This is a genomic window from Flavivirga spongiicola (assembly GCF_030540825.1).
GTDB classification, from domain to species: domain Bacteria; phylum Bacteroidota; class Bacteroidia; order Flavobacteriales; family Flavobacteriaceae; genus Flavivirga; species Flavivirga spongiicola.
The window spans coordinates 4,270,757-4,328,427 of record NZ_JAUOEO010000001.1 but is presented as its reverse complement, the minus strand read 5'-3'; the positions used below and the strand labels follow the sequence as shown (position 1 = coordinate 4,328,427).

Sequence of the window (57,671 nt, the reverse complement as noted above, 5' to 3'; positions counted from 1 at the left end):
TTTAACTTACCCGTAGCTTGTTCAAAAGGAATAACTTTAATCCAACTCATTATTTAATGTTTTGTAAATGTGGCATAGAATTTGAAAGATAATAATTGTATAAGAAATGAAACATAAAGTAAACAATTATTTGTTCCTAAAAAGAAACATTTCTAACACTTAAAACTAAAAGTTACCTTGTTTTAATAAGGTAACTTTTTTGTTTGGAATACTTTTTATGATGCTTTTACTTTATTTTACTTCTTTTAAAGCATTATCAATACGTGTTCTTAAATGCTGTTTATGAGCTCTAGACGATATATTTCCTGTATTTGAAGCCATTGTTTTAATATTATTTAAATTATACAAAGCCATAGACTTTGCATTATTTGTATATCTGCTATTTTGCTTCCTTGTAAGGATGTCTATAAGCATGTTGGTATATTCTAATTGTAAATTTTGTCTAAAAGAGTTTACATTAGAGTAAATATCTGCCTTGAAAATAGCCTTGTTTAAATCACTCATAAAAGTAGATAGACTATATCCGTTACTGTATAATTCTGAATCTGTAATTCTTTGTAATGTATTGTAGTGTAATATATGATTAAGCACATTTTTTTGGTATCCTAAGACTTGGCTGTGAATTTTTGGATCTTCAGGGGTTCTAAAGTTATAACCTCTTCGTTGCATAGCCAAATAGTTATACAGGTCATTAGGAGCACTAAAAGCATTTGGTGCAAATACATATTTACTTAAAGCTGACATGGCTCTTTTTTGATCAGCTAAGCTAACTGGGGTGTAAGGTTGTTTTTCACCATTTTGCCCAGCCATGGCTCTATCTACATAGATACCTCCAATAAACCTTGAAATGACATTGGCGGCACTTCCTCTTTGACTACTTAAAATATAATAGGCTTGTCTTAATTCCTGATAAGATTGGCCTGATTTAGTAAACTTATCTTTTATACCACGCATCATAGTATTAATAACCTCAAATCGATCAATAGAATATCTAATTTGGTCGTTAGACATGTCTCCAACCATAACTCTTGGATCAATAGCTTTTCCAGGAGAGCGCATATCATCAGCATCGTTACCAAAAATAAGCTCTGGTTTGGTTGATTGCTGTAATAATTCTGTTCTTTCTTGTTTAGTTTTAAAAGGGGTGTATCCAAATTGAACAGCCCAAACATCATAAGGCCCAACAGCTGTATCATAGTACTGTCCTTGCTTTGTTCGGTCTTTTGTTATGTTAATAGCTGCATAATCCATTACAGAGCCCGTTAGGCATTTCCCTTTAATAAAATTGGCATCAGCTAATTGTTCAGGAGAGAATAACTGACTTGCCTTCATGTTGTGGTTTAAGCCTAAAGTATGACCAACTTCATGCATGATTAAAGCAGTCATCGCTTCTTTTTTCATACGCTTCATTTCTAAATCTGAGGCATTCGTAGCTTTCAATACAGCATTTCCAAAAAGTGTATTTTCATGCATAATATGTCCTAAAGAGCAATACATTTTGTGATCTTCTTCCATGTTTGAATTTTCGAAAGTCTTATGTAATGAAGTTAGATCAAATAATTTATCATACATCACTCTATTGGTAAAGTGTACATATTCTAACATAATATCTGCGCCTAAAATCTGCCCTGTTTTTGGGTTTACAAAACTAGGACCATAACCACCAAAAGGAGGCTGTGGAGAGGACGTCCAACGTAATACGTTATATCTTATATCTCCAGCATCCCAAAGTGCGTCATCCGGTTGAATTTTAACAACCATAGCGTTTTTAAACCCGGCTTTTTCAAAAGCAACATTCCATTGTAAAACCCCATTTTTTATAGTTTCACGCCATTCTAATGGTGTTGAATTTTCTATCCACCAGGTAATAGGTTCGACAGGTTCTGAAATAGTTGCATTTGGATTTTTCTTTTTTAAATTCCAGCGATGTACTAAATCACGGTATGGTGTAGCACTAGTAGACGTTTGGTCATCTACCTGGGTTATGAAATAGCCAACCCTGGGGTCATCGTATCTAACTTCATAATCGTTTTCCGGTAATGCTATTAAGCTATGAAACACTTTAATACTTACGTTTCTTCCATCAGCCACAGCATTAGAACCACCATTTAAAACAGATGGAGAAGAATATACATACTCCACTGCTAAATCTGTATTGTTGTCATAATTACGAATAGCATCTATTTTAGTTTTTGTCTTATTTAAATTACCCAATTTAAAAGCGCTAGGTGCTGCTCCTGGTAATCTTGGCCGCTTAATTTGTGATAGGGTTTCAGCTAGAAACAGATTATCAGCTTTTATTAGATAAAACCCCTTTTTTTTATCATGGCTTTCAATTTTTATGCTAGCCATGTTCCCATTACTAATATTAGCATCTTTAGATTTTGAAAGGGGACTTTCCGGGTCAAAGTAAAACGATATGTTTTGTGTTATAAATTCAATCTTATCAAAATATTTTTCAATCTTAAACACTTTAGAACCTCTATAGGAGCCTCTAATAATTCTTCCAGCATCCATAACACCATCAGCAATTTGACTAAAATAGATGTACTCTTTGTTTATTTGATCATCAGAAATAATCATTTGTATAGATCCTGTTATGGTATCTTGGTAAATAGTGAATAATCCGTCTATTTTTTTACTTGATTTAACGAGTTCAGCAATCGTTTTTACTTTTGTCTTTTTCTTGGCAGGTTTATCAACAACTTCTATCTGATTCTTTTTCTTACCTTTTTTTCTTTTTTGAGCTTGAACGTTTTCTGATATAGAAAAAAGCATTAACGTTAATGCAAAACAAATAAGTTTTGTAGTCCTTAGATTTTTAAATTTCATAATATTATTTTGAATTAGTCGTGTTAAAATTAAAAATAAAGAATGGCTTATATCTATATAAAATGTTAAAAGAAATCCAATGATATATATTTTAGAGACTCTTAGTAGACAATATATCAGTATCTTTAACCATTATGACAAAAGACACTAAGATTGCCGTATTAATTGATGGAGATAATATTCCATCAAAGTATATTTCTGAAATGATGGAAGAAATAGCAAAATACGGAACACCGACCATAAAGCGAATTTATGGGGATTGGACAAAGCCGCATCTCTCTAAGTGGAAAAGTATACTACTTGAAAATGCCATTACACCCATTCAGCAATATGGCTATACAACAGGGAAGAATGCTACAGACTCTGCCATGATAATTGATGCCATGGATATTTTATATTCTGAAAAAGTAAATGGTTTTTGTTTAGTGTCTTCTGATAGTGATTTTACAAAATTAGCAACACGATTACGTGAAGCTGGGATGCAGGTTTATGGGATGGGAGAAAAGAAAACGCCAAATCCGTTTATTGTGGCCTGCGATAAGTTTATTTATCTGGAAATCCTTAAAAAGGATCTTGAAAAAGACGATAAAGAAGGTAAATCTAAAAAGGTTAATTTGTATAATATTACGCCTAAGGTGATTAGACTTCTTAAAAATTCAGTGTCAGATGCTGCAGATGATGATGGTTGGGCATTTCTTGGAGATGTTGGTTCTCTAATACTAAAAAAACAACCTAATTTTGATTCCAGAAATTTTGGCTTTGATAAGTTAACACCTCTTTTTAAATCATTAGATCATTTTGAAATGGAACAACGCGACCAAAGTAATGGACGATTTAAATTGATTTTTGTTAGGAATAAGTAAATTTTAAAACAAACAAAAAGAGGTCACCATGTCATTCAGAAGGAGGAACGACAGAAGAATCTTTTTAAATGGTAGCATCATAGAGAAATGGTGAATAGGGGTTGAAAACTAAAATTACACAGTTTTTTTCTCTACAATGCGTTTAATTTTTATTTGATATAAAAACAATGAGATTTTTCGCTTCGCTCTGAATAACAGCACGTTTTAAAAATTACCCAGAATTTTATCCATAACCCAGCTAGTGTGAAGTGCTGAGCCTCCAGAAGAAGGATGTATGTAGTTCTTTTTAATTAACATATCTCTCATACCTTCTACATGATGAAGCTGTATATGTTTCGGGTTTTCAATAACCAATTCTTCATGTTTTGTATCACTGTTTAATATGATTGGATTATCATGGAAAACAGAAAATAAAATGGTTCCCTTACTTCCAAAAATTTGAGCTTTATCTGTATGATCATTGCAGCCAAAATTCCAGCAACCAGATCCAGTAGTACCATTTTCATGTGCCCAACAAGCAGTTACAGCATCGTTTGATGAATAAAGACCTTGTTGGTTAAGACTTATGCCATGTGCACTTTTTATATCACCTAGTAGGTAAGTGAACAGATCAAGGCCATGACTTGCCAGATCATCAAAGTAGCCACCTGGAGCTATTTTAGAATCAGTCCGCCAATTATATGCTTTTGATTTATCAATATCGTTAGCAGGTTTATTTAAATGCCAATTTATATGTCTGACGTCCCCTATATATTTATTTTCTAACCAATTTTTTATTTGATTAAAACGAGGTAATGATCTTCTATAATAAGCGACAAATAATGGTAAATCTTTATCCTTATAAGCGTTATATATTTTCAGACTCTCGTTATAGGAGGGAGACATAGGTTTCTCTATACAACAAATTTTTCCTGCGTTCGCTACTTTTAATGCATAAAACATATGTGTGTCTGGGGGTGTTGCTATATATACAGCATCGATTTCATCATCATTAATCAAATCATCAGCATTAGCATAAACTTTACTTATGTCATGTCTTTGAGCATAATCCTTTGCTTTATCATAATCACGCCTCATAACAGCTGCTAGTTTAAAACCTTCTGTTGCTTTATAAGCAGGTCCGCTTTTAACTTCTGTGACTTTTCCGCATCCAATGATTCCCCATTTAATTGTTTTATCGCTTTTTTGAGAATTGACCATGTGGTTTTATTATATAGTTAGAGATTTATTCTGTATTTTCTTCCATAGTATGGTACACATTATATACGTCAATAATACTTTGAAAACCTTATATTTATTGATGTGTTTGATATTTAAAAAAAAATATAACTGGTTCTAAAACGGTATGAAAATGACTGATTTATTTTGGAAAAATCAAATATATAGATATTACTTTGGTTATAGAAAAAAAAAGAATAGTGTATGTGTTAAAATGTTCTTAAAAGTGAATAAAAAAACGGAAAAAGGAAATAATCTATAAAGTAATATGAATTATTAGAGAACCCTTTAATATCGTTGACAACACCCCAAATATATTGATTATATTGAGGCTTATTCAGCCATGGTATGGTATACATTCTGCACATCATCATCTTCTTCTAACTTTTCTAAAAGCTTTTCTACATCAACAGATTGTTCTGCAGTAAGTGGTTTTGTTACTTGTGGAATACGCTCAAAACCAGAAGATAAAATTTCAATTTCTCGAGTTTCTAATTCAGCTTGAATGGCTCCAAAACTTTCAAAAGGTGCATATATTAATATACCGTCCTCATCAGCAAAAACCTCTTCAGCTCCAAAATCTATAAATTCCAGTTCGATTTCTTCAGGATCTAAACCATCCCCATTAATTCTAAAATTACAAGTATGATCAAACATAAAAACTACAGAGCCTGATGTTCCTAAGCTACCATCACATTTATTAAAATAACTACGTACATTGGCTACGGTACGGGTGTTGTTATCGGTTGCTGTTTCAACTAAAATGGCAATTCCATGAGGCGCATATCCTTCAAAAATAACTTCTTTATAATCGCCTTGACTTTTATCACTTGCTTTTTTTATAGCACGTTCTACATTATCCTTAGGCATATTAACGGCCTTGGCATTTTGTATAACGGCTCTTAAACGGGAATTACTAGCGGGATCTGGGCCTCCTTCTTTTACCGCCATAACAATATCTTTACCTATACGAGTAAAGGCTTTGCTCATAGCAGACCAACGTTTCATTTTCCTTGCTTTTCTAAATTCAAAAGCTCTTCCCATAATACCGATATTTTATTTTTAGTTTCCTCGAAAGAGGAAATCTCATTAATTTTAACAGGATGTTATTTATGCCAACAAATTTAAAAAAATCTACCAACCAAAATAATAGTTGTCTGTTTTAATTTTTTAGAATGTACTGACTGTCTACTGCTAATTGAACACTGTGACCAGATTACTCCTCATCTGGTTCTACAATAGCCTCAATAGCCTCAGCTAATTTAAAATCTTTATTAGTAACGCCATCAGCATCATGGGTGGATAATGAAATAGTAAGCACATTGTATACATTAGACCAATTTGGATGATGGTTTAAAGCCTCACACTCAAAAGCAATTCTGCTCATGGCACTAAAGCAATCCTTAAAGTTTTCAAATTCGAATTCGGCATGAATGGCATTATCATAATAATCCCAATCAGGAAAGTGTAATAATCGTTTTTCTATATCTTGTTCTGAAAGCTTGCTCATAGAATTAAATGTTTTAATAAATGTTATTTTACTAATTTAACGATTCCTAAGGTTTAAATCAACTATAATTTTAACTCTGATACTATTTGTTGACTGACAAGTTGAAGGTGTTTAGGTAATAGATTGTATTTTGGTAATACAGCTAAATATCTATCATCATTAGTGGTATAAACATTTTTATAAGTCACTTTGTTATTGAACTCAAAGGAATCAACAATTTCTTTTATAAAATCATCATGGTGTACCAAATCACTACTACCTAAATGAAAAACGCCTGATTTATTTCTATTAATAATATAATGGACTTGTTGCGTTACTTTTATATCATTTGTCACATTCATTATTAAGTTAGGAAAAACTTCTATGGGTTCCTTTTCTTTTATGTTTTCAAGCATTTCTATTATTCTGGGAGATTGTGCTCCAAAAACCATTGGTAACCTTAAAATAGCGACTTGCTTTTTGGGCATGCGTAATAACATATTTTCAATTTTAATTTTGAAATGTCCATAAATACTGTTACTTAAGGTTTTATCGGTTTCGTAACTTGGGTATTTACTGTAAGCATCAAAAACATTTGCAGAGGATATAAAAATGAGTTTTATTTTGTTTGTAAACACATATTCCGCCAGATGTTGATGGGCTACTAATTGCGCTGAAAAATCACCTCGGAGTGTAGAAATAACAATGGTAGGTTTTACTATTTCTAATATTTCATAAACATCATCTTCCTCCATATTATATTGAAAGAAATGTTTATTCTTTTCATGTTCTTTATTTGAAGTATTATAGGTTCCGAATGTTTTAAAGTAGGAGCAGAGTTCTTTATAAATGGCACCACCTAAAAAACCACTGGCACCTAATATTAAAACTCTATGTTTTACCTCCCTTTTCATCATACTATCAAACTCGCGAAAGACTTTTTAGAATATAGATAATTTTGTTTCTGTAGTGAATTTTTCTAACGCTTTCATTCCTAATAATGAATTACCTTTTATATTTAGTCCAGGAGACCATGTCGTCACTACAAAGTTATCTGGTAAAAGCGCTACAATACCACCACCAACACCACTTTTTCCAGGTAGACCAACTTCAAAGGCAAATTCACCAGCTTCATCATAAAAACCACATGTAAGTATGATGGCATTAATGCGTTTAGCCTGTGTTTTTGTTAGTCGGATCTTATTTGATAAACAATTTCCTTTGTTAGATAAAAAGAAAAAAGCTTTCGTTAGTTGCTCACAATTCATTTCAATAGAACATTGATGAAAGTAGAAATCTAAAACATCATCAACAGGGTTATTTAAGTTTTCGAAAGATTTTAAAAGGTTGGCGGTTGCATAATTTTTAAAACCTGTCACTTTTTCTGAATGAGCGACGTCTATGTTGAAGTTGATAGTATCATCTCCGTTAAGGTCTCTTATATAATTTAAGAAGTCTTCTTTTGGGTTTTCTAAATTAGAAACAAGAATATCTGCAATAACAATAGCTCCAGAATTTATTAACGGATTTCTAGGAATGCCATTTTCGATTTCTAATAAAGCCAATTGGTTGAATGGATGCCCTGAAGGTTCAACATCAACACGTTTCCAAATGTCCTCTCCAATGAGTTCCATAGCTTTAGATAAGGCCAAAACTTTAGATATACTTTGAATAGAAAATGGCTTTTTATAATCGCCAACACCGTAATCTTTTCCGGCAGAAGTTCTTAAATGAATACCGAAATTATTTTTATCAACATGTGCCAATTCAGGAATGTAAGATGCCACCGTACCCTTATCGGAAGTATTCATGGCATCTTGATAAAGATTTTCTAAAATGGCTTGAAAATCAGGCATAAGTTATTTGTAAAAGGGCAATTTTATGACCGTTGCCGGAACAGCATTTTTACGTATTTGAATATTAATTTTACTATTAACATCTGCAAAAACAGTTGGTACATAACCTAAGCCAATGCCTTTGTTTAATGATGGGGACATGGTGCCGGAAGTAACGACACCAATTTTGTTTCCGTTGTTATCAACGATGTCGTAACCTTGTCTAGGAATACCACGTTCATCCAATTCAAAAGCTATTAATTTTCGTGCTGCACCTCGTTCTTTTTCTGCTTTTAAGGCCTCAGAATTTGTAAATTCTTTAGTGAATTTTGTAATCCAGCCCAAACCAGCTTCAATAGGAGAGGTGGTATCATCAATATCGTTTCCGTAAAGACAATATCCCATTTCTAAACGTAAGGTGTCTCGAGCGGCTAGCCCAATAGGTTTGATACCATAATCTGCACCAGCTTTGAATACATTATCCCAAACTTGCTTTACTTCGCTGTTCTTACAGTAAATTTCAAAGCCACCACTTCCAGTATACCCTGTAGCCGATATGATGACATGCTCTATTCCTGCAAAATCACCAACTACGAAATTGTAGAATTTTATAGCAGATAAATCATGACTGGTAATTGATTGTATGGCTTCAATGGCTTTTGGGCCTTGAATAGCAAGTAATGAATAGTCTTCACTTAAATTACGCATGGTAGCACCCATATCATTTTTAGACTGAATCCAGTTCCAATCCTTTTCAATATTACTAGCATTAACAACTAATAAATAGGTTTCTTCCTTAAGTTTATAAATAATTAAATCATCAACAATACCGCCATTATCATTTGGTAAACAGCTGTATTGAGCTTTTCCAATAGTTAATTTAGAGGCGTCGTTACTGGATACTTTTTGTATGAGGTTTAAAGCATGTTCGCCCTCAATTAAAAATTCGCCCATATGCGATACATCAAACACACCGACAGTTTGTCTTACCGTTTCATGTTCTATATTCACACCTTCATATTGTACAGGCATATTGTAGCCGGCAAATGGTACCATTTTAGCTCCAAGAGCTTCGTGAGTTGATGTTAAAGCAGTGTTCTTCATGAAAAATATATTTTATTTTTTTTCCGTGTAGACGGAAATCTTTAAAATTTGTTGAGCAAAACTACATAAATTTTGCTTGATTTTGGTTATCAAAGTTTTGTTAAAAATACCATATCATGATGTTTTGTTAGTACTTTAATACATTATTCTTAATTATAAATTTAAAAATGAATAAATTTTTAATTTTTGTTGCTTTTTTATTTTTTGTGAATGTTGCTTTTTGCCAGAAAAAATATAAAGTAGTCTTACCGGATAATTATAATGAGATGCAAGTATACCCGCTATTTATAGTGTTTCATGGCGGTAATAGTAGTATGGAAAATACGATGTTGTGGTGGACAAGTAATAAGCTTACTAAAGAATTTATTGTTGCTTATTTTGAAGCGACAACGCTTGACAATCCACCAAATAGATGGGGTTGGAGGAATCTACCTAAGGAACGCGAAAATATAAAGCAGTATTATTCCGAAATTGTTAAAACCTACAGTGTAGAAGATGACATAGTGTATGTTGGTGGGTTTTCACTAGGAGGGAAGCTAAGTGTAGATTTGGCATTAAATCAAATACTACCAGTTAAGGGGGTTATTTCTTTAAATCATGGCGGGGGTACCACCGAGTTTTTTACACCTGAAAATATAAAGGAAGCCTCTAAAAGTAATATAAAGGCTATTTTATTAACGGGTGAAAATGATTATCGATACCGAAAAGAAACGCTTAATATTAAAGAGCAATTTGAAAAATATAGATTACAGCATCGATTTATAGAAATAAAAGATCTTGGACATGCCGTACCAAAAAACTTTAATAAAGCTTTAGATAGTTATTTAAGTTTTATTATGGATTAAATGAGAAGGTTTTTCTTTATAAAAAATAAACCACAGGAAACTCTATTTATTATGTAGAGTGTTATCATCGTTTATCCAATTCAAAATATAGGTAAAAGCCTTCTTTGAATGAGTCTTACTGTTTCCATGTAAAATGAAACTCATCCCCACAATCGTGTTCTGATTGAATTAATTTAACTTCCTCCTTTTTGGATAGATTACTAAAGGAATCCAACTTCACCACTTTTCGCATTATCTCTTTAAAAATACGCTTAGTAGGAATATATTGAATATAATCGTAATGATCTATCTCAAAATTATTATCAGAATAAGCATAATAAGGGCGTTCTAGAGAATTCCCTTCTTCCTCATTATAATCAAAATTAAAATCCCATTCCAATCTTAATTCACCTAATGGTGTTATTGTCTCTTTTGCTATTTGATTGAAAATATTATCATAAACGGAAACCCATTTTTCGGCATAGTTGAATTCACTTACTGCATACCCTTTATCAATATATTCCTTTGATTTTTGATACACTGAATTAATAAGAACTGCTGTAGATTCAACATTAACCTTGTTGTTACTTTGTTTTTCTTCACCAAACTCAATGATTTCAAATTTATCATTTGTTCTTGTGTAAAATATGACATTCTGGTTTTCTTTTTTCAGATATAAATAAATGATTTTTTCATTGCTATATTCCATTAATAACTCAAAGGCTTCATGTTCCCGCACATTATCAAAAGAACTGTCGCATTCAAAATCGTAAGCATGATAATCATTCTCTATAGCAACAGCACTGTAATGAATGACACCTTCAATATCGTTTATAAGACCATATAGACATGCAAAGTTAAACTGCGAAAATCCACTACGCCCTTCAGATGTACCATGACATTGGTCTGCATATTCTTTTAGCTCTTTAATACCTTCAGTATACATTTGCAATTGTTCGTAGGCTACAATCATGTGACCTATGGTATTTGCTGAAGCAGTTTTTTTTGGATCGAAGTTTGCTTTGTTTTTCCTCCAAAAGTCAATGGCTGCTTGATATTGCCCAGAGATAATGTAGATATAGATTATATTATCGAAAAACATATTGTTTAATCCAAACTTATTGATCCCTCTCAAAGCATATTCTAGGGCTTTATCAATGTTACCATTCTTTCTATAAGCATAAGATAGTTGATGTATTACTTCCCATTTCTCCAACTCATCTTCATTTATTTGCAATCCCCAATACAACACGGCATCCCAATTTTGAGACACCATATTATAGCCGACAAGCAGCGATTTTATTGTCGTGCTATAATCTACTTTATCCTCATTAAAGAACAACTCGATGAATTCTCTATTTTGTGTGCTTAATGCAACTTCCAATGCTGTTAAGCCATTTTTACTCACTTGATTTTTATCAACTCCTAACTCTAATAAGTGTTTTACAAGAGGAAGCTTTTTATTAGAAATAGCAAAAAAGAGAGGTGTCATACCTAATTTTTCGGACTTTGGAAGGATTACTTCGTAATTGATATTTGCACCTAATTCAACAAAAGCATCAACACTTTTAATCATTGTTTCCTCATTCTCACAAGAATAACAAAACCAACTAAAGGGGGTATACCCTTTATTATCATGTTTATTGATATCTAATCCTTGTAATGTTAGAAGTTTTAAAACCTCGGGATAATCACCCCAAAAATGTAAAGCATTTTTTTCATACTTGTCTAGAGTACCTACCTTAATTCCGCTATCCAACAACAATTTAATCAGTTGGATAATATTTGCAGGGGTAACTGATTTCACAAGTGAATCCGTTCTGAAAAGTAATGAAAACCCTTTTTCTGAACCAGCGTTTAGATCAAGACTTTTAATGGAAAGTACTCTTTTGACCAATTCTATATCTGCTTCCAGATCATAAAAAAAATCAAACCAATAAGGATTCTTTGTCCATTTATCTGGTGTGTTTACATCAAACCCCATAGCTGCGAATTTCTCCATTTTATCAATATCAAAATCGATAAAAAACATACCTTCAGCAACATCTGCATGATTGATTTTATAACCTTGTTTTAAATAGGGGACTATCTTCTCAAGCTCACCATCTCTATATGCTTCTATAGTTAAGTTTGTAAATTCTTTATCGCTAATAGTTAAATTATTTTTCATTTTTTTTTTTTTTTTTACATAAGTGGTTGTATTAAAGTAAATTAACACCTTCTAAGTAAAGTGTACTATCAATAAACTTGATTGCTATATTATAAGCTTTATAGCCTAATGAATACCATAACCATTTATGACCTTCTTGCCATCTACTGCTTAATTTTTTTTATATTTCAAGCACCATTTTTAATAATTATTTTATTGTTTCAGTTTGTTTATTTACAATTAACTTGAAACAATGGTTTTTCGTTTATTTTATATTTAACGGACTTTTGACTATGCTCTTTTAAAGCCGTATAAGCATAAATTATCGACATATCTTCAAACGACTCATCAGAATTTTTATATTCTATGTCTTCAGTATAGAGCTGAGTATTTATATAAGCATTTTTTTGTTCATCAAATATATGATGTTCATGTATATTTTGTTCACCCTTATCTCTATGAGACCTACCAAATATATTATATGATGGATTATAGTAGATGGTATCTCTGTTTGCTTCTGCATCGATCATATTTTTTATATATTCTACATCCTCATCATTTTTATCTATAGGAGTTCGATGTGAAAAGTCTTCCTCTTCAAAATAAAGCTTTTCATCTTTAAACGTTGCAAAAAATGGTCTGGCCGAAAAACTATCTATTTCAATAAAATTTGCAACAAAATCATTATACTCATCTGGGTTTTCGATTGTAACTATAGATCTACTTGAGTCATCATACTTAATAGCCATAAATGAAATACTGTTCGCAATTGTTTTAAAGGTGTATACATAGGGATTGTAAGAAAAGCAGTTAGCATCTGGATTGAATACGCGTTGCATGGTTATTTCTTCTTCTTTTCCTATTCTTAGTTGAATAAATGTTTCGGAGTTTTCAAAACCGTTGAAACAAATTTTTGTGCTGCCTTTTAAACCTATATTGTGTCTCCCTAATAGTTCAAATTCATTTCTTTTAATGGGCATAAACTCACAAATATTATCTTTTGTAATTTTCCATTTTCCAGATAGGATACCTCCAAAATAAGTAATGGCATAGTTATTATTTTCTAAAACAAATAAATGACTTCCTCCTTCTGGGGATGATGCTCCTAAATTATATAATCCTATTATATCTGGACTGTTCTGAGCGTTTCCTAAATTTGACATAATAATTAAGGTTAATAAAAGTTTATACTTTTTCATTAGTAAATTATGAACATTTATTTTGTTCAATACTAGACAAAGGAAACTAATTCTTGGCATTCTCATTACCCAGTTTCCAGTGAAAAAAAAGCTGTCTTTTTTCTCATAAATACCAAATTTTATATTTTGAAGACTTTGCAAGGAAGAATAAACCTTTTAATTAGACTCAAAAGTCCTAATGTTTTCTTAGACATTGTTGTGCTTTCGTTTTTTAGAACCTATTTTACGTTATTATTTCTAATTTTTCTTTTTACTAAAAGGTGTGGGAGCGGCAGGGTTTGGAAAGAAAGTTGGGTCAAAGCTATTTAATATTTCTACTCTTGATGTTTCTAGATTTATTTTTAAACGATATTGCATAAAAAGTTCGTTAAAATATTTAAAATCTATAAGATTATAATCTATTCTTCTTATTGTCATTTCATATAAATTATTGTTTTCATTGTAAGCAGTTAACACAATAAGATAATTTTTAATCAATTCTAATATTCCTTTAGAAGTGAAATATTTGATATCTTCTAAATCATTTGTTATTAGTACATCATTTATTTTTTTTAATATTATATTATGATTTTTAAGAAGTGTGCCGTAAGAATAAGAATCTTTTAAACGATAAAGAGTCATGATAAGGTCTTCATATTTTACTTTACGGCCAACTTCAAATTCAATACCTCCATCTGGAGTTCTTATAACAGAAGGGTCTTCCCAGTTTATACCAATATTTTCAATTCCCCAGTCAAAACCATCTAGTTTGTATACTCCAGGATTAATAAAAAATGTTATCTCGTTATAAGAATAATAATCCTTAATATTAATAATTCTTTTTTTGAGATGAACTCTTGTTAATTGATTCATGGGGAATCCGTTATTTTCTAGTTTTTCAGCAACTTTTGTAATAAGTTCTTGTTCTAAACTAGTAAATTCAGCAATTGAGGGTTTAAGACCTCTAACTATAGTCATATACTGTTTTTTGTGTTTATTTCGATTATATGTTGTTTGCTAATGTAGGATATATTTATAAATTCGAATAAGACGTTTATAGAAATCATTGTTTCAAAATTCCAGTCTTCTTTAATTTGAATTCTGAAAAAAGATTATTGATAACTCTTTTTAAACTCCAATGGTGTAAGGTCTGTTTTTAATTTAAACACTTTAGAGAAATAAGCATAATCCTGATATCCCAATGTTTCCGAAATAGTAAATAAAGAATTGTTAGAATGAACGATTAAACGTTTTGATTCGAGTATTACCCGTTCAGTAATTAAATCGGTAGTTGTTTTTCCTAGAGTAGTTTTTACAATTCTATTCAAATGCTTTGGGGTGATATTTAATTTGCTTGCGTAAAATTTTGCCGATTTTTCTACTTTGTAGTGTATATTAATACTTCTTTCTAAAGATCGTAATGTTTCAATATAGGTGACAGATGTTATGTCTTTAGTCGCTTCAAATGTACTATAATGTCTGGCTAAATCTATATAAGCCATGTTTATAAGGCTTGCTATTTTTTGTTTTTTATAAGGCAAGTTCTTACGGTATTCATCATTGATGTTTCCAAATATTAATTCTATACGCTTAGTTTCATTAGAATCCATATGTAGCGTTGGTGTATTTTTATATGAATAGTAATATGGAAACTGTTCCAATTTACTTTTCGAAAAATGAAGCTCATAAAAGTTCTGAGTATGAAAAAAAATGTATCCTTCGGGTTGATTGTCGAATTGCCAATAATGTGTTTGACCTGGTCTTAAAAAATATACACTACCTGGTTTTATAGTATATCTATTAAAATCTATTTCATGAATACCTGAACCTTTAGAAAATAGAACACAAAGAAAAAAATCATGTCTATGAGGTTTATGAAAGAAGTCTTTATTCTTCTCTAAATGACTTTTTAAGTCATTGCTATAAAAATCAGACATGGGCACATTTTGCTCAAATTGCTGAATGTTTAAAATAGGGATGTGTTTCATGAAATGAAATTATGTCCTAAAAGTACAAAAAATGGCGCGTTATTTATGAATACTATTTTTAGATGTCGTACTAAATTTGCAAAATGATTTTCAATGATATAAAATGAAACTAATTTCTATTTTAAGGAGTAAATGCCCACAATGCAAAAAAAATAACATTTTTAATTCGAATGGTAATTTGTTGTTATTTCAAATTCCACAAATGAATGATAGGTGTGAAAATTGCGATTTTAAATTTGAAAAAGAGCCTGGGTTTTTCTTTGGAGCTATGTTTGTAAGCTATGCGCTAGCCGTAGCTGAATTCATTGGTGTTTTTATAATATCGTATTTTGTTTTTGGATTATCGCTTTTAGTTTCTTTTTTTGGAATCATACTGTCCGCTATCTTATTTAGTACTGTAAATTTTAGATTGTCAAGAACCATTTGGATTTATTTGTTTTTTAATCCAAAAATTAAGCTTTAAAACGTTTTGATTTTCTGTAAATATTTATATTGGACTTTTTGGGTCTACTGAAAATAGAGATGCACTAGATAATATAGCTATTCAGTTATCGAAATGTTAATTTATGTAAATAAAATCAATGAAGTCATATACCAAAATCATCCAATTCACTTAGTTCTTGTAAAAAACTATCAGTGTATATGAGGTAAGTTTTTAGTATATAGCAGTAAAATACTCTATAGCAATTTTTATTATCTACGAATTTTAAAAATTAGTTTAACCAATATGAGACATTTCGTTTAGAGTAAATTCTTCCACAGCCCCATCTGTAGCTTTTATATAGTCTGCTATATGGTTATTATCTGAATGCTTTTGCCATAATTCACGACTAGACCAGTTTTCATAAAATAAGAATAGGTCATTGTTGTCATTATCTTGATGTAAATCATAATTTATACATCCTTCTTCGGCTCGAGTAATTTCTATGAGTTTTAGTAGTTCTTGTTTTACTAGTTCTCTCTTATCTGTTTTCGCTAGAATTTTTGCGACAATTGTTAATTTTTGATTATTCATAATTTATTTATTCTATACTGTAGTTTTTAGGTAGAAAAGCTATGCGTTTTTTGTTTAAAAAAGGTATCCATAATGATTTAGTAAAGGAAAAAATCACTTCAACAAATAACTCTTTAAATCTTCATAATTATTAACTCTAACAGAGACTTTTTCTCTATCCATAACCGATTGAATTTGTTCTGGAAGTGGTTGTGTTTCTTTTATAACTTCTTCAACTACGTCTAAAAATTTGGTTGGATGTGCTGTTTCTAGAAACACACAATGTGCATTGGGATTATCTTTGAGATAAGCTTTGGAACCTAAATACCCAACAGCACCGTGCGGATCTGCCACATAGTTATATTGCGTATAGATTTCTTTCATCGCTTCTCTGGTTTCATTGTCAGAAAAACTAAAAGAAGATACATTGTCTTTTAATGATTCAAACTTGTTTTTATAGATTTCCTGAATACGGATAAAGTTACTAGGATCCCCAACATCCATGGCGTTACTAATAGTTTGTACAGATGGTTTTGGTGTGTATAACTGTGTTTTTAAATACTCAGTTACCACATTGTTTTCGTTGTTTGATGCAATGAAGTGATTAATTGGTAAACCCAATTGTTGTGCCATCATACCTGCGCAAATATTTCCGAAATTTCCACTTGGAACTGAAAACACAATGTCATTATACTTTTTATGTAGTTGCTTATATGCAAACATAAAGTAGAATAATTGTGGCAACCAGCGTGCTACATTTATTGAGTTTGCAGAGGTTAACTGCATACTACTTGTTAACGTTTCATCTAAAAAAGCCGTTTTTACCATGGCTTGACAATCGTCAAAGGTACCATTAACTTCTAAAGCAGCAATATTTTGTCCGAGTGTTGTCAATTGTTTTTCTTGAATATCACTCACTTTACCGCTAGGATAGAGTATAACCACATTTACACCCTTAACACCAAGAAAACCATTAGCTACAGCACCACCTGTATCGCCAGAAGTAGCTACTAAAACAGTCACTTCATTTGTATTGTCTTTATTGAAATACCCTAAACAACGTGCCATAAAACGTGCGCCAACATCTTTAAATGCCATGGTTGGTCCATGAAACAGCTCTAAAGTTGACATATGGTCGTTTAGTTGAACTACCGGAAACTCAAAAGACAGGGTTTCTTCTACAATAGTTTTTAAAATAGCTTCTGGAATTTCAGGAGATACAAATTGTTTAATGGCTTGAAACGCAATTTCTGTATGTGATAATTCGTCAATATTTTTAAAGAAATCATCACTTAAAGGCGTTATACTTTCTGGAAAGTACAATCCTTTATCTGGCGCTAATCCTTTTATAACAGCATCTTTAAAAGATGTATTTGGTGCTTGTTTGTTTAGTGAGTAATAGTTCATTATTTTTAAAATAGACCATTGACGGAAGACGGAAGACCGAAAATTCCATTGATGGTGGTTTAATTAATATTTTTACGAAACGCATGCATCATGTTCATTAAAGTGTATGCGTCATCATAGAATTTATTGAAATTATCTTCAGAAATATATTTTCTTCTTTTCGCTTTATACAGGCAGGTAATTACTTCAGCCAAAGAACGAATGGAATAGCCTATAAATTTCTTTTGTTCAGGATTAGATTGACCGATAGAACCTTCAGAAATATTTAATGCTATTGAATCTGCAGCTCTTCTTATTTGAGATGATAAATTATACTTTTCCTTATCTGGAAAATTATTAGCAATTTCATCAATATCTTCACCAAAATCCATTGCTTTTTGCCAAATGATTAGTTTTTCAAATTTGAATTTATTCATAAGTTAAATTTTTAACTAATAGTTCCTTCTGTCTTCGGTCATCCGTCTTTTGTCTTAAAGAACCTTAACACCTTCCGTATTAATCCTAGCCATATGTATTTCGAATGCTATGTCTGTTTCAGAATACACTTTTTCCATAGCACTTTTTACTTTTTGAGCATTTTCAAATCCTTTACTTAATGTAAAGATTGAAGGACCTGAACCCGATATTCCAGCACCTAAAGCGCCATTCTGCAGCACCGCTTTTTTTACTTCCTTATAATAAGGAATCAATTGGCTTCTATAGGGTTCCACAATGACATCGTGTAGCGATTTTTGTATTAAATCATAATCACTTGTGTGTAGACCATGAATTAAACTTCCAAAATTTGCCCATTGTGTTATAGCATTCTGTAAAGGCACATCTTTAGGAAGTATCGCTCGAGCCTCAGATGTTTTTATTTCTATTTGCGGGTGAATAATAGTCGCATATAAATCTTCTGGAGAAGGAATCTCTAAAATTTTCAGAGGAGACACGCTTTTAACCAATGTAAAACCTCCAAAAATGGCTGGAGCAAGGTTATCGGCGTGTTCACATTTACTGGCTAAGGCTTCACCTTTAATAGCAAATTGTGTTAATTCAGTTTTGTTATAAGGTCTTCCTAAAAGGGCATTCATTCCAAAAACACTGCCAACAGCACTTGCAGCACTACTACCAATACCACTACCAGGTTTTATCTTTTTATAAATTTCAATTTCGAAACCGCAATCTGGCTTTGCAGCTTCATACATCGCTAATGCAGAAACACCAGCAACATTTAATTCTGTTTCATATGGTAAATCAAACCCTTCAATTTTAGTAATATGAATGCCTTTTTTATCCGTTTTTCTTATGACCATCTCATCACCAATACCGTCTAAACAGAATCCTAAAACATCAAACCCACAGGCTACATTAGCAACTGTTGCGGGTGAAAATATCTTTATTTCGTTTTTCATAACTTATAGAAAAAAGAAAATAGAGAAAAGAAAATAGACTTTAAATGCTAAGTCATTAACCTCTTTTCTTTATTCTCTTATCTTTTTTAATTATTTCCCATTCTAATAATATCTGCAAATAACCCTGAGGCCGTAACTTCAGCACCAGCACCAGCTCCTTTAATAATCATAGGCTGTTCTGGGTAACGTTGCGTATAAAACATAACGATATTGTCCTTGCCTTCAAGATTATAAAATGGATGTCCTTCTGGAATTTCCTGTAAACCTACATTTGATTTTCCATTGTTTAATTGCGCTACATACTTTAATTGACAGTTTTTTGCTTTTGCAGAAGCGTATAGGCTTTGATAATGCTCTTCATCGGCAATCAGTGTTTGATAAAAATCATCAACCGAATCACTCTTCAATCCTGAATCTGATAAGAAAGGTGTATTTGAAATATCCTCCAAATTCATTTGCATACCACTTTCTCTAGCTAAAATTAATATTTTTCTAGCCACATCAACACCACTTAAATCTATTCTTGGATCTGGTTCTGTATAACCTTCTGCTGCAGCTTGTTTAACCACATCGTAAAATTTAGTGGTGTCATTAAAATTGTTAAATACAAAATTTAAACTTCCTGATAAGACTGCCTGAATGGACGTAATTTTATCACCAGAAGCAATTAAATTATTTAGGGTGTCGATAATAGGTAATCCAGCGCCAACATTAGTCTCAAATAAATAAGGTGCATTATATTTAAGAGATAGGCGCTTTAATAAACTGTAGTTTTCGTAATCACTTGAGCAAGCAATTTTATTACATGCTACCACACCAATACTTTGGCGTAAATAATTAGCATATAAATTCGCAACATCTTTATTTGCTGTAACATCAACAAAAATACTATTACGTAAATTAAGTGATTTAGTTCTTTCAAAAAAACCTTCTAAAGTTGCTTTTTCTCCTGAAACAAGCTGATCTTTCCAGTTTTTTAGATCAATCCCATCTTCGTTAAAAATCATCGTTCTGGAATTTGACAACCCGACAACCCGTAAATTGATTTTTAAATTTTCTTTTAAATAGCCATTCTGTTGCTCTATTTGATCGACTAATTTCTCTCCAACATTTCCAACCCCAGTAATAAATACATTTAGTTGTTTAGTTTCAATTTCAAAGAATTGCTCATGTAAGGTATTTAAAGCCTTTTTTATATCGTTTTCTGATATGACAGCAGAAATATTCTTCTCTGAGGCACCTTGAGCTATAGCGCGAATGTTAATATTATTTTTACCTAAAGCACTAAACATTTTACCGCTAATCCCTTGGTGGTTTTTCATGTTATCACCAACTAGTGCAATAATTGAAAGATTGTTTTCAACTATGATGGGGTTTATTTTATTTAGAGCAATTTCATTTTCAAAAGCAACATCAATGGCCTTTTTGGCTTCATCTGCATCTTTTTCTTCAATACCTAAACAAATAGAATGCTCAGATGATGCCTGAGTAATCAAGATGACATTAATCTTTTCTTGTGACAGGGTTTCAAATAAGCGTTTAGAAAATCCAGGGATACCTACCATACCACTGCCTTCTAACGTTAATAAGGCAATATTTCCTATGTTGCTAATTCCTTTTACGGGTGATGTAATGTTTGTTTCATCATTGGAAATAATAGTTCCAATTGCTTCTGGTTCTAATGTGTTTTTTATGTGAATAGGAATTTCTAAATCTAAAACAGGTTGGACAGTTGGAGGGTATAAAACTTTGGCACCAAAGTGTGATAATTCCATAGCTTCCTGATAAGAAATTTTTTCGATAGGGTAGGCTTGTTTTACCAATTTCGGATTGGTAGTATACATCCCACTTACATCCGTCCAAATCTCTAACTGTTCAACTTTTAAAGCAGCAGCAACTATGGCCGCTGTAAAATCTGAACCACCACGACCTAATGTCGTTTGTTCCCCTACTAAAGATTTTGAAACAAACCCGGGAAGTATAGTAATTTGTTGTGTTGCTGTTTTAAAATAGCCTATTATATTATTATTAGTTAAGCTATAATTAACTTCCGCTTTAGTGAAATTTGAATTTGTTATAATCAATTCTTGAGAATTTTTACGATCTGCAGATAAACTACGATTTTTCATAGTTTCCGATATAATGTATGATGATAATAACTCACCAAAGCTCACTAATTTATCTGATGTTTTTGGAGATAATTCATTTATTAGATAGATACCGTCTAACAAATTTTTTAATTCACCTAGCCTAGTCTCGGTATATTCTATAATGATGTCTGCATTGCTTGGATTTAATTCATTTATGATATTTAAATGAATATCTTTAATAGTACTAAACGTTTCTTTAAAACGAGTGTCTTTACTTTGAGCAAGTTTACCAGCCAAAAGTAGTTTGTCTGTAATGCCACCAATGGCAGATACGACGCATATAATGGAATCTTTTTGAGAATATCCGGTTAAGATATCTATGACGTTATTTATGTTTTTTGCAGAACCTACCGAAGTTCCACCAAATTTTAAAACCTTCATTTTTTAATGAATTAATAATTGAAAAAATATTTGAGATGTTGTAATTATAAAGATTACAACGATGGCCTGAAGAATATATAGTTAGCAACCCCAAAGGGTTGTAATAATTGTAGTAGTTCCAAAAATAGTAGTAGTCCCTTCTGTTAAAGAAGAAATAAGTACAACTATATTTTGGTTTAAATGATTCACTATATTCTATATAAATATTGGTCAAAAGTATTACATTTAGTTTTATAAAAAAACTAAAACATTTTTTTTTACAGGATTCTTATATTGTAGTTCATTTCATTTCATAAAATTAGCTTTTTCGATTGTAAGTTAAAAAAATGTTAATAATGAAGAATTTCTTGAAACGAGCTATCCTCGAAATAGAAGTATAGAGGAATTCCTAAATACCCAATCAAAATGAGTTCTATATGTATAGCCTTTTAATTTTATATATACTATTTACAGTTAGACCTAATTAAGTTTTGTAATCTTTTTCTTGACATGTATAAATGACAGTTTATCGACACTATTATCGATAAAATGTAATTTTTATTCGATTAAATGTTATTTTTTGAAAAAAAAACTTACATTTGTGTATGTTAATGTTTAAAAACCTACAGAATGAAAACAAAATTACTTACAAAAAATGGTTTAACAATACTCCTTTTTTTAACGACACTAGTTATACAAGCTCAAGTGACCAATGTCTTTGATTTTAATACCCCTGCCGAATTAAGTACATCATTTACTCAAGGAGGCTCTTCATTACTTATTACGCAAACAACCAACACAGGAATAGATGGTACGGGAGCAGTAAATGTATCGGGAAATACAAACGAAGTTTATACAACAAAGCAAGGTTACTCTATATCCGGTGAAGGCGCTCATTACGAATTTAAAACGTATTTTAAGAGTGAGTTTAATAGTGGTTATGGCGGTATAGGTTTTACATCCAATCCGAGTGCAACACATCATTTTTATGCGGCTCCTAATGATGGTTTAGGTATCTCTGTACATGGCGGCGGTTATATTTTTACTAGCGGCACTACGACTAGTTCAGGTAGCTGGGATGGTGGTGATGTTTTAAACAGTGGTTCTCCTGATGATTGGTATTTAGCTGTTTTAACTGTTGATTTATTGGCAAATAGTTATTTTGACATGACTATACAGATTTACCCGGCCAATAATGATGGTACACTTATAACTCCAGGTACACCAACAGAAACCAAAAGCTGGAATGTACAGAACACAGCTATGGCAAACTCTGAGATCATTTACTCCTATTTTGCTTTTGGCGGTCATAGAATTACAAATTTTGACAATTATACCATTAACCTTGAAGGAGGCGCTACTATTATAGAGCAAGGTGCGCCAGTTGTTATTGGAGCTTCAGTATTAAATAATTCTACTAGCGAAATAGATATGAGTGGAGAAGTAACGGACGATAGAGGTGCTACGGTTACAGAAAGGGGATTTGTTTATAGTACTTCTGTAAATCCTCCTACGACTTCCGATACCAAAATTGTGACAGGAAGTGGAGAAGGCACATTTAGCAATCAATTAGGAAGCCTGGCAAGTAACACCATTTATTACGTAAGATCTTACGCCATAAATTCTGGTGGTACGTCTTATGGAAGTCTGAGTACTATTGACACAAGCACTTTATCCGATACTACTACGGGCTTAAAAGCTAAAATTAAAACACACCCAAACCCAGCAACTAATTTTATTAGCCTTTCCGGTTTAACCAAGTCTGACAACAATTATACAATTTATAATATATTAGGAAAAGAAGTATCCCGAGGAACAGTAACAAATACAAATAATAGTAATGGAATTGATATTAAATTTTTAAACCAAGGGTTGTACCTTCTAAAATTAGAAAACTTTGAGGTAGTTAAATTTATTAAAAAATAACAACTCTTTATATAGTATTTATTTACAGTAATTTAAATAAAATATATGGAAATCCTTAGTCAAAACTTAGCTAAGGGTTTTTTTATTGCCTAAATTGTGATTTTATTTTTCTACATAAAACATGTATTATTTATATTAAACATAAATACCTTTCTATTTATGAAACTATTTTCTAAAGAACAAATTTACCAAGGTGATAAACTAACTGCCGAACGTCAAAAGATATCTTCAACAGATTTGATGGAGCGTGCGGGTACACAAATTTTTAATTGGATGCATATGCGTATGCAAGGTGCTCAAGTTCCCATTCATATATTTTGTGGTATTGGAAATAATGGAGGAGATGGATTAGTGCTTGCCAGACATTTAATTTTAGATGGCTATAATGTTAAAACCTATGTGGTTAATTGTAGCGATAAGCGGTCAAAAGATTTCTTAATTAATTATGATCGCATTAAAAATGTTACTAAAGATTGGCCAACGCTTTTAAGTTGTACTGAAGATTTTCCTGAAATTCATCAAGATGATATTATTGTTGATGCTGTCTTTGGTATTGGATTAAATAGAGCTGTAGATGAATGGGTAAAGTCATTATTTATGCATTTTAGAAGTACAAAGGCATTTACGCTATCTATTGATATTCCGTCGGGTTTAAGCACAGAAAGAGTACCAGAAGATGAAGATAGCGTCGTTTGGGCTGGTTATACACTGAGTTTTGCATCTCCTAAATTGATTTTCTTCTTACCAGAAACGGCCAAGTACACCATCCAATGGGAAGTATTAGACATTGGTCTTGATCAGGAGTTTTTATTCACAACTAACACCGAGGTAGAACTAATAGGGAAGCATGAAGTGTTACCGTTATATCTGCCACGAGAAAAATTTTCGCATAAAGGGCAATTTGGTCATAGTCTTATAATTGGAGGGAGTTATGGTAAAATTGGCGCAGTAACATTGGCGAGCAGGGCGGCTTTATTTGCTGGATCAGGTCTCATCACCGCATATATTCCTAAATGTGGATATGTGCCTTTGCAAGCGTCTTTTCCGGAGGCTATGGTTATAACGGATGCCAATGAGGAAATAATTACAGATATTAAATTTGATATAAAGCCTACAGTTGTTGGTTTTGGAATAGGTGTAGGGACTCACTCTAAAACTATAAGCGCTTTTGAAACCTTTTTAAAGAAAAATAAGGCACCTTTAGTTATTGATGCCGATGGGATTAATATACTGTCAAAAAAGAAAATCCTATTGAAACTTTTACCTGAACAAACCATTTTAACACCGCACCCTAAAGAGTTGGAGCGTTTAATTGGTACGTGGAAAGACGATTTCGATAAATTGAAAAAAGTAAAAGCGTTTTCAAAAAAATATACCTGTATAGTTATTATTAAAGGAGCAAATACTATAACAGTATTTGATAATAAAATTTATGTGAATACTACGGGAAACCCTGGACTGTCTACTGCGGGAAGCGGTGATATATTAACTGGAATGGTTACCGGATTAATTTCGCAAGGTTATAATCCATTGCAAGCTACCATATTTGGAGTGTATTTACATGGAAGATCAGCAGATATTGCGGTTGAAAACTTTGGTTATCAAAGTTTAATTGCCAGTCATGTTATTGATTATTTAGGAGCCGCTTTTATTGATTTATTTAAGCAACCGGAACAACCGACAGAAGTAGTCGAAAAAGAACAGGAGCAAGAAGAACAAGAATAATTTTAAAACAGCTTGATAGTCCAATCTTGAGGACATTTTAAGCTGTTTTTTTATAAATAATATTTTACAATAAAAAAAAGAGTGTTAGATAGAGGGTTTTTTTAATTTGAAACGTTTGATACTTAATTTGGAACCCAAAAAATATTAAAATTAATGAATTGTGATGATTACTCATCTAAAGATTCTATTTGTGAAGAACGTAATTACAATATAGCTTTTAAAAAGCATTCTAAAGAAGTTTTTAACTTTTTAGTGTACAATTATGGAGACAAACAACTAGCCGAAGATATTATACAAGAAGCCTTCTTAACATTATGGAAGAACTGTAAAAATGTGCCTTTAAAAAATGTAAGAGCCTATTTGTATACTATTTCTAAAAATAAGATAATTGACACTTTTAGAAATGCTAATCACGCATTGAACTATAAAAAAAATGGCGCAAGCATTATAGAGAAACAAACACCTGAATATATTTTTGAAGAAAAGGAATTTCATCAAAAAGTAAATCAAGTTCTTGATAATATGCCAGAAAATTATAGAGTTCCTTTTTTGCTTAATAGAATAGATAAAAAGAAGTATAGAGAGATTGCTGAAATAATGGGTGTTTCGGTAAAATCAGTAGAAAAAAGAATTTTTAATGCTTTGGAGTTTCTACAAAAAGAATTACAAATTAATAAAAAACGATTTTAATGGAGGGATTTTCCAGTTTGAAACGTTACATATTTAATGACCATCATTATGGAAGAAAATAAGACTAATAATATAAAGAAGTTTTTGAATTTTGAATTCTCTTCAGAGAAAGAAAAAGAAGCTTTTAAGGAGTCCGATACTTATTCTGAATATAAAGAAATCATAGAGATGTTTGACGGCGTTAAAGCTGTTGATTATAATGAAGAAGGTGTTTTAGAAAGGTTAGACACAGCTCGTTTAAAACCAGATGCAAATAAAAAGCAAATTATTCCACTGCATAAAAAATGGCTGCCTATGTCTATAGCGGCCTCCATATTATTATTTGTTTCGGTGGCTTTGTTTAGTATAAATAACAATCTTGAACATTATACGCTTGCTGGTGAGTCTGTACAAATCTCACTCCCGGATGCCTCTAAAGTTTGGTTAAATGCAAAGTCTGAGGTAGCCTACAGTAAAACATGGAAAAAAACAAGAGCTATAGACTTAAAAGGAGAAGCTTATTTTGAAGTAGCAAAAGGAAAAACATTTACGGTTAAAACACCACAAGGTACCGTAACGGTTTTAGGAACTAAATTTAATGTAAAACAACGAGACACTTCTTTTGAAGTCTATTGTTATGAAGGTACTGTATCTGTTATGTATAAGGGGGAAGAAACCATTTTAAAAGCTAACAGTTTTTTTAATTCAAAAACATTAGATGTAAGTATGCAGGAGGGACATATTATTAATACAAAGCCATATTGGATTGATAAAGTATCCGTTTTCGAAAATACACCAATAAATCATGTAATCTCAGATATAAGTATTCAATATGATATAAAATTTATTATGAATGATAATTTAAATAAAGACTTAAAATATACTGGAAGTTACCATTATGATGATTCATTAGAAACCGTATTAGACGTTTTTTGTCAATCATTAGACTTAACGTATATCAAAAAAGATAAAAGTATTTATTTGAATAAAAATAGATGATTATAAAAAAACGTACGGCAAATCTATTGACCATATTTTTGCTTTTTTCAACATACTGCTTTGCTCAAAAAAACACCATTTCACTTGAAACACATCTAAAAAAAATTGAAGCCTTCTTTAAAGTATCTTTTAACTACGAATCTTCGTTACTCAAAAACGAAAAATGTGCAGATTGTTTTTATAATGAAAAAGCACCTTTAAAAACTCATTTAGAGTATTTAGAAAGCCATTTCATGCTTTCTTTTACAGTTATTTCCCAAAGTAAAATTGTAGTAAAACCTTTAAAAAAGAAGGTGTTATATTTCTATGACAGTGAAGATAAAATGCCTTTAGAACATGTATTAATAACTGATTTAGATAAACATAAAACATGGATTACTAATGAAGAAGGACAAGTGCTTTTTGAAGATGTCATACCAAAAAAAATTTCAATATCACACCTTATTTATGGGAAGCAAAATATTGATGTTAATAAATTAAATACTAATAAGGTATATATTATTAAGCAAATCCAAGGCTTAGAAGCATTATTCATTTATCCTTTCTTTTCTACAGGAACTTATAAGAAAAACGATGGTACTTTTTTTATAAAAACTAAAGAGGTAGGTTCGTTAGCAGGGTTAACATCTCATGATGTTATTAAAAATTTAGAAAATTTACCTCAAGTGACTAGTAATAGTGAATCTATTTCAGATTTAATCGTTAAAGGGAGCACCCAAGATCAAAATTTATTTGTTTGGAATGATATAAAAGTCTATCAAAACAGTCATTTTTTTGGGTTAATTTCTGCCTTTAATGAGAACTTACTTTCTACAATTACTTTGTATGATAATGCAACACCGGCAGAATATGGAAATAGTACAAGTAGTGTTATTAGTTTAGAGCACAATAATACGCGTTCAAAAAAAATTAAAGGAGGCATTGGTATTAATTTTTTAAGCGCAGATGGTTATGTGAAAATACCAATAAATAAGAAATCTGAATTATTACTTTCAACAAGAAAATCGTTGACAGATGTTTGGGATTCTCCGACATATTTAAATTATGCTAAAAAAGCCTTTCAATCTTCAGATATTAGGACATACAATACGTCAAATAAAAGTCTTGTAAGTGCTGAAAATACGTTTGATTTTCATGATTCTCAATTGCAATACAAATTGGCTATAAATAAATCTAATAGTATTGGATTAAACGTATTACTTTTTGCAAACAATTTGTCTTACATAGAAACAAATAAAACACTTAATACCAGTAAAGAGAGTAAGTTAACACAAGAAAATACCGCTTTGGGATTTAATTGGCAGCATACTTTTTCTAATAACTCTCAAATGGAGGCTGTTATTAATTATTCTAAATACAAACTAGATGGCGGAAATTTTTTGTTGTCCAGAGATATTTCAAGCTTCCAAAGTAATAGTGTTAGAAATTATGAAACGACTTTAAAATACCGCTCGAGGCTTAAAACTTCTGGAATAACATATGAAACCGGAATCTCACATGAGCACTTAACAGTTATAAATGATATCAACAATTTTAACGAGTTTTTTCAAAGCAAATTAGAGCAAAAGAGTAATATTTATGGGCTATTTGGAACCCTTAATTATTATAAAAATAAAATAAAAACAGGGCTAAACCTAAGAAATGTTTATTATGAGTTCTTAAAATCATTTCAAATTGAACCCAGATTTCACATAACATATAATCCTATACCGGAAATAGATATTCAGCTTAGAGGAGAGAGAAAAACACAAAATATTTCTCAGGTTGTTAATTTGGAAAATAATTTTCTAGGTATAGAAAAGCGAAGGTGGTTTCTAGCAAACAATTCTATTGCGCCTTTGCAAAAAAGTAAGCAGTTAGAATTGTCTTTTGGTTTCAAAAAAAGAAGGCATATGCTTAATACGAGTATCTATGTTAAAACTGTAAAAGGTATTACTACTAATAATCAAGGTTTTCAGAACCTTAATCAGTTTGAGAATCTTTTTGGATCATACGTCATAAAGGGGTATACGTTTCATTATAACTATAAAAGTCATTATTTAAATACTTGGTTAAGCTATAATTATAGTACAAATGAGTACAAATTTAAAGACCTTAATCCATCTCGTTTTTATAATAATAATGATATGAGGCATAATCTAATTTCTGGAGTAAATATCAGGTGTAAATCGTTTAATTTTTCTTTAGGAATGGAATATAGTTCCGGGAAGCCCTTCACCTCTATAAATGAAGAAATGCCAATTATAAAAGGTGCTTTTAATAAAATCAATTATAATGAACCAAACATGGAGCGATTTACAGATTATTTGAGGTTTGATGCTTCAATAAGTTATGATTTTGATATATCAAAAAAAATAGATTACAAACTAACAGTGGGCCTAATTAATATTGGGAATAAGAAGAACATTCTTAATCGTTATTATACGCTAACAGAAGACAAAAATGATATAGAGGTTTTAGATAGATATGGATTAGAATTTACTCCAAATGTATCGTTAAACATTGATTTTTAATATAATTTTTTTAACACATAGAGGGTTTTACAGTTTACAATCGTTTCCATAGTAAATAACCCCAAAATATAACAACATGAAACATTTTTTTAAAACATTATTTATTGCAACAATACTTTTAGGAGTTTTCCAATCTTGCTCGTCTGTAGAAACGGGAACTCTAGTAACATCGGATGAAAAGATTTCATCAAGCTTAGCAAATAAAATAATTGCAACGGCGGCTTCAACTAACGATCTGGATCTTATCAATTTTGATTGTAGTGAAGGAGTTCTTGTTGGTCATTTTATGAATTCACAAGGAGATTATTATGGCGCAGTTAATATAGAACTATCAAAATGGAATGAGCAATTTCCAGCTGCTAAAGCAAAAGCTTATTCAGATACAGGGATTCAATTTACTCCAGATGACTATTTTTTAGACCTTATACTTGATACGTCTGTAGTTGTATTACAAGGTGAGGAAAATTTCATTAAATTTTTTGATGATTGCAGCTTTGAAGGAGATGTAAGAGTTACCTATGAGAATGAATCATTAGCATTGTCAGATATTAATTACAATTGTTCGGGAAAGGTAAAGTACCATGTAGAAATATTTGGAGATCGTGTTTTCTTAACCGGCGATCAAATGTGGCTTAGTGGTGGTATTGCTGCCGCTGAAGAGGCTTTATTATCGTATAATACAATTAATAATACAACATATACTCTGGATGATGTTAGAATTAGTTCTGTTGAGTTTGAATCACCAGGAGGAACCGCATCTAAAGCTATCTGGAAATCTCAAATGACTAATTATTTTGAAGACTGCAAGTTAGACAGAGATATTAATGATAACGACTGTATAAATTTTAAATATCCATTTGTAATGAACAAGATTAATCTCAAAACAGATGAAATTATACCAGTAACTATAACCAATGATAGTGAATTGAATGAAACTTTCTTTGACCAATTTGAAAACTTAACAATAAACTATCCTTTAACTTTAGTTACTATAAATGGTGATGAGGTTATGGTAAAATCTAATAAAGAACTTGAAGAGACTTTGACTAATTCTGCAAGTTATTGCACAGATGAATGGTAATAATCAAGTTATACCAGGAGAATTTAAAAATGATAGAAATAGTGTTATAGGTCATTGCAAATATATCTACTTTACTTATTGTTAAACCTATTTACTAAGAAAGCCTATGAAACAAGTTTCATAGGCTTTTAGTTTATCTATAATTTTTAATTTTTATATATTTAAAGATGTAAATAATTCGATTAGTTTTGGGCTGGATGGTCTTGGTGCATCCGGATCAAGTACATTTCCTGTAGTATCTATTAAAATAAAACGAGGAATTCCATTTATTTTGTATCCTTGAACAAAGTCTGATAGAAATCCTTTATCTGCAATTAATTGTACACCACCTAATTCTTTATCAGTTACCATTTTTTTCCAGCCTTCTTTTGCTGCCGAAGCTTTAAGTTCTTTTGTGTCACCTTGAAAACCTCTACCGTCATCAACAGAAATACTAACAAATTCAATGTTCTTACCATGGTATTTTTCCTCAACTTCTTTAAGGAATGGGATTTCTCTTTTACAGGGACCGCACCAGGTTGCCCAAACATCAACATAAACATATTTACCTTTTAAATCTGACAGTGATGTCGTTCCGCCTTTAAAGTTTTCATAGCTATTGAAAACAGGTGAAGGACTGCCTTTAGGAAAGGCTTTTAAAATAGCCAGCTTATTATTATGAAACGTTTTATAGCCTTTGTATGTTCCTTCATAATCTTTATCTAATCTATTGAGTAATGTAGAATCTAAATCTTTATGACTTTCTTTTAATTCAGTATATGCATTTTTTAAGTCGCTGAAAGCCTTTTCAAATTCAATTTCACTTTTATACATGATATCCTCTGTTAAATATTTATCTTGTAGTAAAGATTTTTCAACAAAAAAATTATTTTTATTAGCAGCATCTCCTGAAAATTTCAAGGATTCTTTGAAGTTTTCTGTGTTTACAGAAAAGGAAGTCTCATTATCGTTCTTCAAAAATATTTGCCCATAATGCTCTCCGTAACTAAAGTAATAATCACCTGCTTCTACTTTTAAGGTGTCATTAAAAATGCCGTCATCATTTATTGCTATTTCTTTTTTAAACCCATTTCTACTTTGGATTTTTATAAGTTTATCTTCGCTTAAATTTGTTATTTTTCCAGATAAGGTTGCATAATCCTTAGGAGGCTCTTCTTTACAAGCCACAATGGTTAATGCAGATAATAGTACTAGTGTTTTTTTCATTTTAAGACTTTTAGTTTAGTCAAAACTAATAGATTTAATATTTTTCTTTTGTATTTTAACATATCTTTGTGTTTTTCGCATTGAATATGAGTTTTTTAAACGAATTATATAATTAAAAGCACATAATACTATATAGTAATGGCAAAAAGTAAAAAGGGCTTTTATTAAGTTATTTAAATATTTGGAATAACCATAAGAGGTAAACGGAGAGGTTAGACAGACAAATAAAATATTAATAACAAATAAAAAAGGTTTGGAAGTCTTACAAGACTTCCAAACCTTTTTTATTTAATTATTCAGTAATTTAAATATTTAGAGATGTAAATAATTCGATTAGTTTTGGGCTGGATGGTCTTGGTGCATCTGCATTAACAACATTGCCAGCTGGGTCTATAAGAATAAAACGAGGAATACCTTGAATTTTATAATTTTGAACAAACTCTGATTTCCAATCATTATCAGCTAATAATTGTACACCACCTAATTCTTTATCAGTTACCATTTTTTTCCAGGCGTCATGACTCTTTTGGTTATCTATAGAAATACTAACAAACTCAATATTCTTACCGTGATATTTGCCTTCAACTTCTTTAAGAAAAGGAATTTCCTTTTTGCAAGGTCCACACCAAGTAGCCCATACATCGATATAAACATACTTTCCTTTTAAGTCTGCCAATGATGTTGTTCCTCCTTTATAATTTTCATAATTATCAAAATTGGGAGATGGCTTACCTATAAAATCAGCTAATTGGGAAGCTCTGTTTTTTTGTTGGGTGTAACTAGCTAAAAGACTTTCACTAAGTTTTTCTAAGCCTGCTTTTTCATTTGCATAAATTGTAGAGTCAATATTTTTATTTTTTTCTACAAGCTCAGTTAGTTTATTTTGAATTTCACCAACTTTAGTTTTAAATGCGGCTTCTTCTAAATCTAATAAATCTGGTGTAAAAAGGCTTTCTTGTAATAAAGATTTTTCCGCTAGGTAATTGCTAGTTTCGGCACCAGTACCTGTATATTTAACAGTTTCATCAAACTCTTTTGTATCAAGAGTTAAATTAATATCAAACCCATTTTGAAGGAACATATTTGTAGACTCATTGCCGTCAAAAATATTATGAACGCCAGATACCACCTTTAAAGTATCGCTAAATGTACCATCTTCATTCACTTTAATGGTTTTTGAATATGTTCGTGTTCTAACTACTAAGGAATCACTATTCTTATCGGTAATTTTACCAGAGAAAGTCACATAGTCTTTGGGAGCATTTTCACAAGCAACTATAGCTACTGCAAATGCTAAAAAAAGTATTTTTTTCATTTTTTTAGTTTATTATTCAATCAAAAATAAACTTTTATACAAAAGAATGTTAATTATTAACATTTTGTTATGTAATTGATTTCAATTATTTACCGTTTAAGGATGAAGAAATAGTTAATTTTTTATAATCTACTATCTCGGGTATAATATTTAAAGCATGCAATTGTTTTTGCACATTCATGATCGTTTGTCTGTCAATTAAATTTTGAGACCATTCAGTAATATTTAACCATTCTTGTACATCTTCGAGCTGCTGCCCATATCGATTTGCAATTGTTTTGTCTATACTCGGTATCTCTTTAAATTCTGAAGTTGTGTTATTAATAATTTCTAAAATTGTTGCTAAATCATCTTTATTAGATTCGATAAAATCTTCTCGTACAGCAATTACAAAACAAGGCCATGGTGAAGGACAATTATCTATTCGCCTAAAGATTCCATCATCAACTAGCGGTTTTGTTGTGAATTTTTCCCATAAAAAATAATCTGCTCTCCCGGTAGTTAATCCTTCTACAGCACCATCTAAATTTTTTATAACTTCAAAATCTAGATCCTTTTTTAAATCCCATTTATTATTTTCAGCATTAATATAAGCCATTAAATGCGAGCCTGAACCATATCTGCTTATTGCGGCCTTCATTCCTTTTAAATCTTCTATGGTTTTATAAGATGAATTATGAGCGACATGAACTCCCCAAATTAGAGGGGTTTGCACAAAAGTTTGTACAATTTTACTAGGATTACCATCTATGATGTCTTTTACAATACCTTCGGTAAGTATAACGGCAATATCAATCTCTTTGTTTCGAAGCGCTTTGCACATGGCTCCAGTACCTCCTGCGTAATCATGCCAACGTAAATTAATATTTTCCTTTTTATAATCCCCGTTTTTTAGTGTTAAGTACCATGCTAAGTTAAAATGCTCTGGTACGCCACCAATATTTACTTTCTTCATTAAATCAATACTATTAATCCGCAATTTTATCGAGTGTATATTTTATAAGGTTTTCAATAACTTCTGAAGGGTTTTTGCTAAAAGTTCCAGAAGCTCTGTTGGCAATTATAGCATTTAGTGATAAGGCATGGTGTCCCAATAATTTTGCTAAACCATATATAGCAGATGTTTCCATCTCTAAATTGGTTATACGTGTGCCTTTAAAATTAAAGGTGTCCATTTTATTATTTAGGTTAGCATCTTGGACAGGTAACCTTAAAACACGCCCTTGGGGACCATAAAATCCACCAGCCGTAGCAGTTAATCCTTTATGAGTTTTATTACTTTCAAATTGCTTTTCGAGCAAATCACTGTTTTTTATAACGATTGGTTTCGCTTTATGCTCATGCCAGTTTGTTTGCTTTATAAAAGCGGCTTCAATATCAGGATTGTTAATGGTGTTTATTTGGTAGGCATGTAACATACCATTAAGATCTAAGCCGAAAGTGCTTAAAAGAAACGAGTCTATAGGGATATCTTTTTGTAGCGAACCAGATGTGCCTACTCTAATAATATTTAAACTTGTAATGGTCTGTTTTGGGATTTTTGTAGTTAAATCAATATTAAAAAGCGCATCTAATTCGTTTAGAACGATATCTATATTGTCTGGTCCAATTCCAGTAGAAATAACAGTTATGCGTTTGCCTTTATAGTGTCCTGTGTGAGTTTTAAATTCACGTTTTTGAGTTGAAAATTCAATACTGTCAAAATGTTTTGATACTTTTTCGACACGATTTTGGTCACCAACCAAAATGATAGTATTAGAAACATTTTCAGGTTTTAAATTCAAATGATAAATACTCCCATTTGGGTTTAATATTAATTCGGATTCCTTAATAGGCATTTAGTACAGTTTTTACGAGTTTATTTTGCTTCTTATTAAATTGGAAATCAAATTTTTTAAGCCCTCCATAAACCATGTTGTTATCAATTTCCATGGCAACATTATGCTGACCTAATAATGCCTCATGACCTTTCCTATTAAGAGTTATATGCTGTTCTTCATTTGTGAAAAACACACTCAACTTTTCTATAATTCTAGAAATTTGAAGGTCTCCATAGCCATAATATCCTTGATAGTTAAGCACATAGCCTAATAAATGATGCTTAGATTTTATACTGTTGTTTTTAACAATCTCCATGATGTTTTTTTCTAATACATTTAAACCATATATTAAATCAGGAAAACGCTCTAGGTGTGCTTTTAAACAGTTACTTAAATATTCGAATGATGATTCTGTTACGATATAAGGCTTTAGTAAGTTGTGATCTTTGCCACAATAAATACCCCATAAGGTTTTAGCCAAATCTAAATCTTTATGATTTAGTTTCACTCTTTTTTTATAGTGATCTATTAATTGCTCTGCATTAAGTTCAGATAAACCTTTTAATATTTTGCTGCCTTTTATTCTACCACTGCAAACAAGAGATATTGGAAGGTCGATTTTCTTTTGTAGAATAAGATTGATAACTGCAATCATATTAACGTGGCAAAATAGATCATATTCAAACCATAGGATAATTTCAGAGTATTCTTTGTAATCATTCAGTTTATTTAATTCAGATTTAATTTGGTCTGTATCCAAATCAATATCATAAAACTCACTAAAAAATGATTTTCTGGCATCTAAAAATTTTTTAGAATTTACCTCTATAATAGTTGGTCCTTCACAAAGCATTTCTTGCCAGGTAAGTTTTTTACCAACAATATCTAATTCATTTAGATAATCAGTCAAAACGTTACCATTAGTAATATGAAGAGGTTGTTTGCTCATAATTATCCTCCAACGCGTTTTACTTTAAAGCCTTTGTCTTGAAGCATTTTCATTATTTTATCACGATAATCACCTTGAATAATAATTTTATCGTCTTTAAAACTACCACCAACGCTTAAAGATGTTTTAATCTCTTTAGCTAAAGCCTTAAAATCTTGATTAGCTCCAGTATAGCCTTCTAATATAGTAATTGGCTTGCCTTTGCGTTTTTCATATTTGCAAATAATAGGATCGTCTTGCATCCATATTTTAGAAGCTTCACTAGTGTTTTCAACAGATTCTGTTTGAACATGATCTGGAAACAGGTTTTTTAATTGGTCTTGTAAATCCATTTTTTTGTCTTTAGTCTTCTGCCTTCAGTGTATAGTCAAAAAAAGCAGAGTAAGAAACTGCTAACTAGCTACTGAATATTGCTGACTATTTTTTTATTAACCCTAATTCTATTAATCGTTCATTTAAAAATTCACCAGCTGTAATATCTTCAAATGCTTTAGGATTATTCTCGTCAATACAGCCTTCTAATACATCTAGTTTCATATCACTTATGGGGTGCATAAAAAATGGAATAGAGTAGCGTGATGTTCCCCAAAGTTCTTTTGGAGGATTTATAACTCGATGTATGGTAGATTTTAATTTGTTATTGGTGTGTCTAGAGAGCATATCTCCTACATTAATCATGAGTTCATCGGGTTGCGCAATGGCATCTACCCATTCACCTTTATGGTTTTGTACTTGTAAACCACGACCTTGAGCTCCCATTAATAATGTTATCAGATTAATGTCTCCATGTGCAGCCGCTCGAACAGCTTCCTTAGGTTCTTCTGTAATTGGTGGGTAATGAATGGGTCTTAAAATAGAATTACCGTTATGAATAAATCCATCAAAATAAGTTTCTTCAATACCTAAATGTAAAGCCAATGCACGCAAAACATATTTAGCTGTTTTTTCGAGCATTTTATAAGCTTCTTTACCTACATCATTAAATTTTGGAAGCTCATTAACGATTACGTTTTCTGGATATTCTGCTTCAAGTTTAGGATTATTTTCAACGTATTGACCAAAATGCCAAAACTCTTTTAAATCACCTTCTTTTTTACCTTTAGCGCTTTCTTTTCCAAAAGACACATAACCGCGTTGACCACCAATTCCTTGTATTTCATAATTCTGCTTAGTTTCGGTTGGCAAACTAAAAAACTGTTTTACTTCCGTGTATAAGTTTTCGACTAATGTATCATCTAAAAAATGGCCTTTTAAGGCTACAAAACCGATATCTTCATACGCTTTCCCAATAGCATCTACAAATTGCTGCTTTTTAGTAGGGTCGTCAGAGATGAAATCACTTAAATCTACACTTGGTATACTAGTCATAAGTTGTAATTTAATTATAGATGTATTACAAATGTACAAAAACATTGTAAAGTTTGGTGTACTGGGATTTATATAACTTTTATATTGTTTTTGTCTTTTTATACTATATTTGATTAAGTAATATATTTAATTTATGAATACAGAATTGACTTCAGTTAATATGGAATATAATATTGAAAATCTTGATAAAGAAGTATTAATACAATTGTATAAAAGCATATTAAAACCGAGGCTAATAGAAGAGAAGATGCTTATATTGCTACGTCAGGGAAAAATAAGCAAATGGTTTTCCGGTATAGGACAAGAAGCAATTGCTGTAGGCGTTACAATGGCTTTAAATAACGACGAGTATATTTTACCAATGCATAGAAACCTAGGAGTGTTTACGTCTCGCGAAATTCCGTTAAATAGATTGTTTGCACAATGGCAAGGGAAAGCTTCCGGGTTTACAAAAGGTAGAGACCGATCATTTCATTTTGGAACACAAGAATATAAAATAGTTGGAATGATTTCTCATTTAGGACCACAATTAGGGGTTGCAGATGGTATTGCCTTAGCTTCTAAATTGAAAAATAAAAATGAAGTAACAGCTGTTTTTACAGGGGAAGGTGGTACAAGTGAAGGCGATTTTCATGAAGCTTTGAATGTAGCTTCCGTATGGAAATTACCTGTTTTATTCTGTGTTGAAAATAATGGTTATGGATTATCTACACCTACAAAAGAACAATACAATTGTGCGAATATTGCTGATAGAGGTTTAGGTTATGGTATGGAATCTCATATCATTGATGGGAATAATATTGTTGAAGTTTTTAAAAAAGTTAGTGAATTAGCGCATAGTGTAAGAGAAAATCCCAGACCGATTTTATTAGAATTTAAAACGTTTAGAATGCGTGGGCATGAAGAGGCTAGTGGTGTTAAATATGTTCCCAGAGAGCTTATGGATGCCTGGGCTATAAAAGATCCCGTTTTAAATTTTGAAACCTTTTTAAAAGATAATGGTATTTTAAATAATGCTGAAAACACTACAATTAAAGCTACTATAATAGAAGAAATCAATAAGCATTTAGACCTTGCCTTTGCAGAATCTGATATTATTTCAGGTAAAACAAATGAATTAAATGATGTGTACTATAAATATGAATATAAGGAAGTTACGAAAAAAAGTAATTCGGAAGAGATACGTTTTATTGATGCTATTTCTAATGGCTTAAAACAAAGTATGGAGCAACATGAAGATTTGGTTATTATGGGGCAAGATATTGCTGAATACGGAGGTGCTTTTAAAATAACTGATGGGTTTGTTGATCAATTTGGAAAAGAACGTGTGCGCAATACACCTATTTGTGAATCTGCCATCGTGGAAACTGCTATGGGGTTATCTATAGCAGGTATTAAAAGTGTTGTTGAAATGCAGTTTGCAGATTTTGTTTCCTCAGGTTTTAATCCAGTTGTTAATTATTTGGCTAAGTCTCATTATAGATGGGGACAACAAGCCGATGTAGTTATTAGAATGCCTTGTGGGGGTGGTGTCGCTGCTGGTCCTTTTCATTCGCAAACTAACGAAGCCTGGTTTACAAAAACACCAGGTTTAAAAGTGGTTTATCCTGCGTTTCCTTATGATGCAAAAGGACTATTAGCTACAGCAATCAATGATCCGAATCCTGTTTTGTTTTTTGAACATAAAGGTTTATATAGAAGTATTCGTCAGGAAGTTCCAACAGATTACTACACATTACCTTTTGGAAAAGCATCTGTGATTAGAGAAGGGGATCATGTTACAATTATTAGTTATGGAGCTGCTGTTCATTGGGCTTTAGAGACTTTGGAAAATAACCCTGAAATTTCAGCAGATGTTATAGACTTACGAACACTCCAGCCTTTAGATACTGATACCATATATGAGTCGGTTAGAAAAACAGGAAAAGCGATTGTTTTACAAGAAGACTCTTTGTTTGGTGGGATTGCAAGTGATATTTCGGCATTAATTATGGAACACTGTTTTGAATCTCTTGATGCCCCGGTAAAGCGTGTCGCTAGTATGGAAACGCCTATACCATTCGCTAGTCAATTAGAAACACAATATCTACCTAAAAATACGTTTGAAGAAGCATTGAAAACGCTTTTAGAGTATTAACGTTATTTATACAAAGAGAATTTATAAATGATTGATAATAAATTTAATCGATTATTTTGAAGTCTATTTGGTATTACATTCTAATTTAAAATAGCATCATGTAACTTTTGTTACAATCATAGCAATTTATTAATTGTAGTTTTTACAAAAATTAATGACTCCTTTTTATGAAACATCCATAACTAAAAGTTAGATATTCAAGGACAATGATTATATGGATGTTACATGCCTGTGCTGAGCGCAGTCGAAGTATGACAATTAAAAAAACAATAGATATATACACATGAAAAGACGAAAGTTTATAAGAAATACTTTTCTTGGTACTGCGGCATCACTCATTGGTACAGACATAGTATTTTCTTCTTCAATGCCTAAAAATTACACACCAATTGTGTTACAAGATCCAGATCCATATAAGCTCTTTAATAAGGATAAAGGCATGACGGTGTTGAATGATAAACCATGGAATATAGAGGCAAAGGCTCATTTATTGGATGATAAAATTACACCCAATAAATACATGTTTATAAGAAATAATGGCATCATACCCAAAAATATCGATGTTGCTAATTGGGAGTTGACCATTGATGGCGAATCTGTTTCTGCTCCAAAAACATATAAACTTCAAGAACTAAAAAGTAAATTTAAAAACTATACCTATCAATTAACATTAGAATGTGGCGGTAATGGTAGAAGTGAGTTTAATCCACCGGCAAAAGGCAATCAATGGACTGTTGGAGCAGTTTCTTGTGCAGAATGGACTGGTGTTAGACTAAAAGATGTTTTAGAAGATGTTGGTATTAAAGATGATGCTGTTTACATTGGCTATCATGCAGCAGATACTCATTTAAGCGGAGATCCGGAAAAGGAACCGATTTCAAGAGGTGTTCCAATGAATAAAGCACTTCAGGAAGAGACCTTACTTGCTTTTAAGATGAATGGTGAAGACATCCCACTTGCTCATGGCTACCCATTACGATTAGTTGCTGGCGGTTGGCCAGCATCAGCTTCAGGAAAATGGGTAGAGAGAATAAGTGTTAGAGATAAAGTACATGATGGTACAAAAATGAAAGCACCAGCATATAGAGTGCCTTGTAAGCCCGTAGCGCCTGGAGAAAAAGTAAAAGATGAAGATATGTGCATTATCGAAAGTATGCCAGTAAAGTCTTTAATTACTTATCCTAAATCCGGAGCTATGATTGATGAAGGAAAAACACTTAATATTAGAGGCCATGCATGGGCAGGAGAATTACAGGTTGAAAGTATGCAATATTCTATAGATTTTGGAGCTACATGGTATCCTTGTAAGTTAGAAAAGCCTTTAAACCGTTTAGCTTGGCAGCATTTTAGTGCATCCATTGAATTCCCAAAGAAAGGTTATTATGAAATTTGGGGGAAGGCTACAGGTGCTAATGGCGTTAGCCAGCCTATGTTATTACCCGGGTGGAACCCAAAAGGGTATTTAAATAATGCGTGTCATAGAATAGCTATTAAGGTTAAATGATGATGGAAGATCAGGAATTTAGGAATAAAGTAAAACGGATTTATTTAGGATTAGCTCTTTTCTTTGGCATATTAATTATGGGCTCAGGAGGGATTATGTACAAAATGATAAACCCATCATTTCTTATATTTGATAAAAAGGAAATAACAGAAACTTATGTTGAAGCTGAGGATTTTGATAAAATTGAAAATGGCATCCATTTAGGAACAGGTTTCAAAGATGATGAAGGGCTTCAAACCGTTATAGTAAGTTGTACACCTTGCCATTCAGCAAAATTAGTAACTCAAAACAGAGCGAATAAAGAAGGCTGGATAAGTATTATTCGCTGGATGCAAGAAACTCAAAACCTATGGGATTTAGGAAATAATGAGGCCATTATTGTTAACTATTTAGCTAAAAATTATGCTCCTGAGGAGAAAGGAAGGCGTGACAATTTAGAAGATGTAGAATGGTATGATTTAGAGAATTAATCGAAAAGAATTCTCCGAGGTTCTGCCTCGGGGTTTCCGTTGAACCTGCCTGCCGGCAGGATCGTCATTCCCGTGAAAATGGGAATCTGAATAAAAGAATTTCGATTTTTGATCAGAAAGACCAAAACTTTGTACTCAACTTGATTGGGTATGAAACAAGCGAAATACCTCTATGGCTTTCACGAACTCAATACTTTCTAATAAGAATGAAGTGAGCAATTATTTTTTGCTTAGATAAGTCAAAAAAAAAAATTAAGCATAGCTAAAGTTTAATGTCATTAAATTAAAAGCAAAAATGTTAGTCTGAGCGCAGTCGAAGATATTTAAATTCTTATTCTTAAATAGTGTTTCGACTGTGTTCAACGTGACAAAGTAAAATAATTCCCTTAACTTAATAACATTGAGTTAAAGTTGTGTTCTATACCCGGTTTACCTACAGATAGGAAGCTGAGCACATGTTTTTATGAAGAAATATAAGTGAAACAGACACGAATTACATATGTTATTTTAAGGTTTGATCTAAAAATTCTCCGACCCTTGGGTCGGGGTTTCCTATTAGCCTCTCCTTTGGAGAGGTCAGAATTGCCAAAAAAGGCAATTCTGGGTGAGGTAAAATACAGAATTTCGATTTTTGACCTTGTGGTCAAAATGAAACCAGCGAAATACCTCTGTGGCTCTGTCCTGAAGATAGTTGGTTTCAAGAAATTCTTTATTTGGTATAAGATACTATCTCTGCTAATTTGCTTCATGTCTTGTAAAAAAGAAACAAAATCTCAATTTGAAGATGTTTCAAAAGCTCCCATTATTACCAAACCTGATTATTATAGCACAAAACATCTTATGGAGTGTGAAGACTTAAAAGTTTTACATGCATCTTCAAATATTAAAATAATTGATTTTAGAAAACCAGACATATTTTCAAAAGAGCATATTATTAATGCCGTAAATATTTGGAGAACTGATATTGAAGATGATTCCTTTCCTTATAAAGGAATTATGGCCGGTAGAACTAAAATTGAAGATCTTTTTAGTAGATTGGGAATTAAAAATGGAGATGAAATTGTCATTTATGATGACAATGGGGGTTGTGATTCATCCCGTTTATGGTGGGTTTTAAAAAATTATGGGTTTCATAGTGTCAAAATTTTGAACGGAGGGTTAACCCAATGGAAACATAAAAAAGGAAGGTTAACTTCTAAAGTTGTAAAATATGATACTTCAAATTTTAAATTTCCGCTTGAAAACAATATGTCTCTATACGCAGATTTAGAAGATATAAAATCTCTTATAATTGATGATAATAAAATTCTTTTAGACACAAGGACAGATGATGAATTTTCTGGAAAACGCCAAAAAAGAGGAGCGAGTAGAGGCGGCCACATTCCAAATAGTATATTATTAGACTGGTCTCATACCATAGATTTTAATGCTTCCCAAAAGTTTAAACCTTACAAGGACTTGTTGGAATTATACCGGCAAAAAGGAATTACTTGGGAGAAAGAAATTTATGTTTATTGTCATACCGGAGTCCGGTCCGCCCATACAACCTTTGTTCTAACAGAATTATTAGGTTTTAAAAATGTAAAAAATTATGATGGTTCCTGGGTAGAATGGAGTTTCAATAGAGATTTACCTTTTAAACAAGACACCATAACAACCTTATTTAAATAATTATGAATACTTATATAGAAGCTTTTAAAAATGCCTTTTTAGGAACCGTAGATTGGACATGGAAATCTATACTTTTTGAGGTTCCATGGTATACTAATTATTTCTGGGGATTGGTTGTTATATCTATAGTTGTTTGGCTATTAGAAATCCTATTTCCCTGGAGAAAAGAACAAGCAGTTTTCAGGAAAGATTTTTGGCTAGATGCTGTTTATATGTTCTTCAATTTCTTTGTTTTTGCAATTATTATAAGTGGCGTTTATGCAGTTTTAGAGCAACTTTTTTTTAGTATAGGAATTACTATGAAATCTGTCGCTTTGCTAAACCTAAAAGAGTTGCCTGTGTGGGGTCAATTATTAATCTTCTTTTTGGTATCAGATTTTGTGCAATGGTTTACGCATGTATTATTACATAGATTTAATTTTTTATGGCGTTTTCATAAAGTACATCATTCTGTTAAAGAAATGGGGTTTGCAGCTCATTTACGTTACCATTGGATGGAAAATATCTTCTATAAACCCCTCAAAATATTCGCTGTGATGTTACTTGGTGGTTTTGAACCGGAGCAAGCTTTCATTATACATTTTATAGCCATTGCCATTGGGCATTTAAACCATGCTAATATTAAGCTCACCTATGGCCCCTTAAAATATATATTTAACAATCCCGTTATGCATTTGTATCATCATGCATATACTTTACCAAAAGAACATAATTATGGCGTTAATTTTGGTATTAGTTTAAGTCTTTGGGATTATATTTTTAAAACAAACTATATCCCAGAAGCTGGAGGGAAAATAGTTTTGGGCTATACTAATGATACAAAAATGCCTAAGAACTTTTTTGCGCAGTTGTTTTATGGATTTAAGAGAAACGATTAAACTGGAGAAAGAGGAGGCATAAGTTTGTCATTCCTGCGAAGGCAGGAATCCACTTGAAGAGTAAATAAGCCAATTCATTGATTTGGTTATTACTATTTATACATAAAGATAAACCAGAGATGTGATTTTATTGCATGAGATGATTTTGTAAACCAGTGGATTCCTGCTTTTGCAGGAATAGCAGGTAGATCAAAAACATAATAAAATATTAAGATAGTACTCAATGCGGCAAGGTTATTTGAGTTAAGTTATTAAAAAAACAACGACTTGAATATTGTGTCAATATTAAGATCACCAAAGTAAGGCGTAAGAACCAGTTTATTTCAAAACGATAAATTTTAATATAAAGCAATCATTTTAAGGTTATAATAACTTTTTTCATGCTTCTGCGTTATCAATTTATATGATTAACCTACAATATGTTTTTATTCTATGTTTATACCTAAATATATCATACTAATTATCATTTTAGGCTTTTTTAATTGTAAAGAAAATGAAAAAGTAAGAGAAAGAGATGAAGGTCTTTATGAGTGGAAAACTATAAATGTTACAGCATCAGCTTACAATTCATTAGCTTATCAAACAAATTCTAATCCAAGTATAGGAGCTTTTGGCGATAGTTTAGTTCCTGGAATGAGATGTATTGCCGTCTCCAGAGATTTACTAAAAATGGGACTTAAGCATAATACTCCTGTTAAAATTGAAGGCTTTGATAGTATTTATTTGGTTAAAGACAAAATGAATGCGCGTTGGGAAAAACGCATAGATATTTATATGGGAACCGATGTAAAAGCAGCAAGAAATTGGGGCAAGAAAAAAGTGTCTATAACCTATGGTATTCCTAAAGAAAAATAGATAACACCTATTAAAGACCTTTTTTTTATTTCGTTTCTGCTTCAGAAAGTATAAAAGGATAGGCGTCTTTCACTTGCTTTAGCTCTTCTTTTGATAGTTTGTCTGAAGGCTTTCTTAGCACATTCATACTATAAGTGTTTCGTAATTCGTAATAAGCTTTCGAGAGTTCATCCTGTACAGCTATAAATTGTTTATAAGATGTATGTCTACCGTTTTGTAAGGATACTACAGCTTCTTTAGGATTATCAGATGCATCTGAGGCCTTTACACCATTGCAGTAATTACAGGTATTATCGCCATTATTATCTAAAAAGTTTTTAGTGATCTCTTTTAATTCAATAATTGCGATGACGTTATTCTCAATCATGATTTCATCATCATCGTTTATTAGAATGCGCAGTATATTGCGTTCTGCTATTATACCATCACAAGCCTCACCAGGAGGACATTCTTTTGGAAGTAGTCTATTTATACCTTCATCGGAAGATATGGTTGCCGTTACAAGAAAAAAGATGAGTAATAAAAATGCAATGTCTGCCATAGATCCTGCATTTACTTCAGGGATTAATTTTGAATGTCTCATAATTATATGTTTAAATGTTAATATGTTAACAAAATCACAAAAACAATACCACAATATTATGTACTACCAAGAGAGACAAGTATTTACTAATTGTTAAATAAATGTTATAAAAAAATGTATTCCTTTCTTAATTTATAACCTTGTACATCGTTTATAATTTTAACCAATAAATAGAATGAGAACAAAGTACATTATTGTTGCTTTTTTGCTAGCATTTTTTGTAACGCATTTTAATCATGCGCAAAAAAGAAATAAAGAAAAACAACAACCTTTAGATGCTATTAATTTGCAAGGATTAAAATGGAGAAACATTGGTCCAGCAGTAAATTCGGGAAGAATTTCAGAAATAGCTGTAAACCCTAATAACCCATTCGAGTATTATGTGGCTACTGCATCTGGAGGGGTTTGGAAAACAGTAAATGCAGGGGTAGATTATCAGCCTATTTTTGATAGTCAAGGTTCATACTCTATAGGATATGTCGTTATAGATCCTAATAATTCTAATGTTATTTGGGTTGGTACAGGAGAAAATAACAATCAACGTTCGGTGGCCTACGGCGATGGTGTTTATAAGTCTACAGATGGTGGACAGAGTTGGGAAAATATGGGCTTAAAAAGCTCTGAGCATATTGGAAAAATTATTGTTGATCCTAATGATTCCAATATTGTTTATGTAGCAGCTATCGGTCCGTTATGGAGTAAAGGAGGAGAAAGAGGATTATATAAAACTACGGATGGCGGAAGCACATGGCATCGTGTTTTACATGTTGATGAACATACCGGGGTTAGTGATATGGTTATGGATCCTCGGGATTCTAACGTTATTTATGCAACGACACACCAAAGAAGAAGACATGTTTATACTTATGTAAGCGGGGGCCCAGGTTCTGGAATTCATAAAAGTGTTGATGGTGGTACTACTTGGGAAAAAATAAACAAAGGATTACCTGATGTAGAATTAGGCAGGATAGGGTTGTCTATATCGCAATCTAATCCGGAAATTCTTTATGCCATCGTAGAAGCTTCGAACAAAAAAGGTGGGTTTTATAGATCTACAAATCGAGGCTCTAGCTGGGAAAAGCGAAGTAGTTATGTAACTAGTGGGAATTACTATCAGGAAATAATGACAGACCCATTAGATTCTGAAACTATTTATGCGATGGATACCTGGTTGCATGTTAGTCATGATGGCGGGAAATCTTTTAAGAAAACAGGCGAGGTTTACAAGCACGTAGATAATCATTCCATATGGATAGACCCTACAAATACGAAGCATTGGTTAGTAGGTACAGATGGCGGGATTTTTGAAACTTTTGATGCAGCAAAACACTGGGATTTTAAAGAAAACCTTCCAATAACACAATTTTATAAAGTATCGGTAGATAATGATGCGCCATTTTATAATGTTTATGGTGGAACGCAAGACAACTCAACATTAGGAGGCCCTTCGCGTGTGATTACAAATCACGGAATCACCAATCAGGATTGGATCATTCCAACAGGAGGTGACGGATTTGAAACACAAATTGATCCATCGAACCCTAATATTGTATACTCACAGTCACAATACGGTGGACTCGTTAGATACGATAAGATTAGTGGCGAACAACTTGGAATTAAACCTACAGAAAGAGAAAATGAAAATCAATATACATGGAACTGGGATGCCCCTTTGGTCATTAGTACACATAATCCAAAACGATTATATTTTGCAGCCAACAAGGTTTTTAAATCGGATGATTACGGAAACAGTTGGGAAGTTATAAGTGACGATCTAACACGTCAATTAGATAGAAATACGCTTAGAGTTTATGACCGTGTTGTGAGTATTGATGCTGTTGCTAAAAATGCGTCAACCTCTATTTATGGGTCTGTGGTTGCTTTGTCTGAATCACCACTTGATGAAAATTTATTGATAGCTGGGACAGATGACGGTTTAATTCAAATAACAAATAATGGGGGGCAATCATGGAAACGAATAGATCATATTCCCGGGGCACCAAAGCAGTCATATATTAATAATGTATACCTGTCCCAGCACGATAAAAATGTTATCTATGTGGCATTTAATCATCATAAATATGGAGATTTTAAGCCCTATATATTTAAATCTAACGATCAGGGAAACACATGGAAGTCTATTAGTAATAACTTACCAGTAAGAGGAAGTGTTTATGCTATAGAAGAAGATCATGTAGATAAAAACTTAATTTTTTGTGGTACAGAGTTTGGTGTTTATTTTTCTCCTAGCTCTGGAGCACGTTGGAAAAAGTTAGAAACAGGTTTACCAACAATTGCTGTAAGGGATATAGCTATACAAAGAAGAGAGAACGATTTGGTTTTAGGAACTTTTGGAAGAGGGTTTTATATTTTAGATGATTATACGTCGCTACGACATATTGAAAACACAGAACAGCAAGAAACAGCTATCATTTATCCGATTCGTGATGCACTTATGTGGGAAGAAAGTAATCCTTTAGGGCTTTCAGAAAAATCATTTAACGGACATAATTTTTTCAGTGCTGAAAATTTAGGGCCAGAATTAACACTAACTTACTTTTATAAAGATACTTATAAGTCTTTAAAGGAAGTTCGTCAGGAAAAAGAAAAGGAACTGATTAAAGGTCTTAACGATACACCATACCCAAGCTATGAAACTTTAAAAGCTGAAGAAAATGAAATAGCACCTAAATTGGTTTTTATTATTAAAGACGAAGCAGGAAATGTGGTAAAAAAAATACTAAAAGGACCTAAAAAAGGCGTTCAACGTTTGCAATGGGATTTAAGATATGACTATGATAAACCCATAGATTTGAACCAGTCAAATGACTACAACCCCTGGGCAGGAAAAAAGATAGCTACTTTAGTGAATCCTGGTACTTATTCTGTAGAAATGCATTTATTAAGTGACGGCGATATGAGTTTATTAGTAGCACCACAAAGCTTTAAAGTTAAAGCATTAAATAATACCGTATTGCCTGCAGCTGATAGATCTGCTAAAGTTGCTTTTCAAAGAGAAGTCAATGCCTTGCATACCGAAATGAGTATTAGTGGTGATAAAATAAATCAAATAACTAATAAGTTAAAGCATATAAAAGAGGCTATTAAAATAGCTGATTATCCTATTGATAAACTAACAAAATCAGTTTTAAATATTGAAGGACAATTAAAAGAGATTCGTATTTCACTTTATGGAGACCCTCTTAAAACACGTTTAGATATTGACCAAAAATTGCCTACCTCAAGTAGATTGGGAGCTATTGCTTATCAGCAAAAGTATTCAACGTCATCACCTACAAAAACACATTTAAATAGTTTTAAAATAGCAAAATCTCAGTTTGCTGGTATAAAAGCGAAAGTAGATACCCTTTATGAAGTCGATATTAAAACGTTAGAGAAATTATTAAAAGAAGTTGGAGCTCCATATACCCCAGGCCGATTAATGGAATCACCTAAAAACTAGAGTATAACGACATAATTTAGTGATAAAAGGGATGTAAATAAATGGCATCCCTTTTTTAATACGCATAGGAAAGCTATTTTCTAAAAAGGTGTCTACTTTTAGCTTCTTACTAAATTCATTGAGTGAAAAATAACATATAAATAATCTTATGTAAGAAAAATTAACTATATTTATGTAAGTTTTTTATATATAAACCTATACTAAGCAAGCATGTTACTAACCACAAGTTTTCGTTTACAAGGGCTTACTTTTGATTTAGATTTCTGATATATGGGATAAAGTATAGACGAACATAGCGGAAGGTAATTATCATAAAATAAAGAAGAAATACTTGCAGTTATACTTAAATGAATTACAGATCCTACTGTAAATATTTTGGAACTTAAATTTTTGATGGACTCGTTATTGCTAAGCTTAATGGGTGACGAATAATTACAGATGTCCAAATAAACTAACCAAATTCACAATCATTATGAAGCAATTGTTGCGATGTTTTAATGGGGTAAAAAAAATGCTTTTTACTAAAGCCTTTCTTTTATTAACTGTTTGTTCATTTGCACAAAAAACATTTGATTATACTGGAGCTGAACAGATTTATACTGTTCCTTCTGGAGTTAACAGTATAAATATTGAAGCTTATGGAGCACAAGGAGCTACAGTACATGGAGGAGAAGGCGGGTACTCTTTTGGTAAATTAGATGTAACACCGGGCCAGCAAATTTATGTTTATGTGGGAGGACAAGGTACTCTTACAGTTCTAGCTTCCGGAGGATGTGCAGGAGGATGGAATGGGGGTGGCCAAGGAGGAAATGGTATAGACGGTAGTTCTGGAGGAGGAGCTTCAGATGTAAGAGTAGGAGGAAATACTTTAAATCATAGAGTCATTGTTGCTGGCGGGGGAGGTGGTATGGATGATATTGGAATTAGTTTTGATAAAGGTGGTGCTGGCGGAGCAGATATTGGAGAAAATGGAAAAAGAACAGGTGTTTTACCCACTGGAGGAACACAAACTCAGGGAGGTATTGCTGGAGCCTTTGATCGTTATGTAGGTGAAAACGGTGTTTTAGGCATTGGAGGGTCAAATGCTAATTTTAATGGGAATACATATCGTTATGGCGGCGGTGGCGGCGGTGGTTACTATGGAGGTGGCGGCGGTCACCCATGGAGTAGTGGCGCGGGAGGATCTTCTTATGTTGGAGGTGTTATAGAAGGGGTTATGACTCAAGGAGGAAAAGTAGGGAACGGACAAGTTATAATCACTGAATTTGCAGCAACGCTAGGTGCCGAGGAAAATCCTACGGTTAATACTTTTAAGATGTACCCTAATCCTACATCATCTATATTAACTATTGAATTTGACGATATGGCTAATAATTCTAATATTAGTATTGTGGATATTTCAGGTAGAGTTATTTATGAAAAAAATACTTTAGAAAATAAAATAGAGGTTTCAACTATTAATTTAAAGACAGCTGTTTATTTTGTTAAACTAACTAATAATGGAAAAATTACACGAAAAAAATTGATTAAACGCTAATTGGTTTTGTCTTAGGGAATAATTTATCATTACTAGTTACAGTATTCTCTGTTATTGGAAGTTCAGAATATAAAAGGTAGGAGTTCCGTATACTTCGTGATGATTAATGGAATTGTCTAAAAATTAGAATATAACGAAATAAACCTAATATTAAAAAGGGATGTAGTTTATTAACATCCCTTTTTAATAAGCATAACGTTTTAACCGTTTCCAAGCATCCTCATGCGAGTTATTAAGGCTTGGTATGATTCTATCCGTAAATAAGTTTTCTTGAGTCATACTATTTAAGTATCTCGATATTTTAGTAGTTGATTTCATTTTGATTGATTTTTACTGAAACATGTATCCTGAATACATTTCAGGAAGTTCAGCATAGATTGATTGAATGTTTTTTGTTTTAAAAGACGCTACTTATCTGTAACGTCTTTTGTTGTTCCAGTTGTAACTTTTTGTATTGTTTAAAGTCCCACTTAATTGATTACTGTTTAATGTTCTCATGATTTCTGATTAATTTTGATTGATAATTTTTAATAATTCAAAACGACTTATCTGTAACGTCTTTTGCTGTTCCAATTGTAACTTTTTGTATTATTTAAAGTTCCACTTAATTGATTACTGTTTAATGTTCTCATGACTTTTGATTTAATTTTGATTGATTAATTGATTTGATGATTTTTAATAATTTAAAAAGACTTATCTAAAACGTCTCTTTCTATTCCATTGGTTACTTTTAGTTCTAGTTAATGTTCCGCTTAATTGATTGTTGTTTAATGTTCTCATAATTGTTATTTTTTGAATGGTTTATACTAGATAGACGACCATAAATTAAAAATGTTACAGTACTATGCATAACAAAGTAATAAATTAACATTTTTTAACAATTTTGATAGGGAAGTAGTAAGTAATTGCCCATTTTTTAGACTTTTATAGTACTTTAGGAATGATTATTGTGTTAAATGAATACAAAATATGACTTAAGAGTAGATATGTTTTCAGATAAAAAAATATCTTTGAAGTATATTATCTGCATTAATTCCACAGAATAATAAAAACAAATGAGACTTTATTTTTCATTTTTTATACTATTTACTTTTTCGCTATCAACTCATGCTCAGGTTGATGTGAAAAAAAAATCTATTGCTATTCCTGCTGTAAAAAGTAAAGATTCTGTTGATGCTATCCTGTTCTTACCGTCTAAACCTAATAGTAATACACCAATCAATAATATAAACACACCTCGCGTATCTAATAACCTTAATATGCCCCAAAAAGAGTTTTCTATGTTTGGAGGTGAGAAATTTGGTAATCCGGGAGAGCTATATGAGAATCGACTTAATAAAAGCTTAGATCCCTTAAAACTAAGTAAACAAGAGTTAGAATTAAAAAATGGCAGTACAACAGATCAATATTTTGGTGATTTTAAGAGTAAAGCAAAGTTTGTGAATGTTGTATACAGAGATCATGGCTATGTTGATGGAGATATCATTCAAGTTTTAGTAAATGATGACGTTATTCATGCCAGAGTATATTTAACAGGTGGATTTAAAGGTTTTAAGCTCGATTTACAACCAGGTTTTAATAAGATAGATTTCTTAGCCTTAAACCAAGGGGAGTCAGGACCAAATACAGCTGAATTTAAAGTGGTCGACGATGCGGGCACTTTGGTGTCTTCAAATCGTTGGAACCTGGCTACAGGCGTGAAAGCAACCATTATTGTTGTGAAGGAATAGAGTAGGGGCTACTTTGTTATTGACATAACAAATACAGAACGAGTTCCTTTATTTATTTCTTTTTCTTTTATAAACCCTTCTTTAATATATAATCTAAAGGCATTTTCATTATCTGTAAAGACATCCAACCATATCTTGCTGGCCTTATAATGTTTAAAACAAATGGTTTTTATTAATTTGATAGCCATGCTTCCGTAGCCCATACCTCTTTTTAATAATGCAATTCTCCTGAATTCGATCGTATGATTTTTACTTAATAAGCCGGCAAGTATAATATAACCAATAAGGCGGTTCTCTGATTTATTAAAAATAGAGAGGTGCTTCTCATCTTGATTAGTTAGCACTTCTTTATGTCGATCTATATTATACTGACCAACAAACTGAGGGTACTTTTTCTCTATTTCAATAATCTCTAGAAGGTTTTCTGCTTTAGTTTCTAATAGTTTAATAGACTCATTTTCTATCATTTAGTCAATATTTATGACTTAAGTTTAAGAAATTATCCCATTAATCAACTTTAATTCATCTTCAGAAAAATCCAAATTATCTACGGCCTTTATGTTTTCTTTTAATTGATTTGGTGAACTAGCACCTACTAACACCGATGCAACTTGTGGCTGCCTTAAAATCCAGGCAATAGCCATTTGCGATAATTTTTGTCCGCGTTCTTGTGCAATTGCATTTAAATGTTGAATTTTTCCAATATGAGTATTTACAGTATCGGCATTTAAAAAGTGATCTTTAGAAGCCCTGGAACCTTCAGGAATTCCTTTTAAATATTTTTCAGTCAACATACCTTGTGCTAATGGAGAAAAGGCAATGCAGCCAACACCATTTTGCTCTAAAGTATCTAGAAGTCCATCTTCAACCCAACGATCAAACATTGAATAACGTGCTTGATGTAAAATAAATGGTACATTTAAACTTTTAAGAATCTCGGCAGCTTTTTGTGTGCCTTCTGGATCGTAATTAGAAATCCCAACATATAGCGCTTTTCCTTGTCGTACGATATCAGCTAAAGCCCCCATCGTTTCCTCTAAGGGTGTATCTGGATCTGGCCTATGGTGATAAAAAACATCAACATAATCTAAGCCCATGCGCTTTAAACTTTGATCTAAACTTGAGATTAAATATTTTCTCGATCCCAAATCACCATAAGGCCCTGGCCACATATCATAACCAGCTTTAGTTGCGATAAATAGTTCATCTCTATAAGGCTTAAAATCTTTTTTGAAGATGGTACCAAAATTTTCTTCGGCAGACCCGTATGGAGGTCCGTAGTTATTAGCTAAATCTAAATGTGTAATACCCAGATCGAAAGCACATCTAATAATATCCCTTCCGTTTTGTAGATTATCAACAAAGCCAAAGTTATGCCATAGCCCTAATGAGATCGCTGGTAAAAGCACCCCGCTTTTCCCAGATCGTTTATAAGTCATGGTATCATATCTTTGGTTTGAAGCTTGATAGTTTGTTGCTCCGAATTTGTCGTTGATTTGCATATTTAGAGTAGCTAATAATTAAAATGTAAATGTATAAATTATATCGTTAATATCTGATTAAAGATATAAGACCGCTTAGCTGCTAGAACCAAGAATAAAGACTTGTTTTTAACTATTTGATAAACAGTAGTTAATGTGATTGAGCCTTCATGGGGCAGAACTATTCAAACAGTACTAGCCTATCATTAAAAGTAAGAAGTCTAGTTGTGAAATTTTTACAAAAAATTACAACTAGACTTCAAATTTAATTCGATAATTTTTACCAATATATTATTAATTGGCGTTTAATCTTTTAAAGGTTGTTTGATTTCCTTTTTTAAATGTTTAGCATAAAAACCCATCATAGATTTGTAGAGAGCAATTCGATTTTCTTCTTTACCAAATCCATGACCTTCATCGTATTTTACCATATAAGGTACTTCAAAACCTTTAGCGCGGAGCGCACTTACAATTTGATCGGACTCATCTATATTAACCCTTGGGTCGTTAGCACCTTGAACAACAAAAAGGGGTTTTTTAATTTTATCTATTTGATATACTGGTGATACTTCTTCCATGATGGCTTTTTCTTCTGCGATGTCCTCATCATACCATATTTCTTTAATAATCTTTAAATAAGGTTTCCAATAAGGCGGAATGGTTTTCATAAAAGAAAATAAATTGGACACCCCAACATAATCAACACCACAGGCATATAAATCTGGTGTTTTTGTTAAACCACGAAGCACGGCATACCCACCATGACTACCACCATAGATAGCTGCATTGTTTTTATCTACCCAACCTTGATCGACTACATATTGTAAACCATCTTCAACATCGTCCATGGCTTTTCTGCCTATTTGTTTGAACCCAGACTCTAAAAATTCTTTTCCGTAACCACCAGAAATTCTAAAATTAACTTGCAAAGTGGCATAACCACGACTAGCAAACAATTGGGCTTCCGGATTAAAACCCCAAGAATCTCTTATACCTTGTGGACCTCCATGAGGATTAACGATAACCGGAACTTTTTCACCATTAAGGGCTTCTTTAGGCAATGTAATGTAGCCATGAATTGTTTTACCGTCTCTACTTTTAAAAGTAATAGGCCGCATTTCTGCCATATCTTTTTCAATAAGATTCGGCATGAGGTTATAAAGTAATTTAAATGCATCCTTTTTGGCGTCATATGAATAATAAGTACCATACAGTTTATCGCTTTGAAGAAAGATTAAATATTTACTCTCATCATCTGTTACATCTGGAATTGAATAGTTATATCCAGGGAATTTAGCAATGATCTTATGATGCAATTTTTTGTAATAGTTGCTTACAGGTATAACATAGCTTTTTTCGCCTTCATATGAAAAATAATCTAGCTCATAGCCTCTATTTCTGGATAACCCTAATCCTGAGACATCATAATCATCATTAGAAAATAACTTTTTAATGATTTTATCTTCTTTGAGGTCGTATAAATAAATTTGAGCTTTATCACTATCCAAATTTGATGTTATATAAGCTTCGTGTGGGTTGCTTGATGCGTAATTAAACGAAACGATATTAAAGTTATCTTTCCAACTTAACTGCTTTTTTACTTCGTAGTTTTCGCCATCTACAGTATAATATAAATCAATATTTACTCCATCACGAAGTTTAGCAAACCCACGTAGTTTCCCGTCTTTATCAAATACATAGCTATTGATTGGATTAGCGGCATCTTCATTTTTATATAATTGCCTTAGTTCTCCCGTTTCAATATTAATTTTATAAGGCTCGAATATTTGAGGATTATTTTGATTCATAGAAATAATCATATGATCTTTATCTTCTTTAAGCCCTTCTAAGATATTTACTTTTACACCTTCAAAAGGGGTTAATTCTTTAGCATTACTACCATCAATATTTACAGCAAATAAATGATAATCTTCGTTACCACCTTTGTCCATGACATAAACCAATCGACCTTCATTGGCCCAACCAAAACCACGGATTAATTCATCTTTTTCTTCAATAACCTTTGTTACTTCGTTTGTTTCAAGGTTTTTTACATACACATGATTTTTTGTGTTTTCGTCTTTTTCTCGATATGATAGATAGGTTCCGTTAGGTGAAAAACTAAACGATCTGGCTTTAGGTCTTGCAAAATAATCTTTAACAGCATATTTATAATTTGTAGGATTCCAATTAGCTAGTTTTTCCAGATCTATATCCGAAGTTGGCAACGCTGTATTTCCAGGAAGTGTTTTTACTGTTTTTGATAAAACAAGGGGAAGCTCTTTACCACCCTGATAAAAAGTGCCAGATAAAGTGTTTTCTTTTAAGGAGGCAACATACTTTATGCCTGCCTGATTAAATTTAATTGTAAGTGTATCGTTTGAATAAAGTGTTTCATCCATAGGTATGCCTGTGGCACCTTGTGATGGGCTATCCATAGTTGAGGCATAACCATCTTCTTCACTTTTAATATCAAATAATAGAGGTACTTCTGTTCCTTGAACAGATAATTTTCCTTTCCAAGAGCCAACAATATCTTGGGCATTCGTTTGAGCTACCGTGCATAAAAAAAATAATAATGCACTACTTAGTTTTAAAATAATAGTTTTCATTTATTGATATGGATTAAAGAATTGTCATTTTTAAACACGAATTACCGTATCATAATGTAATGATATATATAGTTAGAAGACAAAAAACGAATTTTGTTACAAATTCGTTTAAAAATATCATGCTATGTTAACAAAAGGTCAATTTCTAATCTCAGATAATTTAGTTGTTAACTCAAGTTTAATGGTAGTATCGCTATTGCTTAAAGGCAATTGATTTGCATTTAGAAGATTTGGGCTTTCTAACGGATTGACATTTAAATTAAACAAAGCTTCGGAGCCATTATTAAAATAAATGTATTTATGAGTGGCGTTTCTAATAGTAAAATCTTCATTTTCGGTATATATATAATCTCTCTTACCTGTATTATCACTGCTTACAAGTAAATTTTTAAAACTTTTACTATCATGAATTTCAGTATCTGATGTCCCAGCGATATTAGCTATGGTTGTGAAGAAATCTGTAGTGTTTATAAGCGCATCTTCTGTTTCGTTAATGCGCGTTACGTTTTTCCCTGAAACGATCATAGGTACATTAACACCTCCTTGATATACACTGCCTTTAGCTCTTGTAGATGGATGTTCTTGCACCACTTGATTGGGGGTGCCATTGTCTCCTATAAAAATAATAACGGTATTATCTTTTTCTTCTGAAGACATTGAATTTATTAATCTACCCATTTCAGTATCCAGAGCTTCAAGTGCAGCCATGTAATAGGGCAGTGGATTGCTGTCTATACTCACTTGATCTGAAGGTAAAGTTCCTTGGAAATGTAAATCGTTTGGAGGTAAGTGAAAAGGCGTGTGGGGTGCATTGTAAGCTAGCCATAAAAACCAAGGCGTTGTTTGCTCTGCAACCCAATTAATAGCTAAATCTGTAAACTTGGTTGTAGTATATTCTGTTGATTTTGTTGTGACACCATTTATTGTCAGGTTCCAATTCCAATAGGATTGAACCCCACCTCCTATAAGACCTGCGAAATGATTTATTCCCATATTATTTGGATGATTCTCATTATTAGACAAGTGCCATTTACCTATAACTGCATGATTATATGATGTGCTGGAATTTGTATCCATATAGCTTTGTAAAGAAGTTTCAGAAGTAGACAAAATATCACTAGCTTCCAGTACCCCCGTTTTAAATCCATATTTCCCTGTTAAAATAGTCGCTCTGGTGGGAGAACATGTTGGATTAGACCATAGGTTTGTAAACTTAATACCTGAATTTATTAAATTTTGTAAGTTGGGCATATTAGGTTTCGTACTTCCTATATCATAACCTGGAGCCGCATCGAGACCCATATCGTCGGCTATAATGAGCAAAATATTTGGAGCGTTATTTTGTGTGTTTTCAGCTTCTTCTTCGGCATTATCAATAGTTTCTATTGAATTAT

Annotated in this window: 48 protein-coding genes (2 of these 48 running past the window's edge); 18 read left to right on the top strand and 30 right to left on the bottom strand. The window is 32.0% G+C overall.

Annotation, left to right across the window (positions count from 1 at the left end; genetic code table 11):
- Together Q4Q47_RS17335 and Q4Q47_RS17330 are read right to left on the bottom strand one after the other, a co-directional pair.
- Window positions 1-50 carry the 5' portion of a peroxidase-related enzyme gene (locus Q4Q47_RS17335; RefSeq protein WP_303307900.1) on the bottom strand. 556 nt of this gene lie to the left of the window's left edge, so only the first 50 of its 606 coding nucleotides appear in the window; it begins with the start codon at window positions 48-50; its stop codon lies beyond the left edge, outside the window.
- Between the two features lie 181 nt (window positions 51-231).
- Window positions 232-2,832 carry a zinc-dependent metalloprotease gene (locus Q4Q47_RS17330; protein WP_303307899.1) on the bottom strand — a complete coding sequence of 867 codons (2,601 nt, stop codon included), beginning with the start codon at window positions 2,830-2,832 and terminating at the stop codon, window positions 232-234.
- 134 nt (window positions 2,833-2,966) lie between these two features.
- Here Q4Q47_RS17330 and Q4Q47_RS17325 point away from each other — a divergent pair, with 134 nt between their 5' ends.
- On the top strand, window positions 2,967-3,695 hold the full coding sequence (locus Q4Q47_RS17325; protein ID WP_303307898.1) for an NYN domain-containing protein: 729 nt from the start codon (window positions 2,967-2,969) through the stop codon (window positions 3,693-3,695).
- A gap of 204 nt (window positions 3,696-3,899) precedes the next feature.
- Here Q4Q47_RS17325 and Q4Q47_RS17320 read toward each other — a convergent pair whose 3' ends face one another.
- The 6 genes from Q4Q47_RS17320 to gcvT all read right to left on the bottom strand — a co-directional run bounded on the left by Q4Q47_RS17320 (window position 3,900) and on the right by gcvT (window position 9,341).
- Window positions 3,900-4,895, bottom strand: coding sequence for a Gfo/Idh/MocA family protein (locus Q4Q47_RS17320; protein WP_303307897.1), 996 nt, complete (start codon window positions 4,893-4,895; stop codon window positions 3,900-3,902).
- Window positions 4,896-5,246: 351 nt separating this feature from the next.
- The gene (locus Q4Q47_RS17315) at window positions 5,247-5,957 is read right to left on the bottom strand and encodes a YebC/PmpR family DNA-binding transcriptional regulator (protein WP_303307896.1); all 711 of its coding nucleotides are present in this window, start codon (window positions 5,955-5,957) and stop codon (window positions 5,247-5,249) included.
- 172 nt (window positions 5,958-6,129) lie between these two features.
- Window positions 6,130-6,423 (bottom strand): 4a-hydroxytetrahydrobiopterin dehydratase, encoded by a 294-nt coding sequence (locus tag Q4Q47_RS17310; protein WP_303307895.1) that lies wholly within the window; start codon window positions 6,421-6,423, stop codon window positions 6,130-6,132.
- A 62-nt stretch (window positions 6,424-6,485) separates the two neighbouring features.
- Window positions 6,486-7,319, bottom strand: coding sequence for a sugar nucleotide-binding protein (locus Q4Q47_RS17305; RefSeq protein WP_303307894.1), 834 nt, complete (start codon window positions 7,317-7,319; stop codon window positions 6,486-6,488).
- A 24-nt stretch (window positions 7,320-7,343) separates the two neighbouring features.
- Entirely contained in the window at window positions 7,344-8,258 is a 915-nt protein-coding gene (locus Q4Q47_RS17300) for a glutaminase (RefSeq protein WP_303307893.1), read from the bottom strand.
- Between the two features lie 3 nt (window positions 8,259-8,261).
- Window positions 8,262-9,341: a glycine cleavage system aminomethyltransferase GcvT gene (gene gcvT / locus Q4Q47_RS17295; RefSeq protein ID WP_303307892.1), complete on the bottom strand. Its 1,080-nt coding sequence runs from the start codon at window positions 9,339-9,341 to the stop codon at window positions 8,262-8,264.
- 167 nt (window positions 9,342-9,508) lie between these two features.
- Here gcvT and Q4Q47_RS17290 point away from each other — a divergent pair, with 167 nt between their 5' ends.
- Window positions 9,509-10,186 (top strand): dienelactone hydrolase family protein, encoded by a 678-nt coding sequence (locus Q4Q47_RS17290; protein WP_303307891.1) that lies wholly within the window; start codon window positions 9,509-9,511, stop codon window positions 10,184-10,186.
- Between the two features lie 115 nt (window positions 10,187-10,301).
- Here Q4Q47_RS17290 and Q4Q47_RS17285 read toward each other — a convergent pair whose 3' ends face one another.
- From Q4Q47_RS17285 to Q4Q47_RS17270, 4 genes are all read right to left on the bottom strand, one after another.
- Window positions 10,302-12,335 (bottom strand): ankyrin repeat domain-containing protein, encoded by a 2,034-nt coding sequence (locus Q4Q47_RS17285; RefSeq protein WP_303307890.1) that lies wholly within the window; start codon window positions 12,333-12,335, stop codon window positions 10,302-10,304.
- 209 nt (window positions 12,336-12,544) lie between these two features.
- On the bottom strand, window positions 12,545-13,477 hold the full coding sequence (locus Q4Q47_RS17280) for a hypothetical protein (RefSeq protein ID WP_303307889.1): 933 nt from the start codon (window positions 13,475-13,477) through the stop codon (window positions 12,545-12,547).
- A 273-nt stretch (window positions 13,478-13,750) separates the two neighbouring features.
- A complete protein-coding gene (locus tag Q4Q47_RS17275) occupies window positions 13,751-14,470 on the bottom strand; it encodes a hypothetical protein (protein ID WP_303307888.1) in 720 nt (239 codons plus the stop codon).
- Between the two features lie 134 nt (window positions 14,471-14,604).
- Complete coding sequence (locus Q4Q47_RS17270; protein WP_303307887.1) at window positions 14,605-15,480, bottom strand: AraC family transcriptional regulator; 876 nt, start codon at window positions 15,478-15,480, stop codon at window positions 14,605-14,607.
- Window positions 15,481-15,682: 202 nt separating this feature from the next.
- On the opposite strand from Q4Q47_RS17270, the gene Q4Q47_RS17265 reads away from it, so the two are divergent.
- Window positions 15,683-15,943, top strand: coding sequence for a DUF983 domain-containing protein (locus Q4Q47_RS17265; protein WP_303307886.1), 261 nt, complete (start codon window positions 15,683-15,685; stop codon window positions 15,941-15,943).
- A 255-nt stretch (window positions 15,944-16,198) separates the two neighbouring features.
- On the opposite strand, the gene Q4Q47_RS17260 is transcribed toward Q4Q47_RS17265, so the two are convergent.
- From Q4Q47_RS17260 to thrA, 5 genes are all read right to left on the bottom strand, one after another.
- A complete protein-coding gene (locus tag Q4Q47_RS17260) occupies window positions 16,199-16,495 on the bottom strand; it encodes a putative quinol monooxygenase (RefSeq protein ID WP_303307885.1) in 297 nt (98 codons plus the stop codon).
- A gap of 93 nt (window positions 16,496-16,588) precedes the next feature.
- A complete protein-coding gene (thrC, locus tag Q4Q47_RS17255) occupies window positions 16,589-17,881 on the bottom strand; it encodes a threonine synthase (RefSeq protein WP_303307884.1) in 1,293 nt (430 codons plus the stop codon).
- 59 nt (window positions 17,882-17,940) lie between these two features.
- Window positions 17,941-18,297 (bottom strand): four helix bundle protein, encoded by a 357-nt coding sequence (locus Q4Q47_RS17250; protein WP_303307883.1) that lies wholly within the window; start codon window positions 18,295-18,297, stop codon window positions 17,941-17,943.
- Between the two features lie 54 nt (window positions 18,298-18,351).
- Window positions 18,352-19,275, bottom strand: coding sequence for a homoserine kinase (locus Q4Q47_RS17245; RefSeq protein WP_303307882.1), 924 nt, complete (start codon window positions 19,273-19,275; stop codon window positions 18,352-18,354).
- 86 nt (window positions 19,276-19,361) lie between these two features.
- Window positions 19,362-21,806 (bottom strand): bifunctional aspartate kinase/homoserine dehydrogenase I, encoded by a 2,445-nt coding sequence (gene thrA, locus Q4Q47_RS17240; RefSeq protein ID WP_303307881.1) that lies wholly within the window; start codon window positions 21,804-21,806, stop codon window positions 19,362-19,364.
- Window positions 21,807-22,415: 609 nt separating this feature from the next.
- On the opposite strand from thrA, the gene Q4Q47_RS17235 reads away from it, so the two are divergent.
- The 6 genes from Q4Q47_RS17235 to Q4Q47_RS17210 all read left to right on the top strand — a co-directional run bounded on the left by Q4Q47_RS17235 (window position 22,416) and on the right by Q4Q47_RS17210 (window position 30,698).
- The gene (locus tag Q4Q47_RS17235; RefSeq protein WP_303307880.1) at window positions 22,416-23,711 is read left to right on the top strand and encodes a T9SS type A sorting domain-containing protein; all 1,296 of its coding nucleotides are present in this window, start codon (window positions 22,416-22,418) and stop codon (window positions 23,709-23,711) included.
- 159 nt (window positions 23,712-23,870) lie between these two features.
- On the top strand, window positions 23,871-25,436 hold the full coding sequence (locus Q4Q47_RS17230) for an NAD(P)H-hydrate dehydratase (protein WP_303307879.1): 1,566 nt from the start codon (window positions 23,871-23,873) through the stop codon (window positions 25,434-25,436).
- A 153-nt stretch (window positions 25,437-25,589) separates the two neighbouring features.
- The gene (locus Q4Q47_RS17225; protein ID WP_303307878.1) at window positions 25,590-26,126 is read left to right on the top strand and encodes an RNA polymerase sigma factor; all 537 of its coding nucleotides are present in this window, start codon (window positions 25,590-25,592) and stop codon (window positions 26,124-26,126) included.
- 48 nt (window positions 26,127-26,174) lie between these two features.
- Window positions 26,175-27,104, top strand: a complete 930-nt coding sequence (locus Q4Q47_RS17220; RefSeq protein ID WP_303307877.1) for a FecR family protein — start codon at window positions 26,175-26,177, stop codon at window positions 27,102-27,104.
- Window positions 27,101-29,617 (top strand): TonB-dependent receptor, encoded by a 2,517-nt coding sequence (locus Q4Q47_RS17215; protein ID WP_303307876.1) that lies wholly within the window; start codon window positions 27,101-27,103, stop codon window positions 29,615-29,617. Before Q4Q47_RS17220 ends, Q4Q47_RS17215 begins: the two co-directional genes overlap by 4 nt.
- 76 nt (window positions 29,618-29,693) lie before the next feature.
- Window positions 29,694-30,698, top strand: coding sequence for a hypothetical protein (locus Q4Q47_RS17210; protein ID WP_303307875.1), 1,005 nt, complete (start codon window positions 29,694-29,696; stop codon window positions 30,696-30,698).
- A gap of 153 nt (window positions 30,699-30,851) precedes the next feature.
- On the opposite strand, the gene Q4Q47_RS17205 is transcribed toward Q4Q47_RS17210, so the two are convergent.
- The 7 genes from Q4Q47_RS17205 to Q4Q47_RS17175 all read right to left on the bottom strand — a co-directional run bounded on the left by Q4Q47_RS17205 (window position 30,852) and on the right by Q4Q47_RS17175 (window position 37,356).
- Window positions 30,852-31,904: a TlpA family protein disulfide reductase gene (locus Q4Q47_RS17205; protein ID WP_303307874.1), complete on the bottom strand. Its 1,053-nt coding sequence runs from the start codon at window positions 31,902-31,904 to the stop codon at window positions 30,852-30,854.
- Between the two features lie 304 nt (window positions 31,905-32,208).
- The gene (locus Q4Q47_RS17200) at window positions 32,209-33,219 is read right to left on the bottom strand and encodes a redoxin family protein (RefSeq protein ID WP_303307873.1); all 1,011 of its coding nucleotides are present in this window, start codon (window positions 33,217-33,219) and stop codon (window positions 32,209-32,211) included.
- Between the two features lie 85 nt (window positions 33,220-33,304).
- Window positions 33,305-34,174: a substrate-binding domain-containing protein gene (locus Q4Q47_RS17195; protein WP_303307872.1), complete on the bottom strand. Its 870-nt coding sequence runs from the start codon at window positions 34,172-34,174 to the stop codon at window positions 33,305-33,307.
- A gap of 13 nt (window positions 34,175-34,187) precedes the next feature.
- On the bottom strand, window positions 34,188-35,057 hold the full coding sequence (locus tag Q4Q47_RS17190) for a nucleoside phosphorylase (protein WP_303307871.1): 870 nt from the start codon (window positions 35,055-35,057) through the stop codon (window positions 34,188-34,190).
- Complete coding sequence (locus Q4Q47_RS17185; protein WP_303307870.1) at window positions 35,047-35,988, bottom strand: DUF1835 domain-containing protein; 942 nt, start codon at window positions 35,986-35,988, stop codon at window positions 35,047-35,049. The genes Q4Q47_RS17190 and Q4Q47_RS17185 overlap by 11 nt, the downstream gene beginning before the upstream one ends.
- A gap of 2 nt (window positions 35,989-35,990) precedes the next feature.
- Window positions 35,991-36,320 carry a translation initiation factor gene (locus Q4Q47_RS17180; RefSeq protein ID WP_303307869.1) on the bottom strand — a complete coding sequence of 110 codons (330 nt, stop codon included), beginning with the start codon at window positions 36,318-36,320 and terminating at the stop codon, window positions 35,991-35,993.
- Window positions 36,321-36,405: 85 nt separating this feature from the next.
- Entirely contained in the window at window positions 36,406-37,356 is a 951-nt protein-coding gene (locus Q4Q47_RS17175) for an isopenicillin N synthase family dioxygenase (protein WP_303307868.1), read from the bottom strand.
- A gap of 160 nt (window positions 37,357-37,516) precedes the next feature.
- On the opposite strand from Q4Q47_RS17175, the gene Q4Q47_RS17170 reads away from it, so the two are divergent.
- The 6 genes from Q4Q47_RS17170 (at window position 37,517) to Q4Q47_RS17145 (ending at window position 44,871) form a co-directional block, all read left to right on the top strand.
- Window positions 37,517-39,493, top strand: a complete 1,977-nt coding sequence (locus Q4Q47_RS17170; RefSeq protein WP_303308491.1) for an alpha-ketoacid dehydrogenase subunit alpha/beta — start codon at window positions 37,517-37,519, stop codon at window positions 39,491-39,493.
- 283 nt (window positions 39,494-39,776) lie between these two features.
- Complete coding sequence (locus Q4Q47_RS17165; protein WP_303307867.1) at window positions 39,777-40,997, top strand: sulfite oxidase; 1,221 nt, start codon at window positions 39,777-39,779, stop codon at window positions 40,995-40,997.
- Window positions 40,994-41,467 (top strand): hypothetical protein, encoded by a 474-nt coding sequence (locus Q4Q47_RS17160; protein WP_331497749.1) that lies wholly within the window; start codon window positions 40,994-40,996, stop codon window positions 41,465-41,467. The genes Q4Q47_RS17165 and Q4Q47_RS17160 overlap by 4 nt, the downstream gene beginning before the upstream one ends.
- Window positions 41,468-42,214: 747 nt before the next feature.
- Window positions 42,215-43,138 carry a sulfurtransferase gene (locus Q4Q47_RS17155; RefSeq protein ID WP_303307866.1) on the top strand — a complete coding sequence of 308 codons (924 nt, stop codon included), beginning with the start codon at window positions 42,215-42,217 and terminating at the stop codon, window positions 43,136-43,138.
- Between the two features lie 2 nt (window positions 43,139-43,140).
- Window positions 43,141-44,016, top strand: coding sequence for a sterol desaturase family protein (locus tag Q4Q47_RS17150; RefSeq protein WP_303307865.1), 876 nt, complete (start codon window positions 43,141-43,143; stop codon window positions 44,014-44,016).
- A 432-nt stretch (window positions 44,017-44,448) separates the two neighbouring features.
- Window positions 44,449-44,871: a 3D domain-containing protein gene (locus Q4Q47_RS17145; RefSeq protein ID WP_303307864.1), complete on the top strand. Its 423-nt coding sequence runs from the start codon at window positions 44,449-44,451 to the stop codon at window positions 44,869-44,871.
- A gap of 25 nt (window positions 44,872-44,896) precedes the next feature.
- Here the strand turns inward: Q4Q47_RS17145 and Q4Q47_RS17140 are convergent, their stop codons facing one another.
- Window positions 44,897-45,454 (bottom strand): ExbD/TolR family protein, encoded by a 558-nt coding sequence (locus Q4Q47_RS17140; RefSeq protein WP_303307863.1) that lies wholly within the window; start codon window positions 45,452-45,454, stop codon window positions 44,897-44,899.
- Window positions 45,455-45,629: 175 nt separating this feature from the next.
- Here Q4Q47_RS17140 and Q4Q47_RS17135 point away from each other — a divergent pair, with 175 nt between their 5' ends.
- Window positions 45,630-48,917, top strand: a complete 3,288-nt coding sequence (locus Q4Q47_RS17135) for a VPS10 domain-containing protein (protein WP_303307862.1) — start codon at window positions 45,630-45,632, stop codon at window positions 48,915-48,917.
- Between the two features lie 511 nt (window positions 48,918-49,428).
- Complete coding sequence (locus Q4Q47_RS17130; RefSeq protein WP_303307861.1) at window positions 49,429-50,454, top strand: glycine-rich protein; 1,026 nt, start codon at window positions 49,429-49,431, stop codon at window positions 50,452-50,454.
- 183 nt (window positions 50,455-50,637) lie between these two features.
- On the opposite strand, the gene Q4Q47_RS17125 is transcribed toward Q4Q47_RS17130, so the two are convergent.
- Window positions 50,638-50,772, bottom strand: a complete 135-nt coding sequence (locus tag Q4Q47_RS17125; RefSeq protein WP_303307860.1) for a hypothetical protein — start codon at window positions 50,770-50,772, stop codon at window positions 50,638-50,640.
- Window positions 50,773-51,509: 737 nt separating this feature from the next.
- Here Q4Q47_RS17125 and Q4Q47_RS17120 point away from each other — a divergent pair.
- On the top strand, window positions 51,510-52,184 hold the full coding sequence (locus tag Q4Q47_RS17120; RefSeq protein ID WP_303307859.1) for a hypothetical protein: 675 nt from the start codon (window positions 51,510-51,512) through the stop codon (window positions 52,182-52,184).
- Between the two features lie 8 nt (window positions 52,185-52,192).
- On the opposite strand, the gene Q4Q47_RS17115 is transcribed toward Q4Q47_RS17120, so the two are convergent.
- The 4 genes from Q4Q47_RS17115 to Q4Q47_RS17100 form a co-directional block, all read right to left on the bottom strand.
- Window positions 52,193-52,651 (bottom strand): GNAT family N-acetyltransferase, encoded by a 459-nt coding sequence (locus Q4Q47_RS17115; RefSeq protein WP_303307858.1) that lies wholly within the window; start codon window positions 52,649-52,651, stop codon window positions 52,193-52,195.
- A gap of 24 nt (window positions 52,652-52,675) precedes the next feature.
- Window positions 52,676-53,686: an L-glyceraldehyde 3-phosphate reductase gene (gene mgrA, locus Q4Q47_RS17110; RefSeq protein ID WP_303307857.1), complete on the bottom strand. Its 1,011-nt coding sequence runs from the start codon at window positions 53,684-53,686 to the stop codon at window positions 52,676-52,678.
- 284 nt (window positions 53,687-53,970) lie between these two features.
- Window positions 53,971-56,277, bottom strand: a complete 2,307-nt coding sequence (locus Q4Q47_RS17105; protein WP_303307856.1) for a S9 family peptidase — start codon at window positions 56,275-56,277, stop codon at window positions 53,971-53,973.
- A gap of 138 nt (window positions 56,278-56,415) precedes the next feature.
- A protein-coding gene (locus Q4Q47_RS17100; RefSeq protein WP_303307855.1) for a sulfatase-like hydrolase/transferase crosses the window boundary here: on the bottom strand, window positions 56,416-57,671 show its 3' portion. It continues 52 nt past the right edge of the window; only the last 1,256 of its 1,308 coding nucleotides appear in the window; its start codon lies off the right edge, out of view — the gene reads right to left on this strand; its stop codon occupies window positions 56,416-56,418.

Coding starts and splice junctions, on each gene's coding strand:
- Q4Q47_RS17135 (WP_303307862.1), top strand. CDS start 45,630: ATGAGAACAAAGTACATTATTGTTGCTTTTTTGCTAGCATTTTTTGTA.
- Q4Q47_RS17265 (WP_303307886.1), top strand. CDS start 15,683: ATGAATGATAGGTGTGAAAATTGCGATTTTAAATTTGAAAAAGAGCCT.
- Q4Q47_RS17300 (WP_303307893.1), bottom strand. CDS start 8,258: ATGCCTGATTTTCAAGCCATTTTAGAAAATCTTTATCAAGATGCCATG.
- Q4Q47_RS17115 (WP_303307858.1), bottom strand. CDS start 52,651: ATGATAGAAAATGAGTCTATTAAACTATTAGAAACTAAAGCAGAAAAC.
- Q4Q47_RS17215 (WP_303307876.1), top strand. CDS start 27,101: ATGATTATAAAAAAACGTACGGCAAATCTATTGACCATATTTTTGCTT.
- Q4Q47_RS17235 (WP_303307880.1), top strand. CDS start 22,416: ATGAAAACAAAATTACTTACAAAAAATGGTTTAACAATACTCCTTTTT.
- Q4Q47_RS17150 (WP_303307865.1), top strand. CDS start 43,141: ATGAATACTTATATAGAAGCTTTTAAAAATGCCTTTTTAGGAACCGTA.
- Q4Q47_RS17195 (WP_303307872.1), bottom strand. CDS start 34,174: ATGAAGAAAGTAAATATTGGTGGCGTACCAGAGCATTTTAACTTAGCA.
- Q4Q47_RS17315 (WP_303307896.1), bottom strand. CDS start 5,957: ATGGGAAGAGCTTTTGAATTTAGAAAAGCAAGGAAAATGAAACGTTGG.
- Q4Q47_RS17160 (WP_331497749.1), top strand. CDS start 40,994: ATGATGATGGAAGATCAGGAATTTAGGAATAAAGTAAAACGGATTTAT.
- Q4Q47_RS17290 (WP_303307891.1), top strand. CDS start 9,509: ATGAATAAATTTTTAATTTTTGTTGCTTTTTTATTTTTTGTGAATGTT.
- Q4Q47_RS17245 (WP_303307882.1), bottom strand. CDS start 19,275: ATGAAAAACGAAATAAAGATATTTTCACCCGCAACAGTTGCTAATGTA.
- Q4Q47_RS17205 (WP_303307874.1), bottom strand. CDS start 31,904: ATGAAAAAAACACTAGTACTATTATCTGCATTAACCATTGTGGCTTGT.
- Q4Q47_RS17230 (WP_303307879.1), top strand. CDS start 23,871: ATGAAACTATTTTCTAAAGAACAAATTTACCAAGGTGATAAACTAACT.
- Q4Q47_RS17320 (WP_303307897.1), bottom strand. CDS start 4,895: ATGGTCAATTCTCAAAAAAGCGATAAAACAATTAAATGGGGAATCATT.
- mgrA (WP_303307857.1), bottom strand. CDS start 53,686: ATGCAAATCAACGACAAATTCGGAGCAACAAACTATCAAGCTTCAAAC.
- Q4Q47_RS17325 (WP_303307898.1), top strand. CDS start 2,967: ATGACAAAAGACACTAAGATTGCCGTATTAATTGATGGAGATAATATT.
- Q4Q47_RS17305 (WP_303307894.1), bottom strand. CDS start 7,319: ATGATGAAAAGGGAGGTAAAACATAGAGTTTTAATATTAGGTGCCAGT.
- Q4Q47_RS17225 (WP_303307878.1), top strand. CDS start 25,590: ATGAATTGTGATGATTACTCATCTAAAGATTCTATTTGTGAAGAACGT.
- Q4Q47_RS17210 (WP_303307875.1), top strand. CDS start 29,694: ATGAAACATTTTTTTAAAACATTATTTATTGCAACAATACTTTTAGGA.
- Q4Q47_RS17120 (WP_303307859.1), top strand. CDS start 51,510: ATGAGACTTTATTTTTCATTTTTTATACTATTTACTTTTTCGCTATCA.
- Q4Q47_RS17275 (WP_303307888.1), bottom strand. CDS start 14,470: ATGACTATAGTTAGAGGTCTTAAACCCTCAATTGCTGAATTTACTAGT.
- thrC (WP_303307884.1), bottom strand. CDS start 17,881: ATGAACTATTACTCACTAAACAAACAAGCACCAAATACATCTTTTAAA.
- Q4Q47_RS17220 (WP_303307877.1), top strand. CDS start 26,175: ATGGAAGAAAATAAGACTAATAATATAAAGAAGTTTTTGAATTTTGAA.
- Q4Q47_RS17125 (WP_303307860.1), bottom strand. CDS start 50,772: ATGAAATCAACTACTAAAATATCGAGATACTTAAATAGTATGACTCAA.
- Q4Q47_RS17180 (WP_303307869.1), bottom strand. CDS start 36,320: ATGGATTTACAAGACCAATTAAAAAACCTGTTTCCAGATCATGTTCAA.
- Q4Q47_RS17140 (WP_303307863.1), bottom strand. CDS start 45,454: ATGAGACATTCAAAATTAATCCCTGAAGTAAATGCAGGATCTATGGCA.
- Q4Q47_RS17185 (WP_303307870.1), bottom strand. CDS start 35,988: ATGAGCAAACAACCTCTTCATATTACTAATGGTAACGTTTTGACTGAT.
- gcvT (WP_303307892.1), bottom strand. CDS start 9,341: ATGAAGAACACTGCTTTAACATCAACTCACGAAGCTCTTGGAGCTAAA.
- Q4Q47_RS17250 (WP_303307883.1), bottom strand. CDS start 18,297: ATGAATAAATTCAAATTTGAAAAACTAATCATTTGGCAAAAAGCAATG.
- Q4Q47_RS17285 (WP_303307890.1), bottom strand. CDS start 12,335: ATGAAAAATAATTTAACTATTAGCGATAAAGAATTTACAAACTTAACT.
- Q4Q47_RS17330 (WP_303307899.1), bottom strand. CDS start 2,832: ATGAAATTTAAAAATCTAAGGACTACAAAACTTATTTGTTTTGCATTA.
- Q4Q47_RS17170 (WP_303308491.1), top strand. CDS start 37,517: ATGGAATATAATATTGAAAATCTTGATAAAGAAGTATTAATACAATTG.
- Q4Q47_RS17310 (WP_303307895.1), bottom strand. CDS start 6,423: ATGAGCAAGCTTTCAGAACAAGATATAGAAAAACGATTATTACACTTT.
- Q4Q47_RS17145 (WP_303307864.1), top strand. CDS start 44,449: ATGTTTATACCTAAATATATCATACTAATTATCATTTTAGGCTTTTTT.
- Q4Q47_RS17280 (WP_303307889.1), bottom strand. CDS start 13,477: ATGTCAAATTTAGGAAACGCTCAGAACAGTCCAGATATAATAGGATTA.
- Q4Q47_RS17260 (WP_303307885.1), bottom strand. CDS start 16,495: ATGAATAATCAAAAATTAACAATTGTCGCAAAAATTCTAGCGAAAACA.
- Q4Q47_RS17175 (WP_303307868.1), bottom strand. CDS start 37,356: ATGACTAGTATACCAAGTGTAGATTTAAGTGATTTCATCTCTGACGAC.
- Q4Q47_RS17200 (WP_303307873.1), bottom strand. CDS start 33,219: ATGAAAAAAATACTTTTTTTAGCATTTGCAGTAGCTATAGTTGCTTGT.
- Q4Q47_RS17155 (WP_303307866.1), top strand. CDS start 42,215: ATGTCTTGTAAAAAAGAAACAAAATCTCAATTTGAAGATGTTTCAAAA.
- Q4Q47_RS17165 (WP_303307867.1), top strand. CDS start 39,777: ATGAAAAGACGAAAGTTTATAAGAAATACTTTTCTTGGTACTGCGGCA.
- Q4Q47_RS17130 (WP_303307861.1), top strand. CDS start 49,429: ATGCTTTTTACTAAAGCCTTTCTTTTATTAACTGTTTGTTCATTTGCA.
- Q4Q47_RS17190 (WP_303307871.1), bottom strand. CDS start 35,057: ATGCCTATTAAGGAATCCGAATTAATATTAAACCCAAATGGGAGTATT.
- Q4Q47_RS17270 (WP_303307887.1), bottom strand. CDS start 15,480: ATGAAACACATCCCTATTTTAAACATTCAGCAATTTGAGCAAAATGTG.
- thrA (WP_303307881.1), bottom strand. CDS start 21,806: ATGAAGGTTTTAAAATTTGGTGGAACTTCGGTAGGTTCTGCAAAAAAC.
- Q4Q47_RS17105 (WP_303307856.1), bottom strand. CDS start 56,277: ATGAAAACTATTATTTTAAAACTAAGTAGTGCATTATTATTTTTTTTA.